51 protein-coding genes, 2 tRNA genes and 1 pseudogene (1 of these 54 running past the window's edge) are annotated in these 57,671 nt (G+C 42.5%); 34 read left to right on the top strand and 20 right to left on the bottom strand.

Annotation, left to right across the window (positions count from 1 at the left end):
- Positions 1-1,917, top strand: the 3' portion of a protein-coding gene (locus V7K15_RS25125; RefSeq protein WP_334909923.1) for a DNA gyrase/topoisomerase IV subunit A. 675 nt of this gene lie to the left of the window's left edge; the window shows 1,917 of its 2,592 coding nt (coding positions 676-2,592); its start codon lies beyond the left edge, outside the window; it ends in the stop codon at positions 1,915-1,917.
- 589 nt (positions 1,918-2,506) lie between these two features.
- The gene (locus V7K15_RS25120) at positions 2,507-2,692 is read left to right on the top strand and encodes a chlorophyll a/b-binding protein (protein WP_334909920.1); all 186 of its coding nucleotides are present in this window, start codon (positions 2,507-2,509) and stop codon (positions 2,690-2,692) included.
- 307 nt (positions 2,693-2,999) lie between these two features.
- Here V7K15_RS25120 and rpoD read toward each other — a convergent pair whose 3' ends face one another.
- Together rpoD and gyrB are read right to left on the bottom strand one after the other, a co-directional pair.
- Positions 3,000-4,169: an RNA polymerase sigma factor RpoD gene (rpoD, locus tag V7K15_RS25115; RefSeq protein WP_292802965.1), complete on the bottom strand. Its 1,170-nt coding sequence runs from the start codon at positions 4,167-4,169 to the stop codon at positions 3,000-3,002.
- 1,551 nt (positions 4,170-5,720) lie between these two features.
- Entirely contained in the window at positions 5,721-7,658 is a 1,938-nt protein-coding gene (gene gyrB / locus V7K15_RS25110) for a DNA topoisomerase (ATP-hydrolyzing) subunit B (RefSeq protein ID WP_334909918.1), read from the bottom strand.
- A gap of 195 nt (positions 7,659-7,853) precedes the next feature.
- Here gyrB and miaA point away from each other — a divergent pair, with 195 nt between their 5' ends.
- On the top strand, positions 7,854-8,756 hold the full coding sequence (gene miaA, locus V7K15_RS25105) for a tRNA (adenosine(37)-N6)-dimethylallyltransferase MiaA (protein ID WP_334909916.1): 903 nt from the start codon (positions 7,854-7,856) through the stop codon (positions 8,754-8,756).
- 57 nt (positions 8,757-8,813) lie between these two features.
- On the opposite strand, the pseudogene V7K15_RS25100 reads toward miaA, so the two are convergent.
- The 3 genes and pseudogenes from V7K15_RS25100 to vapB form a co-directional block, all read right to left on the bottom strand.
- Positions 8,814-9,542, bottom strand: a pseudogene (locus tag V7K15_RS25100) (Uma2 family endonuclease).
- 323 nt (positions 9,543-9,865) lie between these two features.
- Positions 9,866-10,255 (bottom strand): type II toxin-antitoxin system VapC family toxin, encoded by a 390-nt coding sequence (locus tag V7K15_RS25095; RefSeq protein WP_334909914.1) that lies wholly within the window; start codon positions 10,253-10,255, stop codon positions 9,866-9,868.
- Complete coding sequence (gene vapB / locus V7K15_RS25090) at positions 10,252-10,488, bottom strand: type II toxin-antitoxin system VapB family antitoxin (RefSeq protein ID WP_334909912.1); 237 nt, start codon at positions 10,486-10,488, stop codon at positions 10,252-10,254. The genes V7K15_RS25095 and vapB overlap by 4 nt, the downstream gene beginning before the upstream one ends.
- Positions 10,489-10,693: 205 nt before the next feature.
- Between vapB and V7K15_RS25085 the strand changes: the two genes are divergently transcribed.
- The 8 genes from V7K15_RS25085 (at position 10,694) to V7K15_RS25050 (ending at position 19,897) form a co-directional block, all read left to right on the top strand.
- Positions 10,694-11,056 carry a hypothetical protein gene (locus tag V7K15_RS25085; RefSeq protein WP_334909910.1) on the top strand — a complete coding sequence of 121 codons (363 nt, stop codon included), beginning with the start codon at positions 10,694-10,696 and terminating at the stop codon, positions 11,054-11,056.
- The gene (locus tag V7K15_RS25080; protein ID WP_334909908.1) at positions 11,046-11,423 is read left to right on the top strand and encodes a HEPN domain-containing protein; all 378 of its coding nucleotides are present in this window, start codon (positions 11,046-11,048) and stop codon (positions 11,421-11,423) included. The genes V7K15_RS25085 and V7K15_RS25080 overlap by 11 nt, the downstream gene beginning before the upstream one ends.
- Positions 11,424-11,449: 26 nt before the next feature.
- Positions 11,450-12,922 carry a glycolate oxidase subunit GlcD gene (gene glcD / locus V7K15_RS25075; RefSeq protein ID WP_334909906.1) on the top strand — a complete coding sequence of 491 codons (1,473 nt, stop codon included), beginning with the start codon at positions 11,450-11,452 and terminating at the stop codon, positions 12,920-12,922.
- 222 nt (positions 12,923-13,144) lie between these two features.
- Positions 13,145-14,383 carry a glycoside hydrolase family 10 protein gene (locus tag V7K15_RS25070; protein ID WP_334909904.1) on the top strand — a complete coding sequence of 413 codons (1,239 nt, stop codon included), beginning with the start codon at positions 13,145-13,147 and terminating at the stop codon, positions 14,381-14,383.
- On the top strand, positions 14,383-14,967 hold the full coding sequence (locus V7K15_RS25065; RefSeq protein WP_334909902.1) for a hypothetical protein: 585 nt from the start codon (positions 14,383-14,385) through the stop codon (positions 14,965-14,967). Before V7K15_RS25070 ends, V7K15_RS25065 begins: the two co-directional genes overlap by 1 nt.
- A 333-nt stretch (positions 14,968-15,300) precedes the next feature.
- A complete protein-coding gene (locus tag V7K15_RS25060) occupies positions 15,301-17,181 on the top strand; it encodes a sensor histidine kinase (protein WP_334909900.1) in 1,881 nt (626 codons plus the stop codon).
- A 63-nt stretch (positions 17,182-17,244) separates the two neighbouring features.
- Positions 17,245-17,316 (top strand) — tRNA-Lys (locus V7K15_RS25055).
- A 1,078-nt stretch (positions 17,317-18,394) separates the two neighbouring features.
- On the top strand, positions 18,395-19,897 hold the full coding sequence (locus tag V7K15_RS25050; protein ID WP_334909898.1) for a flavin-containing monooxygenase: 1,503 nt from the start codon (positions 18,395-18,397) through the stop codon (positions 19,895-19,897).
- 5 nt (positions 19,898-19,902) lie between these two features.
- Here V7K15_RS25050 and rppA read toward each other — a convergent pair whose 3' ends face one another.
- Positions 19,903-20,640 (bottom strand): two-component system response regulator RppA, encoded by a 738-nt coding sequence (gene rppA / locus V7K15_RS25045; protein ID WP_442949714.1) that lies wholly within the window; start codon positions 20,638-20,640, stop codon positions 19,903-19,905.
- A gap of 48 nt (positions 20,641-20,688) precedes the next feature.
- On the opposite strand from rppA, the gene hisG reads away from it, so the two are divergent.
- The 8 genes from hisG (at position 20,689) to V7K15_RS25005 (ending at position 30,630) form a co-directional block, all read left to right on the top strand.
- Positions 20,689-21,333, top strand: a complete 645-nt coding sequence (gene hisG, locus V7K15_RS25040) for an ATP phosphoribosyltransferase (protein ID WP_334909896.1) — start codon at positions 20,689-20,691, stop codon at positions 21,331-21,333.
- A 91-nt stretch (positions 21,334-21,424) separates the two neighbouring features.
- On the top strand, positions 21,425-22,399 hold the full coding sequence (locus tag V7K15_RS25035) for a DUF5996 family protein (RefSeq protein WP_334909894.1): 975 nt from the start codon (positions 21,425-21,427) through the stop codon (positions 22,397-22,399).
- A 333-nt stretch (positions 22,400-22,732) separates the two neighbouring features.
- A complete protein-coding gene (locus V7K15_RS25030) occupies positions 22,733-25,294 on the top strand; it encodes a GAF domain-containing protein (protein ID WP_334909892.1) in 2,562 nt (853 codons plus the stop codon).
- Between the two features lie 17 nt (positions 25,295-25,311).
- On the top strand, positions 25,312-25,737 hold the full coding sequence (locus V7K15_RS25025) for a response regulator (protein WP_334909890.1): 426 nt from the start codon (positions 25,312-25,314) through the stop codon (positions 25,735-25,737).
- Between the two features lie 5 nt (positions 25,738-25,742).
- On the top strand, positions 25,743-28,022 hold the full coding sequence (locus V7K15_RS25020) for a hybrid sensor histidine kinase/response regulator (RefSeq protein WP_334909888.1): 2,280 nt from the start codon (positions 25,743-25,745) through the stop codon (positions 28,020-28,022).
- Positions 28,023-28,300: 278 nt separating this feature from the next.
- The gene (locus tag V7K15_RS25015; protein ID WP_334909886.1) at positions 28,301-29,212 is read left to right on the top strand and encodes a hypothetical protein; all 912 of its coding nucleotides are present in this window, start codon (positions 28,301-28,303) and stop codon (positions 29,210-29,212) included.
- 5 nt (positions 29,213-29,217) lie between these two features.
- On the top strand, positions 29,218-29,376 hold the full coding sequence (locus V7K15_RS25010; RefSeq protein WP_334909884.1) for a hypothetical protein: 159 nt from the start codon (positions 29,218-29,220) through the stop codon (positions 29,374-29,376).
- Positions 29,377-29,757: 381 nt separating this feature from the next.
- Positions 29,758-30,630, top strand: a complete 873-nt coding sequence (locus V7K15_RS25005) for a hypothetical protein (RefSeq protein WP_334909882.1) — start codon at positions 29,758-29,760, stop codon at positions 30,628-30,630.
- A gap of 127 nt (positions 30,631-30,757) precedes the next feature.
- Here V7K15_RS25005 and ychF read toward each other — a convergent pair whose 3' ends face one another.
- The 3 genes from ychF to yidD all read right to left on the bottom strand — a co-directional run bounded on the left by ychF (position 30,758) and on the right by yidD (position 32,544).
- Positions 30,758-31,849, bottom strand: a complete 1,092-nt coding sequence (gene ychF, locus V7K15_RS25000; RefSeq protein ID WP_334909880.1) for a redox-regulated ATPase YchF — start codon at positions 31,847-31,849, stop codon at positions 30,758-30,760.
- 45 nt (positions 31,850-31,894) lie between these two features.
- Positions 31,895-32,092 (bottom strand): hypothetical protein, encoded by a 198-nt coding sequence (locus V7K15_RS24995; RefSeq protein WP_334909878.1) that lies wholly within the window; start codon positions 32,090-32,092, stop codon positions 31,895-31,897.
- 215 nt (positions 32,093-32,307) lie between these two features.
- On the bottom strand, positions 32,308-32,544 hold the full coding sequence (gene yidD / locus V7K15_RS24990) for a membrane protein insertion efficiency factor YidD (protein ID WP_334909876.1): 237 nt from the start codon (positions 32,542-32,544) through the stop codon (positions 32,308-32,310).
- Between the two features lie 61 nt (positions 32,545-32,605).
- Between yidD and V7K15_RS24985 the strand changes: the two genes are divergently transcribed.
- Positions 32,606-33,310: a diacylglycerol/polyprenol kinase family protein gene (locus V7K15_RS24985; RefSeq protein WP_334909874.1), complete on the top strand. Its 705-nt coding sequence runs from the start codon at positions 32,606-32,608 to the stop codon at positions 33,308-33,310.
- Between the two features lie 84 nt (positions 33,311-33,394).
- Here the strand turns inward: V7K15_RS24985 and V7K15_RS24980 are convergent, their stop codons facing one another.
- Positions 33,395-34,366, bottom strand: coding sequence for an NmrA/HSCARG family protein (locus V7K15_RS24980; RefSeq protein ID WP_334909872.1), 972 nt, complete (start codon positions 34,364-34,366; stop codon positions 33,395-33,397).
- A gap of 103 nt (positions 34,367-34,469) precedes the next feature.
- Between V7K15_RS24980 and V7K15_RS24975 the strand changes: the two genes are divergently transcribed.
- The gene (locus V7K15_RS24975; protein WP_334909870.1) at positions 34,470-35,384 is read left to right on the top strand and encodes a LysR family transcriptional regulator; all 915 of its coding nucleotides are present in this window, start codon (positions 34,470-34,472) and stop codon (positions 35,382-35,384) included.
- A gap of 286 nt (positions 35,385-35,670) precedes the next feature.
- Here the strand turns inward: V7K15_RS24975 and V7K15_RS24970 are convergent, their stop codons facing one another.
- Positions 35,671-36,570, bottom strand: a complete 900-nt coding sequence (locus V7K15_RS24970; protein ID WP_334909868.1) for an alpha/beta fold hydrolase — start codon at positions 36,568-36,570, stop codon at positions 35,671-35,673.
- Positions 36,571-37,153: 583 nt separating this feature from the next.
- Here V7K15_RS24970 and V7K15_RS24965 point away from each other — a divergent pair.
- From V7K15_RS24965 to V7K15_RS24950, 4 genes are all read left to right on the top strand, one after another.
- On the top strand, positions 37,154-37,708 hold the full coding sequence (locus V7K15_RS24965) for a thioredoxin family protein (protein WP_334909865.1): 555 nt from the start codon (positions 37,154-37,156) through the stop codon (positions 37,706-37,708).
- A 71-nt stretch (positions 37,709-37,779) separates the two neighbouring features.
- Positions 37,780-38,508 carry a UMP kinase gene (gene pyrH / locus V7K15_RS24960; RefSeq protein ID WP_292803035.1) on the top strand — a complete coding sequence of 243 codons (729 nt, stop codon included), beginning with the start codon at positions 37,780-37,782 and terminating at the stop codon, positions 38,506-38,508.
- Positions 38,495-39,043 carry a ribosome recycling factor gene (frr, locus tag V7K15_RS24955; RefSeq protein ID WP_334909863.1) on the top strand — a complete coding sequence of 183 codons (549 nt, stop codon included), beginning with the start codon at positions 38,495-38,497 and terminating at the stop codon, positions 39,041-39,043. Before pyrH ends, frr begins: the two co-directional genes overlap by 14 nt.
- A gap of 318 nt (positions 39,044-39,361) precedes the next feature.
- Positions 39,362-40,483: a geranylgeranyl reductase family protein gene (locus tag V7K15_RS24950; protein WP_334909861.1), complete on the top strand. Its 1,122-nt coding sequence runs from the start codon at positions 39,362-39,364 to the stop codon at positions 40,481-40,483.
- A 143-nt stretch (positions 40,484-40,626) separates the two neighbouring features.
- Here V7K15_RS24950 and V7K15_RS24945 read toward each other — a convergent pair whose 3' ends face one another.
- A complete protein-coding gene (locus V7K15_RS24945) occupies positions 40,627-41,496 on the bottom strand; it encodes a CPBP family intramembrane glutamic endopeptidase (RefSeq protein WP_334909859.1) in 870 nt (289 codons plus the stop codon).
- 184 nt (positions 41,497-41,680) lie between these two features.
- Positions 41,681-42,118, bottom strand: coding sequence for an AbrB family transcriptional regulator (locus tag V7K15_RS24940; protein ID WP_292803053.1), 438 nt, complete (start codon positions 42,116-42,118; stop codon positions 41,681-41,683).
- 1,459 nt (positions 42,119-43,577) lie between these two features.
- Here V7K15_RS24940 and V7K15_RS24935 point away from each other — a divergent pair.
- On the top strand, positions 43,578-44,582 hold the full coding sequence (locus V7K15_RS24935; RefSeq protein ID WP_334909958.1) for a succinate dehydrogenase/fumarate reductase iron-sulfur subunit: 1,005 nt from the start codon (positions 43,578-43,580) through the stop codon (positions 44,580-44,582).
- Positions 44,583-44,626: 44 nt separating this feature from the next.
- Here V7K15_RS24935 and V7K15_RS24930 read toward each other — a convergent pair whose 3' ends face one another.
- Both V7K15_RS24930 and V7K15_RS24925 read right to left on the bottom strand, forming a co-directional pair.
- Positions 44,627-45,151 carry a TolB family protein gene (locus V7K15_RS24930; protein WP_334909857.1) on the bottom strand — a complete coding sequence of 175 codons (525 nt, stop codon included), beginning with the start codon at positions 45,149-45,151 and terminating at the stop codon, positions 44,627-44,629.
- A gap of 192 nt (positions 45,152-45,343) precedes the next feature.
- Entirely contained in the window at positions 45,344-45,592 is a 249-nt protein-coding gene (locus tag V7K15_RS24925; protein WP_334909855.1) for a hypothetical protein, read from the bottom strand.
- Between the two features lie 97 nt (positions 45,593-45,689).
- On the opposite strand from V7K15_RS24925, the gene V7K15_RS30095 reads away from it, so the two are divergent.
- Positions 45,690-45,875: a DUF6888 family protein gene (locus V7K15_RS30095; protein WP_442949715.1), complete on the top strand. Its 186-nt coding sequence runs from the start codon at positions 45,690-45,692 to the stop codon at positions 45,873-45,875.
- Positions 45,872-46,060 carry a DUF6887 family protein gene (locus tag V7K15_RS24920; RefSeq protein ID WP_073641045.1) on the top strand — a complete coding sequence of 63 codons (189 nt, stop codon included), beginning with the start codon at positions 45,872-45,874 and terminating at the stop codon, positions 46,058-46,060. The genes V7K15_RS30095 and V7K15_RS24920 overlap by 4 nt, the downstream gene beginning before the upstream one ends.
- Positions 46,061-46,727: 667 nt before the next feature.
- Here the strand turns inward: V7K15_RS24920 and V7K15_RS24915 are convergent.
- The 3 genes from V7K15_RS24915 to psbX form a co-directional block, all read right to left on the bottom strand.
- Positions 46,728-47,288, bottom strand: coding sequence for a TolB family protein (locus V7K15_RS24915; RefSeq protein ID WP_334909853.1), 561 nt, complete (start codon positions 47,286-47,288; stop codon positions 46,728-46,730).
- Between the two features lie 47 nt (positions 47,289-47,335).
- A complete protein-coding gene (locus tag V7K15_RS24910) occupies positions 47,336-48,238 on the bottom strand; it encodes a Ycf66 family protein (protein WP_334909851.1) in 903 nt (300 codons plus the stop codon).
- A gap of 246 nt (positions 48,239-48,484) precedes the next feature.
- The gene (gene psbX, locus V7K15_RS24905; RefSeq protein WP_292803064.1) at positions 48,485-48,604 is read right to left on the bottom strand and encodes a photosystem II reaction center X protein; all 120 of its coding nucleotides are present in this window, start codon (positions 48,602-48,604) and stop codon (positions 48,485-48,487) included.
- A 303-nt stretch (positions 48,605-48,907) separates the two neighbouring features.
- Here psbX and V7K15_RS24900 point away from each other — a divergent pair, with 303 nt between their 5' ends.
- A complete protein-coding gene (locus V7K15_RS24900; protein ID WP_334909849.1) occupies positions 48,908-49,201 on the top strand; it encodes a YggT family protein in 294 nt (97 codons plus the stop codon).
- Between the two features lie 76 nt (positions 49,202-49,277).
- Here V7K15_RS24900 and accC read toward each other — a convergent pair whose 3' ends face one another.
- Positions 49,278-50,621: an acetyl-CoA carboxylase biotin carboxylase subunit gene (gene accC / locus V7K15_RS24895; protein ID WP_334909847.1), complete on the bottom strand. Its 1,344-nt coding sequence runs from the start codon at positions 50,619-50,621 to the stop codon at positions 49,278-49,280.
- 550 nt (positions 50,622-51,171) lie between these two features.
- Here accC and V7K15_RS24890 point away from each other — a divergent pair.
- From V7K15_RS24890 to V7K15_RS24870, 5 genes are all read left to right on the top strand, one after another.
- A tRNA-Leu gene (locus tag V7K15_RS24890) sits at positions 51,172-51,252 on the top strand.
- Between the two features lie 303 nt (positions 51,253-51,555).
- Positions 51,556-52,185, top strand: a complete 630-nt coding sequence (locus V7K15_RS24885) for a chorismate lyase (protein WP_334909845.1) — start codon at positions 51,556-51,558, stop codon at positions 52,183-52,185.
- Positions 52,186-52,961: 776 nt separating this feature from the next.
- Entirely contained in the window at positions 52,962-54,731 is a 1,770-nt protein-coding gene (locus V7K15_RS24880; protein WP_334909843.1) for a DUF3352 domain-containing protein, read from the top strand.
- Positions 54,732-54,915: 184 nt separating this feature from the next.
- Positions 54,916-55,974 carry a c-type cytochrome biogenesis protein CcsB gene (ccsB, locus tag V7K15_RS24875; RefSeq protein WP_334909841.1) on the top strand — a complete coding sequence of 353 codons (1,059 nt, stop codon included), beginning with the start codon at positions 54,916-54,918 and terminating at the stop codon, positions 55,972-55,974.
- A 413-nt stretch (positions 55,975-56,387) separates the two neighbouring features.
- Positions 56,388-56,696 carry a KGK domain-containing protein gene (locus V7K15_RS24870; RefSeq protein WP_300417633.1) on the top strand — a complete coding sequence of 103 codons (309 nt, stop codon included), beginning with the start codon at positions 56,388-56,390 and terminating at the stop codon, positions 56,694-56,696.
- A gap of 358 nt (positions 56,697-57,054) precedes the next feature.
- Here the strand turns inward: V7K15_RS24870 and V7K15_RS24865 are convergent.
- Positions 57,055-57,671: tetratricopeptide repeat protein (locus tag V7K15_RS24865; protein WP_334909839.1), on the bottom strand; the 617-nt coding region annotated here is incomplete at its 5' end.

The following is a 57,671-nucleotide window of genomic DNA, read 5'->3' as shown; positions in this document are numbered from 1 at the left end:
GGTGGGGAAATAGTTGGTGAAGCGGGAATTCGGGAAGCATACACCACAGGTAAGGGTGGAATTCTGCTGCGGGGAGTCGCAGTTCTGGAGGAAATTCCCGCCAGTCGGGGAAGCAAGCGACGGACGGCAATTATTATTACAGAATTGCCTTATCAAGTGAATAAGGCAGGCTGGATTGAGAAGGTAGCGGACTTAGTAAATCAAGGACGCCTGCAAGGAATTTCTGATCTTCGGGATGAGAGCGATCGCGAAGGGATGCGCGTGGTAATTGAACTCAAACGCGATACCAATCCCCAAGAAATTCTCCAACATTTATATCACCAAACTGCCTTACAAATGACTTTTGGGGCGATTCTGTTAGCAATAGTAGATGGACAACCCCGCCAGTTAAGTTTGCGTCAAGTGTTGCAGGAGTTTTTGAGTTTCCGAGAACAGACGCTGAACCGTCGCTACAATTACGAGTTGGGGAAAGCCCAAAGTCGTGTGCATTTGGTAGAAGGTTTGCTGAAAGCGCTGTCTAATTTGGATCAGGTAATTCAAATTTTGCGGCAAGCTCCCGATGGAAGTACTGCAAAAATAAACCTTTGTAGCCAACTGGATTTTAGTGAGGTACAAGGTGATGCAATTTTGGCTATGCCGTTACGCCGCCTCACCAGTTTAGAACAGCAAAATTTGCAGCAGGAATTTGAGCAAATCAGTCAACAAATTAGCTTGTTAGAGCAATTACTCAACGATCGCCGGGAATTGCTCAAGGTGCTGAAAAAAGATTTGCGATCGCTCAAGCGCAAGTACAACGATCCCCGGCGTACCAAGTTAGCGCCGATTAGCAGTGACACCAGGGTACAAGAGGACAAGGGGACAAGGAGACAAGGAGCAGAAGTTGATCAGGAAAATCCCAAATCCCAAATCGTTCGACTGAGCGTAGCCGAAGTCCAAAATTCAAAATTAGAACAGCCAGCAGAGTCAGCAGTTTTAGAATTTACCCAACGGGGTTATGTCCGCCGCACCCAGCCATCTGGGAGAAAGTCAAAAGCTGAAAATGGTCTGCACGATAATGACTTCATTATCCAAACTGTGTTGACGGACACAGAGAAAGATTTGCTAATACTAACTGAGGGCGGCAAAGTCTATCCTGTGAACGTGGGAGAAATCCCCCCAACCACTGGACGTTCTCCACGGGGAAAACCTTTGATTACTATGCTCAGTAGTACTGCTCAAGGCGCTCAAGAAGCTGTGGTCAGCCGCTTTTTGCTCCCGGAAAATCTCGAAACTAGGCAGATGATTCTCCTGACAAGACAGGGAAGAATTAAGCGTCTATCTCTGGCAGAATTTACTAACTTGACTCGGCGCGGAATCACGATTTTGAAGCTCAAAGACGATGATGAATTATCATTTACCCAGTTCGCCACTCCAGGGGAGCATCTGATTTTAGCTAGTTCTGGTGGGCGACTGTTGCGCTTTGCAGTTAATGATGAACAATTACCGATTATGGGTCGCACAGCGATGGGTTTACAAGCATTTCGGTTATTGAAAAATCAGCAAATGGTTGGCTGTGTCACTGTCGGTAAAGATGATCAACTGCTGCTAGTTACTCAAGAAGGATATGCCAAGCGGATGGCTGCAAGTCAGTTAAGAGCGGCTAATCGCGGCGACTTAGGCACGCAAGCGCTGAAATTCGCCAGCAAAACTGACAACTTAGCTGGTATGGTGATCGCGATGCCTTCTCTACGAGACGCTACGCGAACGGCGGGCTACGCCAACGCATCTGGTGAAGTAGCTTTAGTGACGAATAAAGAGCGGGTAGTGCGGATATCTGTGGAAACAGTGCCGCTCTTAGGTAAAGATGTCAAAGGTGAAAGCATTCTTCAACTTAACCGCGATGAAAAAATCATCACTGTCGCCGAAGTGCGATCGTAAATTATGTAGGGCTGATCTCGTTCCCAGTCTCCGACTGGGAATGCCTTTTTAGAGGGCTGCCGCCTCACGAATTGGCGGCAGAAAATAGATATAGATGCCCGACTTCTTCAGGAAGTCGGGCATCTGGGCAGCTTCCTAAGTGTTTTTAACTCCAAATATCTCTATAACTTACGCAAAACTACATTCTGTAAGGGCAATTCATGTAGCTTTAGCTGACCGCAGAATATTGCCCCTACCTAAAAATCATTCTTTTCAGCTATTGTTTGCCTAAGTCCTGTCTCTATTTATTATCAATAATTTCTAATTAAAAAATAATAAACTCTATAGTACATCAACCACTGCAAATGATTTACTTGACAATTAATTTCAACAATATATTATTGTCTATGACGGTAAAAGTCTAAATAAGATTTCTTCTGCCTCAGTAAATCTAACTGAAGTCCGATGTTTTAATATGTATATACAGCTATTAATGTTTATGTCAAGCTGGGGAAACAAAAGTATAAAAAATGTTGACTTTATGAAAAGATTTGTTATATTAGTTTACATAAGGCAATAAACCTTAACAATTAAATTTGGAGTACCAACCATGACAAATGTAAGCACAACAAAAGTTACTACTCCCGTAATTGAAGATCGCAACGCTTGGCGTTGGGGCTTTACCCCACAAGCAGAAATTTGGAATGGTCGCTTGGCAATGATTGGCTTTTCAGCAGCCATTTTAGTTGAGCTTTTTTCTGGTCAAGGCGTCCTACATTTTTGGGGCATCCTGTAAGTTTTAATATTCTAGATGACCAAATAATTATTAATTCATAATTTATAATTCATAATTAAGGAATGGGTACAGAGCCAACACTGAATTTTTAAATCAGTGGTCTTAATTCAGTGCCAGCTTGAACTGTCCCCTGAATTAAATTATGAATTATGAATTCTCAATTATGAATTATCTTGACCTATAAATAAAAAAACCTGGAGTGCTAATTCACTACCAGGTTTTTTATTTGTTTGTCATTTGTCAGTTGTCATTTATTCACTAATGACTATTGACCAATGACCAATGACCAATGACTATTGACTAATAACTACCGAATATATTCCTTGAGAACGCTGTTGCGATTTGGATGGCGCAACTTGCGGAGTGCCTTCGCTTCAATTTGACGAATCCGTTCGCGGGTAACATTGAAAATCTGGCCGATTTCCTCAAGGGTCTTCATCCTACCATCATCCAAGCCGTAACGCAGTCTGAGAACATCCCGTTCACGAGGACTGAGACTATCGAGGACTTTTTCGAGGTCTTCGCGCAGAAGATTTTTGGAAACTTGGTCTTCTGGTGTCTCGCCATCGGATTCAATAAAATCGCCTAATCGAGAATCTTCTTCTTTCCCAATGGGCGTTTCTAGTGAAATAGGTAACTGGGCGGATTTAGCAATAAACCGCAACTTCTCAATGGTCATCTCCATGCGAGTGGCGATTTCTTCTTCAGTGGGTTTGCGACCCATTTCTTGAGATAGCAGCTTGGTAGTTTTCTTAATCCGAGAGATGGTTTCGTAGAGGTGAACTGGAAGGCGAATCGTGCGGGATTGATCGGCGATCGCGCGGGTAATTGCTTGACGAATCCACCATGTAGCGTATGTAGAGAACTTATAACCTTTTTCGTGGTCAAACTTTTCAGCGGCACGAATCAAACCGAGACTGCCTTCCTGAATTAAGTCTTGGAACGACAAACCACGATTCATGTACTTCTTAGCAATTGAAACCACAAGACGGAGGTTAGATTGCACCATCTTGTCTTTCGCCCTGCGACCAACATGGAGGCGATAACGAAAGGCTGGTAGTGGCAGTTGCACTGCTTCTGCCCATTCACTATCACGAGGATCGCGATCTAACTGTTCACAGAGTCTTTCGCGCACCCTCTCTAATTCCAGCAAATCGGCTATTTTCCGCGCCAATTCAATTTCTTCGTCTGCCCGCAACAGTCGAATTCTACCAATCTCTTGCAAGTAAAGCCGAATTGAATCTTCGGTATAGTGCTTTTTCTTGCTTTGTGTCCGACGACGCGATTTAGCGGCTTTTCCAGACTTTGCGTCGTCCTCATCAGACTGAGGCTCTAAAAATTCATCTTCACCTTCATCGATGATCAGCAAGTCCTCTTCTTCGTCTATTAAGAGTTCTTCTAACTCGAGCTCAGGCTGATTCGTTATTTCTAGGTCAGGCTGATATATGCTTTCGAGTACGTTGTTAGCCTGGTTCATGCCGCGTTCCTCATGCTCCTTGCAGAATCAATTACTCAAGATGTGTTTACTGCTCTTTTAAACGAGCTAGTTATCAACCGAAAATAAGCTTTTTGGCAGATTTGCCAGAGATATTTTCGGACGTTTTGCACCTCCGGTTGGAGGTCTTTTACTTTAGTTTAAGCAATTACTAAAGATGACTTGCTCACTTTAGTAAATGTTATATGTGTTGCTATCACATATTGCTTTCAACTAACTGGTCAAAAAAAAGACTGCCTTGATCAAAAAATTTGCCACTCTATACAAATGAGTTGAGACTGTTGGCAGATTTTCCTCTAAAGACTCTTCCGATTGTAGCCTGTTTCACAGAAATTGTACTCTTTTTGTGTATCAATCATGAACTCCCACAGCAATTGTTAGCTACTATTTCCAAAAAGACATTAAAAACGAGAGTTATACCCTGAAATTTTTTCTCCACTTTTCGGAATAGCAGTGACGCTCTTATTACATTACGAAGTAAGTACGCTAGCTTTTGCCGAATTTCATGTATTTTACACAACATTAATCACTGAGAAAGAGTGCATTTTATGTTAACTCAGACGATTCGTCTTAATCTAGCCATTTTTACATTTCCTTCATAAATTAGGCATTCCTCAGACTAAAGCGGGTGTTGACCTTGGGTAAATACAACAAGGGTGATGGTGCTTGTCTGAAAGCAGTTAACCTTCTGCCTACTAATTACCTTAACTGAGGAGTTGAGGCGGTGGCAGAATCGACCTGATTCAGAGATCAATTTAGGCTGAACTAATTTGGTCTTATTCACACGTTAGCGCACTGTGGCGATTTCAGCCCTATGAAACTTGACAAACTCTTCTTATTGTATACAAGGATATTTTAATCAATTCAAAAACAATTTGTCCTGCGAACTAGCCAATATAGTCCTATCTTAGGCAAAAGTACATTAGATACATACGATACAATAGCGATCGCCACGGCATTACATGAAGATATTAACAAGTTTCTTGCCAGATGGTGTCTGTTTCCAGTAAACATTACCTCGAACAGAGAGAAAGAATGAAGATTGCCTGATGATTTGGTTACAAAGTTTTTTCCGTAGCTAAATTGTCAACTTAAATACTCTTGTTTCAGTAAGTTTTTGCTCAGAAATCTTCAAGATACTTATTAACTGCTGTTTGATAGATAATATTCAGTTATTTTCTTAAAGCATAACAAATGTGTTTCTAGCTGGTGGGCAAAATTAATCAGCTAGTCAGTGCAAAGAGTATTATCTTAACTAAATTTACAATAAAGTTGGTAGTTTTGCTAACACTAAAACATTGAATTTTTGTAAAATATTGACAATAAGTAAATTATATGGTTTTTTTCTAAATCAAAAATTTAGAATTTTTATATTTATGTAGCACTGACCTACCACTTGTGTGATAAAGCAATTTACTTTTAATTTGCATAACCAGGGCGGGCTTTCCAGCCCAGCCCACAAAAGTTTTACTTCCAGGTAATATGCAAATTAAATCTCCAACAGTTGCTCAGAGTAGTGTCAGGGAATTGATATTAGATATCAAGATCGGTGAAGTTGAGTTTAGAACCATAGGTTTCGATGAATTCTCGTCTGGGTGCGACCCGATCGCCCATTAAAATTGTGAAGATGCGATCGGCTTCGGCGGCGTCTTCAATTTCGACTTGCTTCATTTTGCGACTTTCTGGGTTCATTGTGGTGTCCCAGAGTTGTTGTGGCATCATTTCACCCAAACCTTTGAAGCGTTGAATGGTATAGTTGGCGTTAGCAGGAAATTTGGCGATCGCTTGATTTTTTTCGCGATCGCTATAGCAGTACTCATGATTGCGTCCCCGTTCTACTTTAAACAGTGGGGGACAAGCAATATAAATAAAGCCCTGTTCGATCAGCGCTCGCTGATATCGATAAAAGAAAGTTAACAACAAAGTTCGGATATGCGCTCCATCTACGTCAGCGTCAGTCATGATGACTATGCGGTGATAGCGCAGTTGAGTGGAATCGAATTCATCACCTTTGACACCTAAACCGAGTGCTGTAATTAACGATTGAACTTCGTTATTTTTATAGATTTTAGCGTCGTCGGTTTTTTCAATGTTGAGAATTTTACCACGTAAAGGTAAGATCGCTTGAGTGCGGCGATCGCGTCCTTGTTTGGCACTCCCACCGGCTGAGTCCCCTTCCACGATGAAGATTTCCGATTCGCTGGGATCACGAGAACTACAATCTGCCAATTTCCCAGGTAATGGCGAAGATTCCAGCACCGATTTGCGCCGAACTAATTCCCGCGCATGACGGGCGGCTTCTGCGGCTTTGAAAGCTTGGATAGCTTTATCTAAAATTGAGTCTGCGATCGCCGGATGAAATTCTAGGTATTCGGTGAGGACTTCTCCCACCAAAGAATCGACAATTCCCCGAACTTCGGTATTACCAAGTTTGGTCTTAGTTTGTCCTTCAAATTCTGGATCTGGGACTTTAACGGAAATAACCGCAGTCAAACCTTCGCGGACGTGTTCGCCACTCAGGTTAGGTTCATTCTCTTTAATTTTATTGCGTTTGCGAGCGATCGCATTTAATGTCCGAGTCAGAACCGCCTTCAACCCTTCTAAGTGCGTACCACCATCCACTGTACGAATATTGTTAGCAAAACCCAGCACATTATCCGTATAAGCATCAGTACACCATTGCAAGGAAACTTCCACTAGTACGTTGTTGCGTTCTCCCTGCACATAGATAATTTCTTCATGCAGGGGCTGCTTCTCACGGTTCATGTAAGCGATATATTCTTTAATGCCACCACTGTACTGGTAGGATTCTACCTTGGGTGTATCGCTTTTCAGTAGTTCCAGACGGTGGTCAGTAAAGGTAATTTTGACACCAGCATTCAGATACGCCAACTCTCGTAGGCGACCTGATAAAGTGATGTAATCAAACTCAATGCTAGTAGTGAAGATTTCGGTATCTGGTTTAAAAGTAACAGAAGTTCCGGTTCTATCTTCTTTGTAAGGCTTGACTTGCAGTTCAGTAACTGGGATACCCCGTTCATAACGCTGAATATGAACTTTTTTATCTCGCCAAACTGTAACTTCTACAACCTCAGATAGGGCATTTACAACAGAAATACCAACCCCGTGTAATCCTCCAGAAACTTTGTAACCACCGCCGCCAAACTTCCCACCGGCGTGTAATACCGTCATCACGGTTTCCAAAGCCGATTTGCCGGTGCGCGAGTGAGTATCGATGGGAATACCGCGACCATCATCTGTTACAGTCACCGAACCATCAGCGTTGATATCCACCTCTATATGAGTGCAATAACCCGCTAAAGCCTCATCAACTGAATTGTCTACTACCTCGTAAACTAAATGGTGGAGTCCTCGCGGCCCAGTAGTACCGATGTACATTCCTGGTCTTTTGCGGACGGCTTCCAGACCTTCCAGAACTTGAATCTGATCGGCACTGTAACTGCTCGTCATGTAAACTCTCCTGATGTGTGGGGTTTAAGTCGCCAAAAGGCAAATAAAAGTAAAAACACTCCAAAATTGTAACACAAAAGCCTTGCTAGCGTCTGTAGGGCATTTTCAAGAGAAGTTTATACTGGGGTTGCAGTCCTGTGTAATAGGGGCAGGGGCAGAATAGCTTAATGACTAACGACTAATGACTAATGACTAATGACTAAATTAATTGTGATTTGTGGGGCGACGGCAACGGGTAAGTCGGGTTTGGCTTTGGCTTTGGCGATGCGGTTGGGTTCTGTAATTCTCAGTGCTGATTCTCGTCAAGTTTACCGCGAGTTTGATATTGGGACAGCAAAACCAACTGTGGCTGAACAAAAATTGGTGCGGCACTATTTAATAGATATCTGCGATCCAACAGACACAATGACGGTAGCAGACTATCAACAACAAACACAAGCCTTAATTAATTCTCCCTCATCTCCCCCCCTTCTGGTGGGTGGCACTGGTTTATACATCCGTTCCATTGTCCAAGGGATGAAAATTCCGAGAGTTGCACCACAGATTGAATTGCGATCGCAGATGGAATCTCTTGGTCAATCACAACTATACGCAATGTTACAACAAGTTGATCCTGTTGCTGTACAAAAGATTCATCCTAATGACTCAGTACGGACTCTAAGAGCATTAGAGGTATATTATGTCACTGGTCATCCCATTTCGGAACAGCAAGGCGAGAATCCACCAAATTATCCGATTTTGCAAATTGGTTTAGATTGTGATGTTGACAAGTTGGGCGCTCGTATTCAACAGCGTACTGAGGAAATGATAGCAGCTGGGTTGGTCGCGGAAGTGAAGTATCTTTGTCAAAAATATGGCGCTGATTTGTCTTTGTTGAATACTTTGGGCTATCAAGAAATCAAGCAATATTTGGCTGGGGATATTTCCTTAGATGAAGCGAAAGAATTAACAATTTTGCATACACGGCAATTTGCCAAACGACAACGCACTTGGTTTCGAGCATATCCAAAAATTGAATGGTTTGATGCGGATGAACCTGATTTATTAGAGAAAGTTTGGCATCGGATAAATGAGTTTATAAGTTGCACAAGTTTATGAGAATTTTTTTGCTGATGCAAAGACGCAAAGTTTTTTTGCGTCTTTACAGCGAGTGTCTTATAGAATGTCGGGATCTATGCCCATAGCCCGGAGCCTATCTGCTAGTAATTGGGTGCGTTCTTCTGCTTGTTCAGCGCGTTGTTCTGCTTGTTCAGCACGTTGTCGTTCTTGTTCAGCGCGTTCATCCCCAGTCAGCAAAACACTACCATCTTGGTAGCACCAGCGTAACCAAGTATCCTGTCTATCTTCAAATTTACCTTCCCCTAGAGTTACACCTAAACCAACTTGTTCTAACCAATTTTCTGAAGTTTCAAAGTACCGCCTTCCTCTGAGTTCATAAACGCGTAGTAGTTTTTCTCCTAATTGCTAGTTTGGGTCATATACGATGTAGTAACTAGCCCGCATTTGTTCATAAATTTTCAGTTTTTTGCCAAGTTCATCACCTTCTTTATTAGAGACAATTTCTAGGACAACTTCCGGTGGTTTGCCAAAACGCCAAACCATATAACAACGATTTTGTTTCTCCCACCAATTTTCAGGCACTTGCACATCGAAGCTGAGAAAAACATCGGGTACAATTGCCGGTTGTCCATCTGTATGGTAAATACCAACATTTGCTGCTGCTAAAAAAGTCTGCTGCGGTATAGAACTGTAAAGAGAGCCAACCAAGAGACGTTGTTGTTTTTCAGAAGCAAAATTGTCCACAGGTGTATCATCTTCAGTGACTAGCTGGTTGGCATCTGGCACATAGTAATCATCATTATTGATTAGAACTTCCTGAACCATGATTTTATCCAGTATTTGAGAGCTTTATTTCTAGGTTAGTTGATTAGGAATGAAAGGGTGCGATTAGAGATCATCTACTTATATTCACAACCTCGTTTCGATTGAATATGTGTCAAAATCTACTTTATATCTTATATGAGACCAGGGGAATTATCAGGTAAGGAAGCTTAATGACTAACAAGTTAGAACCATTCCAGATAGACAACAAGTGGGGCTACAAAGACCAGAAAAGACTAAATATAATCAATGCGATCGCCTCCTTTCTATCCAAATTATTGCTGAAAATAAGTGCGATCGCTATCTCAGCCTATAGAATCTGTGTTTTACTCCCACACCCTTTGAACTGGATATACATCAAAGACAGCATCTATACTTAACAAAGTCATCTTTTCAACTATTGCCTGAGCGATTAAAATTCGGTCAAAAGGATCGCGGTGATGGCTTGGTAAAGCTTCTAAAGCATAGATATGACTCAATTCAATAGGTAATAGTTGTAGATTATTCATTTGCTGTTGAGTTTCGATGAAATTAGGAAGCGACGAGCTTAAATTTAGTTTACCAAGCTGAGATTTTATTTGTAATTCCCAAATACTAGCCATGCTAACTACCCAAAAATTGTTAGGATCAATTAATAAGTTTCTAACTCTCTGGGATAGTTTTTCTGGGTTTCCTGCTGACCAAATAATTACGTGAGTGTCTAATAATAGTTTCATCCCTGACTTTCACCTAACCAAAACTCATCAGGTAAAGGGTCATTAAAATCATCACTTATCCAAATCTTACCTTGGTTTAAACCTAGTACCCTTTTCTGGGGTGTTTGTTGGGGTTGAACATATTTTTGTGCTAAAAATTCCACAAAATCTAGCACCTGTTGTTGCTGTTCTGGTGCTAGGGTTTGCAGCTTTGCAATTAATTGTGAGGTGGAATCTAAAACTTGGTAAGTCATTTCACCCTCTCCTGTTGAATGTCTGACTCTATGTTACTTTAAGCCTACAATTAATAGAATATTAGATTGTAGGATGATTCAATGCACTTGTTAAGAGACATCGCACCTTCCGTACTTAAATCAGGCGATCGCACTTACTCCCCCCTAAGCTGCTATTCTTGCAACAATAGTAAATACAGCCATCAACAGCAGCCTGTAAAATGCCATGACAGACGCCGCAGTTAGCATTTCTCCCGCCGATATCGAAACCCTTGAGCAGTTATACACCTTCCGAGAGCACACCGAAGTTTTCAAATTTCTGGATAAACATTCGTTTCTCATTCCCGTGCTGCTAGAAGCACCTGAGAAAATTCGCCACTACTTCCCTGACTCCCAACTATTTCTGGAAGTTGTTCCAGATCGAGAAAGTATTGATTGGGTGCAGTTGATACTATCTATTTTAATGAAGCTTGACCCCCATGAAGCAGTTGCAAAGCTCCATCAGTTTGACGATAATTGGTCAAGAGGTCTTTCACACCAGGTGCATCAGCAATTTTTTACCACTCTCGAATACCCAGATGAGTTTTGATTGGTCACAATATCTTAATCTAGCCAAAGAACTCACCGATCAACCAACTACTCCTGCAAATCAGGAAGCTAAACTGCGTGATGCTATCAGTCGAGCATACTATGCAGCTTTTATCTTGGCGCGAAACTATTTGCGTGATCAAGAAGGAATATCAATTCCGAAAATAAGTGATGCTCACAGGTATGTTTGGGAGCAATTCAAGCTTAATCCTCACCCACAACGTCAATTAATTGCCAATAACTTGAAACGATTGCGATATGCTCGCAATCAAGCAGATTATGTTGATATATTTCCTGGATTGGCAGGCACTACAATAATAGCTTTAGATTTGTCTGAGGAAGTAATTTCAATTTTAAGCAACCTGTAAACATCTACCTTGAACTTTAAAAAACTATGCTTACCCAAGATAAAAAACAACTCAACTGGAAACCCATTATTAAAGCATTCGAGGCTGTCCTTGGTAAAAATGGTGTGGTGCAACGCCGCGAAGAACTTATTACTTATGAATGCGATGGTTTAACTGGGTATCGCCAACGTCCGGCTGTGGTGGTGTTACCCAGAACTACAGAACAAGTTGCCCAAGTGGTGAAGATATGCAATCAATATTCTATACCCTTCATCGCACGCGGCTCTGGTACAGGTTTATCTGGCGGTGCTTTGCCAGTGATAGACTCTGTTTTAATTGTCACTTCCTTAATGCGGCAAATCCTCAGCATTGATTTGGAAAATCAACGGGCAATTGTTCAACCAGGGGTGATTAATAGTTGGGTAACACAAGCCGTCAGTGGTGCTGGTTTTTACTACGCCCCTGACCCTTCTAGTCAAATTATCTGCTCTATTGGCGGTAATATTGCCGAAAATTCTGGTGGCGTACATTGTCTCAAATATGGCGTTACTACTAACCACGTTTTAGGATTAAAAATTGTCACGCCTGAAGGTGAAATTATCGATTTAGGCGGAGAAATTCCAGAAATGCCTGGTTATGATTTAACAGGTGTGTTTGTTGGTTCTGAAGGTACATTAGGAATTGCCACAGAAATTACTTTGCGAATTCTCAAAAGTCCAGAATCAATTTGTGTGCTGTTGGCAGATTTTACTAGTATTGAAGCTGCTGGAGCAACTGTTTCTGATATCATCAGCGCCGGAATTATTCCTAGTGGTATGGAAATGATGGATAACTTTAGCATCAATGCAGTTGAAGATGTTGTAGCAACTAATTGTTATCCCCGCGATGCTACTGCTATTTTACTAATAGAAATTGACGGTTTAGAAGTAGAAGTTGCAGGGAATAAACAGCGAATTACTGAAATTTGTAAAAAGAATGGTGCGCGTAATGTCACTTCTGCTACTGACCCAGAAACCCGATTGAAATTATGGAAAGGACGTAAAGCGGCTTTTGCGGCGGCTGGACATTTAAGCCCAAATTATTATGTACAAGACGGTGTAATTCCTCGGACTCAATTGCCTTATGTTCTGCACGAGATTGAGGCATTAAGTCAACAATACGGTTATCGTGTTGCTAATGTATTTCATGCTGGTGATGGCAATCTTCATCCGCTAATTCTTTATGATAATTCTGTGTCTGGAGCATTAGAGCAAGTAGAAGAAATGGGTGGAAAAATTCTCAAGCTTTGTGTTCAAGTCGGTGGTAGTATTTCTGGTGAGCATGGCATTGGTGCAGAGAAGAAGTGCTATATGCCACAGATGTTTAGCGAAGTTGATTTAGAAACTATGCAATGGGTACGGCAAGTTTTTAATCCTAAAGGATTAGCAAATCCTGAAAAGATATTCCCCACACCACGAACTTGTGGAGAAGCAGCAAATGCCTCGGCACTCAAGCAATTTGAAGGTGTGGAAAGATTTTAATTTTCCGCAAAGGTGCATTTGTAGCTCCTCTCGTTCCCTGGCTCTGCCAGGGAATGCACTTAAGAGTGCTTCACAGAATTAAAAATAGCGATAATTGTCCCCTAAGGCACATTTATTAATTTATATCTGGGCATAAAATCATTATTTATTTACATTATCCGGAGGATTACAACTTTATTTTGTAGTTATATATATTCCGATCGCACTAGGTCACGCTTACAAATGAATCGGGTTGCTCGCCGTAGTGTTTCTTACTTGCTGTGTTTGGGATTAGTAGTCACTTTAACAGTTTTTTCATTCTCTTCATCGCCAGCTTATTCCCAAAAAAAAAGTCCTTTAACTACAGAAATTCGCGGTGTTTGGCTGACTAATGTTGCTAGTGGTGTACTATTTATCCCTTGGGGTATTAACCGGGCTGTCAATCAATTATCGGCTCTTAAGTTTAATACAATTTATCCTGTAGTTTGGAACCGAGGACATACTTTCTATAAAAGTGCTTTAGCTCAAATGACTACAGGCTCGGATACTCAACCTTTCCTCAACTTTATGCACGGTGGACAGGATGTTTTAACAAAGATAGTGACACTTGCTAAAGATAAAGATTTGAAAGTCATTCCCTGGTTTGAATACGGGTTCATGACGCCCCATTATTCACAATTAGCAAGGCGTTATCCTGACTGGTTAACAATTGGGCAAGAAGGTATAAACTCTATTCAAGATACCCCACCGGAAGAAATCAACAATCTTTTGGTGAGTAAACAGGCTTGGTTGAATCCTTTACATCCAGAAGTGCAAAAGTTTATTCAAGGGCTAATTTTGGAAGTAGTCAGGGATTACGATGTGGATGGTATTCAACTTGATGACCATTTTGGAATGCCTGTACAGTTTGGCTACGATCGCTTCACTATAGAACTGTACCAGCAAGAACACCAAGGCAAAAGCCCCCCTACTGATCCTTTTAACTCAAAATGGATGCGTTGGCGAGCAGACAAAATTACTGATTTCATGGCAGAAATTTATCAAGCTGTCAAGGCGGTTAAACCCAATGTCAGAATATCTTTATCTCCTAACTATCAAGCTTTTGCCTATAAATACTATTTGCAAGATTGGGAGAGTTGGGTAAAAAAAGGTTTAGTTAATGAGTTAATTTTGCAAGTATATCGAAATGACAAAAACTCTTTTATCGCTCAACTGAAACACCCATCTGTGAAATTGGCTCAAAGTCTAATTCCTGTAGGTATTGGTATATCAACGGGAACGGTAGGTAATCCTGTGAAAATCGCCCAAGTTCGAGAACAGGTTCAGGTAGTGCGCGATCGCAATTTTAATGGTATCTCTTTTTTCTACTGGGAGAGTCTATGGGGTTACATCGTACCTGAATCACCTCAACAGCGACGCAAAGCTTTTTTTGAGATGTTTAATCATAAAACTGTCAAACGATTACAACCAAAGAAACTTTGATGCGATTCGCGCCTAGAAATACTAGATTTGCCTTGACATTGCTGTGGACTTTAGCTACTTTTGGCGGTTTTTTATTAAGTTTACTCTTAATTGAAGTCGGCGAAAAACCCGATATCGGAGTAGTAGAAGCAGCTATCGGCGGATTTGCAATCGCACTTCTTCAAGGCTGTCTTCTCAAACAACCTATATTTTGTATTAGGTGGATTTTGTCAAGTCTTTTGGGTTGGAGTATGATCACCGCGATCGGTATTGGTGCCATCGGTTGGATTGTACCTAGCACTCAGATTCTTCCCCTGAGAATCCTGTCTGGGGCGGTTTATGGTGCGCTTGGCGGCTTCGGGATTGGATTGGCACAATGGTTAGCAATTCCCCAGCCTGTGGCATGGCGATGGATATTTGTCTCTGCGGCAAGTTGGGCTATTGCTGTCCCCGTGGGTTCTGTTGTCGGGATGATCTTGCACCGCTTGACGCAGTTATTCTTAGGCGAAGTCATGGGATTAGCTATGACTTGGCTGCTGGTTGGCATCCTCACAGGAATGAATGCTCACAAATTGCGATGCCTGCGGCGGGCTACGCCTACGTAACTTGCCACTCCCCATTATTAAGAATAATAAACTTAATTGATGTCTAGTGAAGATTCCACTTAGATATATGCAAGAATCTTAAAAAATTGTTAAAAAGAAATTTTAGTAAGTTTGACCTAATCTGCAAATGTATTTTCGCCTTGAAAAAGCAGGATTTGTGAAGCTGACTCCTACTTAGCTTTCCTAGATTTCTGATTAGAAGTAGAGAAAGATCGAAATTTCGATGAGCAATAGCTCAGAAAACTTTGCTATAGGCGCTAAAGTGCATCTACTACAAACGTAACTACAAGAGAGCGCCTAGAAGAGTCAGTAATACTAGACAGGGACTCTCCCATGAATATAAATCCAGTGGAATCAACTATAGAGTTGACAAAATTATCACCTCCTCAGATTCTCTTTGGCACAGAAGTAGATGAGAAAAGCACAGAACAAGCAGTTGGACTCCAGGTTGAACGAGATCATCTGCTAGAAGCGATCGCCAGACGGATTCACCAATCTGTAGAATTAGAGACAATTCTGCATCAAACAACAAAAGAACTTCGGCAGTTTTTGAATTGCGATCGCGTGCTAATTTATCGCTTCCAGGCTGATGGTAGTGGAGTAATCATTACTGAATCAAGTGTGGCTGCCAGTAATCCACTGTTGGGAAAAAACATCACCGATCCCTGCTTGGGTGGCAAACATCGAGAACACTACGGACGAGGTTGCATTCAAGTTGTCGAAGATATTTATGCAGCCGGCTTGCATTCTTGCTATATAGATTTCCTGGCATCTTTGCAGGTGAGAGCCAATCTAGTTGTGTCAATTTTTAAAGAGCAAGATATTTGGGGGCTATTAATTGCCCAGCATTGCCACCAACCGCGTCAATGGCAGCAAACGGAAACTGATTTGCTCAAGCAGTTGGCAACTCAAATCGGTATTGGTGTGCAACAGGCAGAACTTCGTCAGCAGATTCAGGATCTCAAAGCAAAATTGGAGTTGCAAAAACACAAGCAGATTAATCAGTTGCAGCAGGTGCGAAACTTTGAAGCCTTGATGCGACGCATGACAGAACAAACCCGCGACAGTCTGGATCAAACTCAGGTGTTGCAGACAGTAACTCAGGAATTAGCAGAGTTACTGAACCTTGATCGTTGTCAAATCGAACTCTATAGCAATTGCCAAACTCTGGTTACGATTACCTACGGATACAGCACGAAGCTACCCCATTGTCAAGGATTGACCAGAGAGATTGCAGACCATCTGGAAATTTATCAACCCCTATTACAAAAACAACCATTGCAATTTTTGGAAATTGTGCCGGGATGGGAACCAAAGTTGTTAGTTATGTCCCAGATGGCTTGTCCAATTTTCGATACTCAAGGGATTTTGGGAAATATTTGGTTGACAAGAGCGACACAAGAAGAATTTGATCAATTTGAAATTGAGCTAGTGCAGCAGGTAGCAAATGAATGTGCGATCGCCATTCGTCAAGCGGAGTTTTCCGAACAAACCCAGGCACAGGTAAAAGAATTAGAAAAAGGCGATCGGCTCAAAAACCAATTTCTCAGAACCCTCTCCCAAGAACTGCGGACACCAATAACTAGCATCAGCCTTGCAGTCCAAACACTCGAAAGTGTCCTCACACCAGAGGAGATATCAAATATAGAAATAGTTCCGCAACTTTTGCAGATTCTGCATAACGAGTGTGGGCGAGAAAACAAATTAATTAACGATCTACTCACACTTACATATCTCGAAGCCGAACCCGAACCCCCAACTTTGATTGCCATTGACTTACAAAGCTGGCTTCATCCCATTGTCGAGTCTTTTCGAGACCTGACCAACTGCCAGCGACAAAAGTTAAATCTGAGGGTTGATCAGGCGTTGCCGGCTTTGGAGACAGATATCACCGATTTTGAGCGGATTGTCACCGAACTGATCAACCATGCCTGCAAATACACCCCAGCAGGCGAATCGATCAGAGTCTCTGCTCATCTAATAGGAAATACAGTAGAGCTTAATATTACCAATTCGGGAATAGAGCTTACCAGCAATGAACTATCACGGATATTTGAGCCTTTCTATCACCTTTCCAAACATGATCCTTGGAAACATAGCGGCACTGGACTGGAATTGGCATTAGTGCAGAAAATGGTCAGACATTTGGGCGGCTCAATTTATGTCAAGAGTGCAATGGGTCAAACCACCTTCACCGTTAAATTCCCCCTTTAATTCGTTTTTTGGGCACGGCACTAACAAATCTGTCAGAAGTTGTGGTATGCTGGTTATTCGTGCGGGTGACTAGCTCAACGGTAGAGCAGTAGACTCTTAATCTATTGGTTCTGAGTTCGAATCTCAGGTCACCCACTTTTTAAGTATTTTAAAAGCTTGTTGAGCAATTAGTGCATATTTACATAATTTGCATTATATATGCACAGCTATTTTCAGGTAAATAGACCAAGGGACTGACAAATAAAAAAACATCCCAAATTTTCTTGTGGGATGGGTGTCCGCACTACGTGCCGCTACGCGAACACCCGTCCCATATTCAGGGCGGGCTTTCCTGCCCAGCCCACAAGATGGATAATTTTTTTCTTGTCAGTCCCTAAGTAGTTATTGGCAATTAGATGATAAATACTACAATTTAGCCTGGAAATGCCCCTAGAATATACCTTACCCAAATTTCTATCAAGCTTGGCATCAGCATAATTTTGCTACTCGTGCGATGCGAAGCTTAAAAAAATCCTCTTCACAGAATTTAAATAGTGTTGCTGCAACCTTGTAAATAAAATTCCCGTTCTTACCACAGCTTGGGCATTCGTTACGAACAAAGCAGCAGATGTTAGGAATAAAGTTATTGTAGTTACCACAGCTTGTCTATTTGTAGCAAACGCTGATGTTGCCTTTACCACAGCTTGTCTCTTTGTGGCAAACGCTTATATTATTGTTACTACAGCTTAAGTAAAACTTATCAATAAACTTCTTGTAGTTACCACAGCTTGTCTCTTTGTGGCAAACGCTTATATTATTGTTACCACAGCTTAAATAAAACTTATCAATGAAGAGTACAAAATACTTGCTTGTCCTAAAACGGCAGTGGCAACAATGAGCATATTCTAAAAAGATAAGCAAATAGCGATGTATACGATGGTCACTGAGCTTTTGTAGAAACATTATTGAATGAAAGTTTTTGGTGTTGTTAAAAACCTGTAGTCATCAGTTTTCGGTTAGAACTTGTAAGGTTTGTGGCTATTTGTTGCTTTTGGATTGCATTTGGCTCGCTGGGGTTGAAGATGAAACGATAAAGCCAAATATTGGAATCAACAAAGCATGGTGTCGAATCACCAGCGTTCATTTGCTTCTTCTCTGGCGAGTGGTTTGAAACCTTAGCTGGGTGATCATACCCGTTTACAGAAATTATTTTACAATTTACTTAAAAAAGAATATGGAAATCAAACAAATTTGCGTGATTGGGGCTGGAATCAGTGGTCTAGTAACAACTAAAACTTTTATCGAGGAAGGGTACGACGTTACTGTATTTGAGAAACAAAAAGGACTTGGTGGTGTTTGGGAAAAATCTCGAAGTTATCCAGGATTAACAACCCAGAATACGGGTGACACATTTAGTTTTTCAGACTATCCCATGCCTGCATCCTACCCAGAATGGCCGACAGCAGAGGATATGCAGAATTACCTAAATTCATACGCCCATAATTTTGGGGTTCTTGAGAGGATTCGCTTTCAAACAGAAGTGACCAATGTTTCTCGAAAAACTGGAGAACAACCAGGATGGATAGTTACCATCAGAGTGAATGAAAAAGAGGAAAAGCACGAATTTGACTTTGTGCTAGTGTGCAATGGGATATTTAGCACCCCTAAGCTACCTTCCTTACCAGGTAAGGACGAGTTCGTAGCATCTGGAGGACGGGTACTGCATTCTACTGAGTTTAACAATGCCTCAATTATTGAGGGTAAGCGGGTAGTGGTAGTAGGTTTTGGTAAGTCTGCCTGCGACATTGCGACTGTGGCGGCGAACACAGCCAAAGAATCCACCCTCGTCTTCCGTCAGCCTCTGTGGAAGATTCCGAGATTTTTCCTGGGTTTAGTAAACCTGAAGTATATTATATTAACCCGCTTTTCAGAAGCTTGGTTCCCTTACCGTCAAATGGGACGGCTTGAAAGATTGCTGCACACTCTGGGTAAGCCCCTAGTATGGGCTTTCTGGCGCAGTAACGAGACGGTGCTACGCCTGCAATTCGGTCTTGATAGCTGCGGGATGTTGCCCGAACAACCGATGAATCAGGTTAACTGTAAAATTACTATAGCTCCTCCAGATTTCTTCAAGTATGTACACTCTGGTAAAATCCAGGCAATTAAAACGAGCATTGCCAAGTTTATCCGTGGTGGCGTAGAATTAGCCAATGGTCAACAGTTGCAGGCAGATATAGTAATTTTTGGTACAGGATTTCGCCAAGAACTTCCCTTTCTCGAAGAAGAATATCGCCGACAGGTAGTCGATGAAGATGGTAATTTTAGCCTTTACCGTTATCTGATTCACCCTAATATTCCCCAGATGGGTTTTGTTGGCTATAACAGCAGTTCATATAGTCAGTTAACATCAGAAGTTAGTGCTTGGTGGCTGCTAGAGTATGTCAAAGGCAACTTGTTATTGCCTTCGCCGTCAGCAATGTATCAAGAAATGGCAGCAGATATGGATTGGATGAAAACTCACTATCATCGTGTTGTGGCGAAGGCGACATGCATTGCCGAGTTTTCCTTGCGTTACACTGAGCAACTCATGGAAGATATGGGTGCAAATAATCAACTTGGTGTCTGGAAGGGAATTTCACAGATAATTATGCCTGTGGATTCATCCCTTTACAACAAACTTCGACAGGAATTAAAGTCGCAAAGACCGAGAAATGTCAATGATTCACCTACCAATTAATCTAATCATTGTGAGTTGGAAGTAGGTGGGTGAACTAACTCCATTGATAAAGCACCAAAACGATAGCCTTTGCCGTAGACTGTGTGAATCAACGCAGTTTCTCTACCTACTTCAATCTTACGACGCAGCAAACGAATTAATGCCGCGATCGCATTACTATTGGGTTGTTCTTCTTGCCACAAATTTTGCATAATCTGGGCATGAGTCATTAGTTGTCCAGTGTGTTCCATAAAGTATTGTAATAACTGGCTTTCTTTCTGCGAAAGCTCAATTATTCGTCCTTGGCGATAGGCTACTTGATTTTCACAATCGAGTTCTAAATCAGCGACAGTTAGCCGTCCGGTAGTGGTTTCATAAGTTTGAGAACCAGAACGACGCAATAAAGCCCGGACTCTGGCTAATAACTCCCGCAGTTCAAAAGGTTTAACTAAATAGTCGTCTGCACCAGCATCTAAACCTTGTACGCGGTCATCTAGAGTATCCTTAGCTGTGAGAAACAAAACAGGAGTGGTTTTGCCTTGATGTCGCAATTCCTGACAAATTTCTAACCCCGTCTTTCCTGGCAACATCCAATCTAAAATTAATAAGTCATAATTGCCTGTTTGTGCATATTCGCTGCCACTTGTTCCATCGTAAGCGGCATCGACAGTATAACCCTCACGAGTTAATAAGCGACTCAAGGGTTCAGTTAGCTCAACTTCATCATCAACTAATAAAATTATGATGCTGCTTGTGGTAAGCATATAGAGATATTATTCAACTGCCGGAACGCCAAGGATACTAAAAAAAGAATGCTAACTGTTGCATTGCCAAAAGGGGAACTCCTTAAAAATAGCATCCGCCTGCTACAATCTGTGGGCTTAGACTTTAGTGCTTTTTTAGATTCAGGAAATCGCCAACTTCAAATTCCTGATACTAAAGGAGTTGCAAAAGGTTTGCTGGTGCGGGCGCAAGATGTACCCGTTTATGTAGAATATGGTCAAGCACAACTGGGTATTGTTGGTTACGATGTGCTGCGGGAGAAGCAGCCACAAGTTGCCCATTTGGTGGATTTACAGTTTGGGCATTGTCGAATGTCAGTGGCGGTAAAAGCATCCAGTTCTTACCGATCGCCTTTAGATTTACCACCGCATGGTAGAGTTGCTTCCAAGTATGTCAATTGCGCTCGTGAATATTTCCACAGTCTAGATTTACCTGTGGAAATAGTGCCGTTGTATGGTTCAGTGGAACTAGGTCCGATTACTGGGATGTCAGAAGCGATCGTAGATTTGGTTTCCACAGGGCGGACTTTGCGCGAAAATGGTTTGATTGAAATTGCCATTCTTTATGAAAGTACAGCGCGGTTGATTGCCCATCCTCTGAGTTATCGCCTAAACACGGGTAATCTAAGTGATGTGATTGCCAAGCTGCGGTCAGAGGTTTTGGTAGGGGTTTAACAGTTCCAGTCAGAGGGGAATTTTGCACATTTGAGATGCTCAAAAATTTTTCTCGTATCTAACGCTAATTTCTTGCATAGAGGTACGCATTATGACTACTCCATTACACCCTTCACCGACTGATATCTGGCTTCCATTACCTGTTGCGCCGTGGCAGGATACTTATAAAACACTGCATCTCTGGACTCAGATTGTTGGCAAAATTCGGTTAGCATTAGCTCCCAAAATCAATCATTGGTGGCACGCAACGTTGTATGTCACTCCTCGTGGACTGACAACTTCGACAATTCCCTATGGAACCGGTAATTTTCAAATCACCTTTGATTTTCTTCTTAATCAACTCCTGATTGAGACAAGCGATCGCACGACGAGAATGATTGAACTCAAGCCTCGCTCTGTAGCTGACTTCTATCAAGCGGTGATCAATACCTTAAAGGAAATCGGAATCGAAGTGCAAATCTGGACAATGCCGCAGGAAGTCGCTGATCCAATTCCCTTTGAACAAGACGAGCAACACGCTGTCTACGACTGTGAGTATGCTCGACGGTTTTGGCAAATTCTGGTTCAAGGCGATCGCATCATGACCCAATTCCGCTCTCGCTATGCCGGGAAATGTAGCCCCGTGCATTTTTTCTGGGGCAGCTTTGACTTGGCGGTGACTCGTTTCTCTGGGCGACGCGCTCCCGAACATCCGGGTGGTGTGCCTAATATGGCAGATTGGGTGACGCGAGAAGCCTATTCGCATGAGGTCAGCAGTTGTGGTTTTTGGTTTGGAGGTGGATCGCTCGAAGCCCTATTCTATGCGTATGCTTACCCGGAGCCAGAGGGATTCAAAGATTACCCAATTCAGCCGCAGTCAGCCTTCTATAGCGCGGACATGAAAGAATTCATCCTGCCCTATGAAGTGGTGCGGCAGGCTAACGACCCAGATGCAATGGTGCTTGGATTTCTCCAAAGTACATACGAAGCAGTCGCTAATTTAGCACAATGGGATCGTGCCGCATTGGAATACAATCCAGTGGTTAACCCTCTTTCAAGACACAAGGTAGGAGGCAGAAAGATTTGACTGCCAGTGAGTGAATAACTTGCTACTAAGCATCGCTTTTAATGTGGATGTAGCATTTTGACAAAATTTAAACAAACTTTCCTGAACAGCTAGAGGCGCGAAAAGGACTAAGGAACGTAGATTAAATAAAATGGAAAACTTCATCCTGTATCTAGCTTCCCTCTCCTTTATCAGGAGAGGGATTGAGGGTGAGGTAAGCCAGGGACATAAATTATATATTATTTGTATATTATTTAATTCTTATTTCTAAGAATTATTAAAAAAGCTTAAGTTATTCTGGAGATAGACACGCTGCTGACTGAATATCACATTTAAATTTATTAAGAAAAGTCAATGAAAGCTGGACACATTGATACAGAAGAGGCAAGGCTAGAAACCCTCCGCCAGTATCAAATTCTTGACACTGAACCGGAAGAAGCCTACGATAATCTTGCCCAGTTAGCGGCGTCTATTTGTGGCACTCCCATCTCCTTGGTAAATTTTATTGATGAAAATCGTCAATGGTTTAAAGCAAAAGTCGGTTTAGATATATCAGAAATGCCCCGGAGTGTTGGATTATCTTACCTTTGCCAAGAGCAGCGTAATGTTGTAGTGGTTTGCGATACTCTAGCTGATGAAAAATTGGCAAAGAATTTGGCAGTAACTAGCTATCCATATATGCGGTTTTATGCAGGTGTACCCCTAATTACCCCCAAGGGAGATATGCTAGGAACTCTGTGCGTGATTGACCAAGTTCCCCGGCAATTGAGCCAAAAACAAGTGGAGGCGCTTGTAGCTCTGAGTCGCTTGGTAATGGACCAACTAGAACTCAGGCGTTATGTAGCTGAGGTATCTGAAGCTACCGAGAAACTCTTGGCGCACAAGCAAACAGTCCACGCTCAGTCTGAAGCCGCCAGAACCAGCATTGCGAATCTTCTCGAAAGCATCACTGATGGATTTTTTGCCCTGGATAATAAGTGGCGATTCACCTACATTAATGGTGAAGCCGAACGGCTCTTGCAAAAAAACCAGTATGAGCTTTTGGGTAAAAACATCTGGGAGGTGTTTCCAGAAATTATTGACACAACATTCCATCGTGAGTATCACAGGGCAATCTTAGAACAGGTGAGTGTGGAATTTGAGGAATTTTATCCGCCACTAAACTGCTGGCTGAAAGTCCACGCTTATCCTGCAAAAGACGGCTTATCTGTTTATTTTCAAGACATTACTGAACGACGCAAAACAGCAGAAGCCCTACGCGAAAGTGAAGAACGCTGGCAATTAGCATTACATGGTAATAAGGATGGGATTTGGGATTGGAACCTCAAGACTAATGAAGTGTTCTTCTCAACTCGCTGGAAGGAGATGCTCGGCTATAAAGACCAGGAAGTTTCCATCGGTTGGGATGAATGGACAAAACGAATCCATCCCGATGATCAAAATTGCGTAGTTCAAGCTTTTCAAGACCACTTTGCCAAAAAAACACCGTTTTACGTCTGTGAATATCGAGTCCAATGCCAAGACGGCAGCTATAAATGGATTCTAGATCGAGGACAGGCACTTTGGGACGCATTGGGTGATATAGTACGGATGGTGGGTTCTTATACTGATATCACAGATCGCAAGCTGGTAGAAGAAGAATTAAAACGGCAAAATCTGCGATCGCAATTATTTGCCGAAATCACCCTGAAAATTCGAGAATCTTTACAAATAGACAAAATTCTGCAAACTGCGGTTACTGAAGTACAAAAATTACTTCAAGCTGACCGAGTTTTGATTTTTCAACTGTGGCCTGATGGTTCGGGAACAGTGGTGCAAGAGGCGGTGCTACCGGGTTGGCCGGTAATTCTCGGAAGAAATCTGCTCGACACCTGCTTTAAAGAAGACTATCTAGAAAGATATCGCCAGGGAAGAGTCAGTACCATTCAAGACATTGAAGCTGCTAATATTCACCCCTGCCATCGAGAATTTCTGGCGGAATTTGCGATCAGGGCTAGTCTGATAGTGCCAATTCTTGTCAGGGATGACATTTGGGGTTTGTTGCTGGCTCATCAGTGCGCTGCACCTCGACAGTGGAATAACTTTGAGACGGAGTTGTTACAGCAATTAGCTAATCAAATTGGGATTGCTTTATCTCAAGCGCAACTATTAGAAAAAGAAACCCAGCAAAGTCAGGAACTCGCTCTTTCTAATGCGGAATTAGAACAGTTTGCTTATGTGGCTTCCCATGACTTGCAAGAGCCGTTGCGGATGGTAACAAGTTATTTACAACTACTAGACCAAAGATATAAAAATCAACTGGATGCCAATGCCGATCAGTTTATCACCTATGCAGTAGATGGTGCCCGGCGGATGCAGACCCTGATCAACGATTTGTTGAACTACTCCCGCCTCAGCAGCCGGCGACAGCCCTTTATACCAGTTGATTGTAGTGTTGTTTTAGAACAGGCGATCGCTAATCTTCAACTGGCGATCGCAGATAGTAAAGCAGTTGTCACTCATGATCCTCTACCTGAAGTCATGGCTGATGCTACCCAACTGACACAAGTATTTCAAAACCTGATCGCCAACGCGATCAAATTTTGCCGTCATCAGCAGCCACGAATTCACATCGGAGTAGCAAAGCCAGGTGTAAATCTAGATGGGGAAAGTTTAAATGTTATCCCGTCGGCAGATGAATGGTTATTCTGGGTGCGTGATAATGCTATTGGTTTAGAATCCCAGTATGCTGAACGAATTTTTATAATTTTTCAGCGCTTGCATGGTAGAGGCAAGTATCCCGGTACTGGAATTGGTCTGGCAATTTGTAAAAAAATTATAGAACGCCACGGCGGCCGGATTTGGGTTGAGTCGAAACCGGATCAAGGCTCGACTTTCTACTTCACAATTCCAGATAGAGATATTAAGCAATCATAAGCGCCATAAGAGGGATTATGCCTATTCAGGTTTTGTTAGTAGAAGACAATCCTGGCGATGCCCAACTCACACGTATCGCCCTGGAAGAGAGCAAAATCTCGATTCACCTGAATGTGGTCGAAGATGGTGTAGAGGCAATGGCATTCTTACGAAAACAGGAAAAATATGTCAAAGCAGCCCATCCAGATATTATACTGCTCGATTTAAACCTCCCTAGAAAAGATGGGCGGGAGGTATTAGCAGAAATTAAAGGAGATGAAAACCTTAAACGAATACCTGTAGTGATTTTGACGACTTCCCAAGCTGAAGAAGACATCCTGAAAGCTTATAATCTTTTTGCTAACTGTTATATAAGTAAGCCAGTAGATTTCGATCAATTCGTTAAAATTGTAGAATCAATAGAAAATTTTTGGTTTGCGATCGTAAAACTGCCACCGGAGTAGTGTAAATGGCAGGTAAACATATTAAAGTCTTATTAGTAGAAGATAACCCTGGTGATGTCTTTTTATTACAGGAGTTATTAAGGGAAGTTACCACAGTTGTAGTTGATTTGATCCCCGTTGAGCGGCTTAATGAAGCACTCAACTACCTAGCAAAGGAAATTTTTGATGTAATTCTGTTAGACCTCTCGCTGCCAGATAGCCAAGGACTAGAAACCTTTGTCATCGCTCATCATCAGGCAAAAGCTACTCCGATAATTGTGCTGACAGGTATAGACGATGAAACCCTGGCAATTAGCGCAATGCAGCAAGGAGCGCAGGATTATTTGGTGAAAGGGCAACTAACTGGCGACTTGCTGGTACGCTCAATACGTTATGCGATCGAGCGTCAACGGGCAGACGACGCACTGCGCCATAGTGAGGAGCGATTTCGGGTTGCCCTGAAAAACTCTCCAATCTTTGTCTACAACCAAGATCGGGAGTTACGCTACACCTGGGTTTACAATCCCCCCGATGGATTGACAGTTGAGGAAATATTGGGCAAACAAGACTTGGATATTATCCCAGTTGAAGATGCTCAACGTCTGATCGCAATTAAACGTGGGGTGCTAAACACGGGGAGAGGAACGCGAGAAGAAGTATCAATTACAATCAGAGATACAACTCGATATTATGATTTAACTGTCGAGCCATTGCGAAATGAGTCTCAAGAAGTTGTCGGGGTGACTTGTGCCAGTATCGATATTAGCGAACAGCAAGCGGCGCTACGCGAACGCAAATTGGCAGAAGAAAAAATCCGCGAACAAGCAGCATTACTAGATGTCACCACAGATGCCATTTGCGTGCGAGATTTAAACAATCAAATTATCTTCTGGAACCAAGGCGCAGAAACACTTTTCGGCTGGCAAGCTACAGAGGCTTGGGGCAAAAATGCTAGTGAGCTTTTGTTTGACGAACATTCACCAGAAATCGAAGCGGCTCTGTTGCAAGTTATTAGTAAAGGTAAGTGGCAGGGCGAGTTAACTAAACTTACCAAAACTGACAAAGAAATCCTCGTTGCTAGTCGCTGGAGTCTAGTGTGCGATGAACAAGGCAAACCCAAATCAATTCTCACGGTTGACACAGATATTACCGAGAAAAAACATTTAGAAGCCCAATTGTTTCGCGCTCAACGCCTGGAAAGTATTGGCACTCTAGCTAGTGGCATTGCTCACGATCTTAACAATATCCTGACACCGATTTTGGTAGGAGCGCAACTGTTACCACTGAAATTTCCTGATGCGGATGAGCGAACTCGCCATCTATTAGAGATTTTGGAAATTAACGCTAGACGCGGTGCTGATTTAGTCAAACAAGTGCTGTCCTTTGCGCGGGGTGTAGAAGGGAAGCGCATCACTTTGCAAATCAAGCATTTGATTCTGGAAGTTGCGAAGATTCTCAAACAGACATTTCCCAAATCGATAGAAATTAGCACTGATGTACCGCAGGATTTGTGGATGGTTTCAGGAGATAGCACCCAACTGCATCAAGTGCTGATGAACCTCTGCGTTAACGCCCGCGATGCTATGGCCAATAGCGGTAGTTTGAGTATCTCTGCCGAAAATGTGTTGATTGACGAAAATTATGCCCGCATCAACCTGGAAGCTAAAGAAGGGTCTTACACACTAATTACTGTCTGTGATACTGGAGTTGGGATTCCTAAAGAAATCTTAGATAGAATTTTCGAGCCATTCTTTACCACAAAAGATGTCGGACAAGGCACAGGTTTAGGACTTTCCACCGTACTTGGGATCATTAAAAGTCACGGAGGTTTTGTGAAGGTGGATAGCGAACCCGGAAGTGGCACTACCTTTAAGGTTTACTTGCCAGCAGTCGGGGGAATGGAAATATTCACCCCAGAAGAGTTGCCACCACAGACAGGACATGGAGAATTGATTTTGGTTGTGGACGATGAAATTGCCATTCAAGAGATTACCAGAACATCACTAGAAGATCACAACTACAAAATCTTAGTTGCTAGTGATGGCATTGAGGCGATCGCGCAATACGCTCAAAATATGGGCAAAATTAGTGTTGTATTAATGGATATTATGCTGCCATCGCTAGATGGTTTAACTGCCATCCGTACCCTGCGAAAAATCAACCCCCAAGTCAGAATTATTGCTAGCAGTGGACTTATGCCTGACAATAAGCTCAGTGCAGTAGCTGCTATTGGTGTGAATATGTTTTTGCCCAAGCCCTATACTGTCAACGAATTATTGCTTTCTTTACAAAAAGTACTATCGTGAAATCTGGTAATTACGTAAGGAATGTAGATTAAATAAAATGGAAAACTTCATCCTGTCTCTAGCTTCCCTCTCCAATATATCGGAGAGGGATTGAGGGTGAGGTAAGCTAGGGACATAAATTGTATGTTATTTAATTCTTATTCCTAAGTAAACTGATAACTGTAAGTACAAAAGGCGGCTTCCTTGATGTAAATGCTAATCGCCTGGATTGGTTATGATTGAGCATCGGTTAATACACTTATGTTAGCGATACTCATTCACTCATTCATTTAGTTATTATGCCTCGGTTTCTGAAGTTAATCATCAATATAGTAATCTTGAGTACATTGTTACTCATATCTGTGCAAGTTTGGGCGCAAGATTGGCGTCCGGTTCGCGGTGGTATCCCTTTCGGTATTGGTGGTATAGCTTTGATAAAGCAGCAAAGCGATACCCTAGATTTTCTGATTGTCCATGACAACAAACAAAAAAACCAAGGTCGTTTAGCAATCATCAGTATTAAGGGTAAGAACCAACCTGAATATTTCCCTTTAAACTGGCCAAGTAACATAGAATTGCCCATCGACTTAGAAGCTTTAACATCTGTTCCAGAGAAAACAAAATCCTCATTTATCGCTTTAAGCAGTTCGGGAAAAGCTTATTACATCAGGTTAGAGTCTGCCAACAAAACCATCTCAGTTCTGAGGGGATTCAATCTACCAGGAATCACTCCCGGAAATAATTTTGAAGCATTTGGATTACAAAATATAGATGGAAAATTAGTTGCTATTTGGGCAGATCGAGGTGAAAGAGAACAACCAGCAACTATTTTTTGGGGAGTGCTTGACTTGGCTAAATATCAAATCACTCTCGCCGGTTCTGCGAAGCTGAAAGTACCGTTTCCATCTGGCAATGTTCGTCATATTTCAGATATTAAAGTAGACCCCGTAGGAATTGTCTACATCACCTCAGCAAGTGATGCTGGAGATGATGGTCCATTTCAGTCAGCTGTGTATGTCGCTGGTTACTTGGGTTTACGTGGTAACAAAATTGCTTGGCAGCAAAATCCTCAACTTGTTCCCTTTTACCGCTCTAACTACCACAAAATCGAAGGTATAGAACTTGTTACCGGTGCAGAAGGTGGTGTAGTGGTTGGTACAGATGATGAAAATTTGGGTTCTTATGTATACATTGTGGGTGGAAGTAGCTGAACGGTATGTCCTTTGTTTTCAGAATTGGTAGTTTATTTGCGATCGCCTTACATATCTATATGCACACACCAAAAGTTTGTCAAGTTATTTATAGCGATCGCAGCATGGAAATAAGTTCTCTGGCGATTGATGATAACGCTCTTTTATTACTCTCGTCAGATTAAATTTGAAACCCTATTTTGACCTTAGTCCGCGCAGGCGGACGAGAGTTTGTGTAGCCGCGATTTCTAATCGCCTGGATTATTCTCTCTCCAGAGTCATAGAAGAGCGATAATCAGCGTGATAGTGGAGTGGCTTAAACACTTGGGCGTGGATATATCGCAAGCTGTTTAACCCAGTTGAATTTTTGTCTCAATTCCGTTAGTGTAACACTGAAGGTTCTATACTAAACTAGTAAAAAATATCTGCTGTTTAAGATTTTTTATATTATGAAAAAGTGGCTCATTTTTATTACAATTGCATTTTTATGTTTCTGTTCAACTTATTTTGTTAATGCGTCTAATTACCCCTTAATAAATTCAGATAATAGTTGTAATTTACGATTCATGAAAAAGGGAGAAGGGTGTTTTATTTACAAAGTGAAATCTGGTAATTTTTCTATTCCTATTTACTACTATTTACCTGATACATTGCAGGAAAAGACTAAAGTTTTATTTGCTATGCATGGTGAAAAACGTAATGCTGAAGATTATCGAAATGATTGGAGAAAGATTTATAAATACAACAGTGATGAGCATACGAATTTTATTTTACTTGCTCCCCAGTTTGAACAAAAGTGGTTTCCAAAAGCTGTGGGTTATAATCTTGGCAATATGTTTACAGAAGATTTAAAGATTTTAAATCCTCGAAACCAATGGGCATTTACTGAAATTGAAAATATCTTTACTTTTGTCAAAAGAACCACGAAAGTAAAGGCTAATAATTACTATCTCTATGGTCACTCTGCGGGCGCACAGTTCGTACATCGAATGGTTATCTTTATGCCATTCGCACATATTCAAAAGGCTGTGGCTGCTGAGGCAGGTTCCTATACAATACCGGATGAAAATAGGGAATATCCTTGCGGTCTGAAGAAACTAACTGGAGAGCCACTATCATCTGTAGATTTGAAAAAAACATTTACCATACCAATGACAATAATTTTAGGTACAAAAGATAATAAAGTTCTACCTCCTGAACATGATTCTTATGCTTGTGATACACAGCAAGGTTCTAATCGTTTAGCTCGTGGCGAATATTTCTACACTCAGGTTAAAAGTATTGCTGATAATAGAAAAGAAGATTTTAATTGGACTCTCAAAGAAGTTACTGCTACTCACATTGTTGCAAATACGAATCCTCCGATTGAAGATCCGATGTTAGTGTCATGTGCCGCTTTGGAGTTTTTTCCTAAATTGACCTTCGTTAATTGCAAATAGTTATTTCTGCACCCTGTAAAATTTTGAATTTAGAATTGCTGGTGCGATGCCTACGGTGGGCAAAGCCTACGCAACTTGGTGTAGGTTGACCATTATCTGATTGATAACGGCCACTGATTAATTACCCCTACACATTAAATCGGAACAACATTACATCCCCTTCCTGCACAACATACTCTTTCCCTTCACTGCGAACCAACCCTTTCTCCTTCGCAGCATTCATCGAACCAGTTGTTACCAAATCTTTATAAGCGACAGTTTCGGCGCGAATAAATCCCCGCTCAAAATCACTGTGGATTACACCAGCAGCTTGAGGTGCAGACATTCCCGCATTAATCGTCCAAGCGCGGGTTTCTTTTGGCCCGCAGGTAAAATATGTCCGCAAGCCTAGAAGCATGTAAGTTGCACGAATCAATGATTTCAAACCCCCTTCTTCCACACCTAAAGAACCAAGAAAATCAGATTTATCTTCTTCTGGTAATTCCACTAATTCCGCTTCAACTTGAGCCGAAACTATCACAACTTGGGCATTTTCTGTAGCTGCAATTTGCCGCACTGTTTCCACAAAATCATTACCCGTTGCCAACTCTTCCTCAGATACATTCGCGGCGTAGATAATCGGTTTATAAGTGAGCAGTTCCAGTCCTTTAATAATTTCTGTTTCTTCTTCATTCAAGCTTACCTGACGCACCGATTTACCTTCATTTAAAGCCGCAGCTAATTTTTCTAAGACTGAGACTTCAAACTGTGCATCTTTACTAGTACGAGCTTGTTTGCGAGTGCGGTCAATTCGCCGCTCGATTTGTGATAAATCTGATAAACCCAACTCTATATTAATGATTTCAATATCTCGCGCTGGGTCAACAGAACCAGCAACGTGGATAATATCGTCATTCTCAAAACAGCGTACCACATGGACGAGCGCATCAACTTCCCGGATGTGGGACAGGAATTGATTTCCTAGTCCCTCACCCTGACTTGCACCTTTAACTAAACCGGCAATATCGACAAATTCCACCCGCGCCGGGATAGTTTGTGCCGAACTGGCAATCTTAGCAAGAACATTTAACCGTTCATCCGGTACTGCGACAACGCCGACATTCGGTTCAATCGTGCAAAAAGGGAAGTTAGCTGCTTCTGCCTTGGCATTAGCAACTACAGCATTAAATAAAGTAGATTTTCCGACGTTGGGAAGTCCGACAATTCCGGCTCTTAGCATTTTGGATTTTAGATTTGAGATTTTGGATTACATTACCAAGGTAATCTAAACAGGTTCCGGTATGGTTTGGGGAATTGGCCCTGGAACTGTCTGAGGAATGGGAGCAGGTACTGGTTCTGGTACAGGCCCAGGTAACGGTTGAGGAATCCCTGGCCCCGGTACAGGTTCGGGACTCGGTAATGGATTCGGGCCAGGATTGGGAATTTGTGGTTCGGGTATAGAAATCGCAGTAGGATTAATCATGGTAAGTCCAAATTAAATTATTTAACCTTTCCACGGTAGATGACAACCTTATCTGTTGACATCTCCCCAAATAGCTATACCCACGAACACATCCTTTAATAATTTACCGCTCTTGCCATTAAAATTCTCTGCGTTCCTCTGCGGTTCCCTCTGCGCCCCTCTGCGTTTAAATTCCACCCTCAATTCCCCACAATTTTACGCAAAACTTTACCAAACTACTGCTCTTTTACCTTTTCTACCACCTCTGGCACTGGATCATAACCACCTGGATGAAACGGATGACAGCGCAAAATCCGCCGAGTTGCCATCCACCCACCACGCAACACCCCAAATCGTTCAATAGCTTCAATAGCATACATCGAACAAGTTGGTTGAAAGCGACAAGTCGGGAGAAACAACGGCGAGATAAACATTCGGTAGCCCTGAATCAGCCAAATCAATAATAATTTCATAGCAGTTACCCAAATCTTATAAATTAGTAACAGAGGTAAAAATTTTCATTTTGTTGCATCTTTGTTAATTACATTTTCTGACTTCACCTCAATTCCGCTTTTATGGCTGCAAATTGCAATCGCTGCAATTTGGGTGTTACTCATCCTCTTGATTGCATCGGTGGTAAACCGCTTCGCCGACAAGCCAGAAATCGTGCGGAAGATTGTTCATATTGGCACTGGTAATGTGATTTTAATTGCTTGGTGGCTAGATATTCCTGCCATTGTAGGGATTACAGCTTCAATTTTAGCGAGTGCAATCACCTTATTATCTTACCGATTGCCCATTCTTCCTGGTATTAATAGTGTTGGACGCCAAAGTTTAGGGACATTTTTTTACTCTGTCAGTTTCGGTATTTTAGTCGCCTGGTTCTGGTACTTGCAACAACCCCAGTACGCAGCAGTAGGAATTTTGATCATGACTTGGGGAGATGGATTAGCAGCCTTGATTGGGCAACGCTTTGGTACACACAAGTATAAAGTTTTTGGGACGCAAAAAAGTTGGGAAGGCTCCCTAACGATGATGCTCGTTAGCTTTCTCGTCTGTAGTTTGATTTTAGTTGGAACTCAAGGAAACAGTTGGCAAACTTGGGCAGTATCAATGTTAGTAGCAGTTATAGCTACTGCTTTAGAAGCTGTTTCATTTTTGGGTATTGACAATTTGACAGTTCCTTTGGGCAGTGCAGCCCTTGCTTTCTTTTTAAGTCAGTTAGTTTTGAGTTACTAATTGTCTTGAGTGCTATTCCTAAAGGCTTGTTAGTAACGAGCCTCCTTACATGATCAGCCTTACGCCCAGGCGGCTAGCGTTAACTTAAGCTTTCTGTACGGCTTTTGATTCGACATCGGACGCGCTTGCGCCTGGTTTTACCCAACCGTGATTCTCTTTCAGAGAGGCTGCGCCAACGCGCAAATAGGATTCAAAGTCGCTCGGTGCAGGAAAATCGCGTTTTAACTGTGCCAAATCTGCTGCGTAGCCGACGTTCTCAAACCAGCGATACATCAGGGTCACTTCTTCTCCGGCTTGCTGCTCAAATGCTTCAAACGGAATTTGTTGGTAGTTAACGGTTTTTCCTAAAACACGGCTGAACGCGGCAGCGATTTCTGTCATGGTCATGTCCACACTGGCGACTTCCTGCTCGCGTTTCAAAAAATCTGCGGGACGATCGAACACCTCGGCGACCATTTCCCCGTAATCATCTTCAGAAAGCTGCTGCAATTTCGTCTCAGGATTGAGCGGCTGTGGAAGCGTTCCGTTTTCAACCATCGGGCGCATCGCGTTGTAATTGTAAAAGAAAAAAACCGGACGCATGATCGTGTAGGGCAACCCGATCGCTCGAATATATTCTTCGACTTGAAATTTGCTGTCAAAATGCGGAATGCCAGTTTTGCGTTCTGCGCTCCCCACCGAACTGTAGACGAAATGCTGGATACCCGCAGATAAAGCAGCGTCTGCAACAGCCTTGCCCTCACGGATTTCAGTTTCCGATCCGTGTTGGAAGTTTTGCATCGAAAAAATGCCGTCAGCACCTTGCAAAGCGCGATCAAGTGAAGCGCGATCGCTAAAGTCTCCTTCTACGAGCTCTGCGCCCGCTTGCTTAAGCGCTTGGGCGGCAGGTTTGTTTAGGTCACGCACGAAGGCACGAACAGTGAACTTTCCGCCCTGCAAAAGATGACGCGCCACCGCGCCGCCTTGATTGCCCGTGGCTCCGGTGACTAAGATAAGTCGTTTTTCGTTTGTTTTCTGCGTCATACCTTCTCCACCCAGTTTGTGTGTTTGTTTCATCTTGTCCAACTTTCATTCAGTATGGTAGCTTCTACAGAAAGAAAGAAAAAGTAGTTAAACTTCAAAACAGTTATGCAAAAAATTCAAAGATGCGGTTGCGTGAATGGACAAGCTCAAAAGCCTGATGATTTTTATGCGCTCCGCTCAACATGGCAGCTTTTCGGAGGCAGCACGACAGTTAGGCATGGCTCCTTCAGCAGTGAGTCGAGCCGTATTGCGTTTAGAAGATAACTTGGGGGTGCGCTTGCTCCATCGGACGACTCGCAGTTTGGCACTGACTGAAGATGGCAACCGATTTTATCAACGCTGTCAGCAAATTCTCAACGACTTGGAAGAAGCCGAACTCGAAGTCAAACAATCACAATCCATGCCGATCCGAACATTGCGGCTTGATCTGATTTTTGTGTTTGGCAAACTGCATATCGCTCCGGCTCTGCTGCGATTTGCCGCAGAGCCGGAGCTAAACCTGAATGTTTCTTTTAACGATCGCTTGATCGATCTGATTGAAGAAGGCATTGATGCGACTGTGCGGATTGGAATGATCAGCGATAGCGGTTTACTTATGCAACACCTGGCAACTGCACGCTACATCACTTGTGCCTCGCCACAGTATCTAGCCCAGTATGGTACGCCCACAACGCCTACAGAACTATTGCAGCATCGCTGTGTCAACTTTATCTTTCCACAGACCCGACGAGAACCTAACTGGAAGTTTGAACAAGATGGAAAATTGATTGACCTTTCCGTTAACAGTTATCTGCAATTCGATAATTCAGAAGTTATTTTAGAGGCAGTCATTCAAGGAGCCGGTGTGGTTCAGTTTCCCAAATTTATTGCCGCGAAAGCGATCGCACGTGGAGACCTCCAACCGATTCTCCAACCCTACACGCCCCAAGTTGGATTACCGATCGCAGTGTTGTATCCACAAAAACGCTATCTCTCGGCTAAAGTTCGCGTTTTTGTTGAGTTTATGAGAGAATTGACGGCTGCTTTAAAGCGAGTTGATGTTGTAGATTGAACGCTTACGAACCGCTTAAGCGAAGTCTGCCCAATTATCTGCCATAGACAGTGGCGACACCCATCAGCTAAACATGGCATCACTGTGCCAAAAGTCAGACGAGATATTTAAATGTATAGAGATATTAAGGTATTAGACCTTTATGATATATACTGATTAAGGCTTTAGTTTTTTAAACAAAAAAAGTGGCAAAAGGTCGATTTTTCGTATCGGCTCAATCAAAAAAAAATAAATCTTTTTGACTATATTCAACACCACCCATTACGTGAAAATTGAGCGGAGTTTATTACCGCGATCGCTCCAAAATCCAATCGAGTAAAATCGGATTGACTAATTCTGGTGCTTCATCCTGGGGACAATGCCCCACTCCCTCTAAAGGAATAAACTTTTCTACTTGCGGAAAGTTAGCTAATTCTCTACCTAACTTAATTGGTTCCCACGGATCAGCCGTTCCCCACAAAATAATTGCCGGACAGGGTAACAGTGGTAAAAGTTCTTCTGGTAGAGGCCCTGTAGAATAAGAAGTAAAGGCTAGAAACACAGCCCCAGCCCCCGGATCACTTGCTGGTGAAGTGAGAATATCTACCAACTCATCTGTCACCATCTCAGCATTCGAGTATGCTTGCAGCAGAATCTTCCGCACTGTTTTCGGTTTGGCGAGTTGATTGAAAAAGAAATCACCAATTGGTTTAATAGATAACAGGCGTTGGAGTACAGGCGCTCCAAAACGACGAGTCCAAGGTAAAGTTACCCGTTTGCGATCGTGCAACAGCCGTAAAGAACAGTTTAGCAAAGCAACTCCCAAGGCAATATCTGGGTTGCTTACTGCTGCTTGCATGGCTACAATACAGCCAATAGAATTTCCGACTAAAAAAGCTGGCTCACCGACAACTTCGCGGCAAAAATCTGCCACTTGCTGTCCCCAAGTTTCTAGTGTATAGGTAATTTTTTCACCAGGTTGAGGTTTTGCGGAAGCGCCAAAACCAATCAAATCGATCGCATAAACACGGCAATTTTCCGCTAATACGGGAATATTTTTTTGCCAATGCCACCAAGAAGCGCCAAATCCATGCACGAGGACAACAGCAGGGCCAGTGGTTCCTTGGGTTTGATAGCAGATCGGGAAATCTTGCCAAATCCAGGTTTTTGTAGAGTTAAGTGCTGTTTTTGAACTTGAGGTTGTCATGGTAAATTTGATGAAAACAAGGGTAAAAGCCTTTCAGCAGCAAGCCGCAAGTAAAATTGTTTTGAATTTGAATAAAATTTATCAGATTTTTAAAGTAAATCCTTTGCTCTAGTGATAACTTAGACATACACTACGAAAAGTTCTAGGCTGATAAGGCTAGCATTAAGCTAATAGTTTTATCTAGTATAGAGAGTTTTCATCTTTATAGAGGTAATTGACTCACAACCAGGACTTAGACAAACAATAGCTGAAACCCTAATTTTTAAGTAGGGGCAATTCACGTAGCTTTAGCTTCCCGCAGGGTATTGCCCCTACAGCGTCTAGTTTTGCGTAAGTCCTAACAACTTAGATTATGTCAGTATTAGGAATCATGACTTCTGTAATGTGAGTAATATTTTTGCTATTTTTAGATGTGAGGGAATTAGCATCAGTGTTAGATTCAGTAGTTTCACAATTTACGACAGCCAATCAAGTCTATAAAATTGTCAAATATGAGGCATCGGCTAAGGGGTGGTTTGCAACTGGAAACTGACGCTAAATTTAACAATATTTTTCTTGTTCTTAGTTCTGCGAGCCAGAAAAGATGAATATAGTAGAAACAATTGATACTCCTGTTGGGAGTTACGCACCAGATTTTGAAATACCAGGAATTGATGATCAAGTACACCATCTCAGGCGTTATCTTGAGAAGTTCCGAGCAGTCGGTGTCATTTCTATGTGTAACGACTGTCCTTATGTAGAGTGCTATATAGACAGGTTAAAAAACATTCAAGCCGAATTTGCCCCAGAAGGCTTTACACTAATTGGCGTGAATGGTAGCAATCGCGATCGCAACTCTAGTCCCAGCTTAGAAAATATGAAAGCTTTTGCCCGGCGTCACGACTTGAATTTTCCCTATTTATGGGACTCGACGCAAGATGTAAGCCGCAGTTTTGGTGCTATAAAAACCCCAATGGCCTTTTTAATAGACACTAACGGTATAGTACGGTACAAAGGTCAAATTGACGATCATCCTCAAAACCGATCATCGGTGGGAGAGGATTATTTGAGAACAGCGATCGCTTCTCTGCTTCTTGGTCAAAAAATAGATTTACCACAAACAGAACCAATCGGTACGACATTGATTTGGCGTAACTAGACATAGATAGTCGCTGTAACTGCTATCTTAAATTGGAGGCAATTGCAACTTTTTTGATAAAGCGGAACTTCATGGGAACGAATTACCGACGGGTTTTACTCAAACTGAGCGGTGAAGCCTTAATGGGCAACATGGGCTATGGCATTGATCCAGAAGTGGTCAAAGGAATAGCACAAGAGGTAGCAGAGGTGATCGCCACTGGCGTTCAAATGGCCATCGTTGTTGGCGGTGGCAATATTTTTCGTGGCGTGAAAGCGGCGTCGGCGGGAATGGACAGGGCAACAGCTGACTACATAGGGATGATTGCCACGGTAATGAATGCCATGACCTTGCAAGATTCGCTAGAACATATAGGAGTACAGACGCGGGTGCAAACTGCGATCGCTATGCAAGAATTAGCAGAACCGTATATCCGTCGTCGTGCCATCCGCCATCTTGAAAAAGGACGGGTGGTAATTTTTGGTGCTGGTTCTGGAAATCCCTTTTTTACTACAGACACCACTGCGGCATTAAGAGCGGCAGAAATTGATGCGGAGGTGATTTTTAAAGCCACTAAAGTAGATGGAGTATATGATGCTGATCCTCATATTTATCCTGACGCCAAGCGTTACAATAGCCTTACCTACGCACACGTTTTAGCCAAAGATTTGCGAGTGATGGATAGTACTGCGATCGCCTTGTGTAAAGAAAATAATATCCCAATTCTAGTATTTGACCTCACGGTGCGAGGTAACATCCACCGAGCAGTCATGGGAGAATCGATCGGCACCCTTGTGGGAGGTTCTTGTGAAATTAGCTGAAGCTGAGAGTACGATGCAAAAGACCGTTGAGGCGACTCAACGAGCTTTTAACACAATTCGCACTGGTCGCGCCAATGCGAGTCTATTAGATAAGGTATCGGTGGATTATTACGGTTCGCCCACATCCCTAAAATCACTGGCAAACATTAGTACACCAGATGCCACGACAATCTTAATTCAACCCTACGATCGCAGCAGTTTAAATATAGTCGAAAAAGCGATTTCTTTATCTGATGTCGGTTTAACCCCCAGCAATGACGGTTCCGTGATTCGGCTGAACATTCCGCCCTTAACAAGCGATCGCCGTAAAGAATTCGTCAAAATGGCATCTAAGTATGCTGAAGAGGGTCGTGTTGCTATTCGTAACATCCGCCGCGATGCCATAGATGCCATTCGCAAACAGGAAAAAAACGCCGAAATTCCTGAAGATGAAGCACGAGATCAGCAAGACAAACTGCAAAAACTGACAAACAAATACAGTGGCAGAATAGACGAATTGCTGGCAGAAAAAGAAAAAGACATCACGACTGTTTAAAGTCTAAAGTCTGAAATATAAAGGCTGAAGGATGATAGATAAATTCTTCAGCCTTTATCATTTCTTAAGTATCTAAATCACGTCTATCTTGAAACCTGTAGTTCTTCTGTGATCAAAAGGATTTGCCCTCATCCCCCAACCCCTTCTCCCAGATTTGAGAGAAGGGGAGCCAGAATTTCAAAGTCCCTCTCCCATATCTGGGAGAGGGATTTAGGGTGAGGGCGAAAACTACGGTTCTCAACTTAGATGAGGTTTAACAAAAATTGATCGAGTATCTCAATAGAAAATAAACTAATTCAGGAGCAAAAATTCAGCTATATGTACGACTGCATCATCGTCGGTGCTGGCCCATCTGGTGGAACAGCCGCATATCATTTAGCCAAACAAGGCCGCTCAGTATTAGTATTAGAAAAAGAATCCCTACCAAGATATAAACCTTGTGGCGGTGGTGTATCTCCAGCGATCGCTCAATGGTTTGACTTTGATTTTAGCCCAGCCATTTCTATGAAAGCCGACTCCCTGCGCTTTACCTGGAAATTGGGCGACCCCGTAGAAGCAAAAATCGCCACAAAAGAACCGATTTGGATGGTGCGACGAGATATTTTTGACCATTTCCTAGTGCAGCAAGCACAGAAGCAAGGGGCTGAACTACGAGATAATACTGAAGTTACTGGTATTGAGTTTCAAAGTGACTATTGGCAAGTTAATACAGCTAATGGTTCAGTTACAGGTCGCTATTTAATCGCGGCTGATGGTGCCAAAGGTCCAATGGCAAAATGGCTAGGCTTTAAAGAACGTAAACGCATCCTCACGGGAGCTTTGGAGGCAGAAATTCCTGGCATTATACAAAATAAACCCACAATTCATTTTGAGTTTGGCTTGGTCAAAAACGGCTATATGTGGAACTTCCCCAAAGCTGATGGTTATTCAATAGGTGTAGGAACCTTCATTGGTCGTCAACCCCAGGACTTCAAAAAGATTTTAGATGAGTATGCCAAATCTTTTAATCTAGACCTGAAAACCAGCAAGCAATACGGTCATCCTCTATGTATTTGGGATGGTAATCAAAAGCTGCACACTCAAAATGCGGTTTTGGCTGGGGAAGCTGCTTGTGTGGTTGATCCCATGACAGCAGAAGGTATTCGCCCCTCAATTTTTAGCGGTTTGCTTGCAGCAGCAACCATTAATGAAGCACTTTCTGGTGACACTAACGGTTTAGAAAAATATAGCGAAACCATTAATGAAGAGTGGGGTAATGAGATGGCTTGGGCGCAAAAATTAGCTGGAGCATTCTATCGGTTTTCCAACATTGGCTACAAAGTTGGTGTTAAGCACCCCTCTGCTCCCCAAATCATGGGTAAGATTATGTGTGGAGAACTACGTTATGGCGACATTGCCGATCGCGCTCTCAAGCGTTTAATCCCTGGTTTTGGCGGTTAAGTATTAGGGATTAGGATTTACGCAAAACTACACGCGGTAGGGGCAATACCCTGCGGGAAGCTAAAGCTACATGAATTGCCCCTACTTAATTGTGCATAGCTTCCCCGACCTTGTAAAACATTGATCGCTCTATTAACGCGAAATTAAAAATACTTAGAGAAAAACCAGATAATCACTCCAGTTCCTAATACACAAATAATTCCCGCCAAACCAGCTAGAGGTTTTTTGTTCTTACCTGTGAACCAGTCAGAGACTTTACCTGTATAAGTAATTAGTTCTGCTGTGTCTAGGGTTGCGATCGCCCATATCCATCCCGCGTGTAGTCCCCAAGCTAAACCCAAATTGCCGCTCGTGGCAAAGCGTGCCAACACCAGCACCATTCCCATTAGCCATAATCCAGGGAGTTGCGGTGCTGTTTCGCGTTGCTCCCAAACTAGGTGTAGCAAGGCAAAAATCAAGCTAGAAATTGCTGCTGCTACCCAAACGGGGTAATCCTGCGCTAATTCAGTAAACAGGAAACCGCGAAAAACTAACTCTTCTATCCCACCGACTAATAGAGCTATCAAGAAAATTGGTAGCAAGATCGGTAGTAGTAACTTGAAATTCGTCTTTTCAAAAGAACACCAACCTAACCCAAATTGTCCACTAAATACAATAGCTAGGCTGACCACTCCCAAACCGAAACCTAGTGCTAAAGAACCAAGAGTTGAAAGATTTCCAACAAAGCCGTAATCGGAAAAAGATTTATTGGTCAGCCAACTAACTCCCCACAGAATCAGGGGAGCTAATAGGTAGAGTGACAACAATAACGGCATCTTTTGCTCTGGCTGCAAAGGTTTGGGAGGTTGCCAATTGAGCAATATTGCTGATACTGTTGCGATCGGCAACCAGCAAACTATCCAGATAACAAAAAATGCCATCACTACAACTAGTGCTGGTGCATTTTCCATAAACGCTAGTAAGGCATTGACCGAAGGCTCAAAGAAAGTTATCAAAATTAACAAAAAAAACACGATAGACTTCTTGCACTATAGATTTCTTGCTGATTAATCAAGAGTCTACTAAATTTGGTGACTCCTGCAAGGGGTCTAATCGTATTTTTCACTTGGACAAAATTCTCTAAATAGCGCTACTAGTTTGCTGTCGGGGTAAGGACAAGTTATCATCACCTGAAACTTATCCCTACCATCAGCAAATTTACTCTTCCTCTTCCAAATCTTCGTCCGAGTCGTCGGAGTCTACATCTTGTGAGGTTAGTTTTTTATCGGTTTCACCGAGTTGAATCAGGTGAATATGCTTATATCCCAGCCTAATTTCAAACTCATCTCCAGCTTTTAAGCCCATTGCTTTGGTATATGTAGCACCAATTACAATCTGACCATTTTGATGGACACTAACCCGATATGTCGGTTCACGACCACGACCATCTTTAGGTGCTTCTGGACTTAGAGGAATTCCTCTAGCCGATAGCAAAGCGTCATAAAAATCCGTGAGATTGACACGAACCTGGTTATTCTTAGTAACAGTGTAATAGCCACACTGTTTAGCTCTTTCTCGGCGTGGTAAAGTGGAAAGTTCTTTTACTTTACCAAGTAGTGCTTTTCCGGTTAATGGCGCGGTTGCAGTTTCAGTCATTATGCTCAAATTTTCCTTACTTTCTCCAAACTGATAAACGATGTAGTCTTATGCTGGCATTTGACTTTTTAGCATTTGCATAGAGCTACTTAGGACTCTAGTGTAACGGGTGAATTCCTGCTGATCGGAGCCAAAAGCACTTCTATATATGGTTGTCCACAACAAATTAGAGGTCATAGTTGCCACAGACATTAATTTGGCTGATTTCACGGCACTTTTAACCATTATTCGCCATCAGAAACGAAATTATTTTCTCTTTTGGCGCTACTGTAGCGGTGTAACTTTCAGCTACCCTAACAAATTGGGTTAGTTCTACTACAAATAAGTCGTAGTCCCAAAAAATTGCAGGTTTTCCACTTTTAGTGCTTGCCCTTCCGGCCAATGAGCAAGTAGAGTTTTCTCTACTCCTACTCTCAAGCTTAGGACTGCATAGTATTTCAATAGAGTCCTATGGGCATCTGGCCTTTTGTCCTGCCAGTAGAGACGCGAATTTTCTTGTCTCTACATTCCGAATCAACAAAGCAGTAGTAGCCGCGCTTATACGGCTCTTGATTCTGGTTTTGTCACTTCGTAATTTTATATTAAATACTAGCATGGACTAATAATAGCAAAATAGTTGTTTAATTTTGAATTAAAGTTGCTAGTAAATTTTTATTTAAATTTCTGGACTTAAAGCTTGGGGATTTTTGTAACCCTTTATTGCAAGCGTGAGTATTGCCCTACGGCTTTTATCAGAATTTATCTAATATAGATGAGCCGTTTTGACCAATGAGTTAAATCCAAGATTTTCTTGATTTAGAGGAGACCAAAATCTCAAAGTCTCGCGGATTAGGGATTCCCGGTGCAAGAACTTTTCTTTGAAAGTGGTGAGAATTTTTCCTCGGTTTATTACCGTAAGCTCAAAAGCGGTCAGAGAATTTTGTACGTCTGTCTATGGTAAGAATAAATCTCTTAACATCTGCCTACCGCTTGATTGCCACTACTATATATTGAATATGTGGTTTTACATTTCTATATAATCAAAAAATTCGGACAAGCGGTAGCGAAGGCGGAATTTTCCAGCGACGACTGCATGACTCAAGCTGACATCAAGAGGTGTTGCTAACCTGATATGCATTTAATTTGGATATGATCGCTAGGTCAAAAATAAATCTAAGTCCCTTTCTAAGCAAACATCCTTTGCTTTAGATTCCCAAACAGGTAAATTCAATCTAAGGCTGCAATTACATTTTTGGCGTTTTCACTCAGAAGTTGACATAAATCTTGCCTACAGCGATGCTACAAGTAAAGTTTTAATGGTTATCCTTAAACTAGAATCAGTTGCTCTTTCATCGTCAGCCTATTAACACCAGGATTTGAATTAAGGGCAAAAAAAGCATAGCTCACTTTTCGCAACGACCTGCCTTGACTGATGATTGTTAAGGCTGGTGAAGCAATTTTAAAATTTTGGTTAGTGGTCATGGAAGTTATTTTTAAGGTGATTCGACAGCAACAAAATTCCTCCCCCGTTGTGCAAACCTACCTTGTAGAGGCTCAAGCAGGTAATACAATCCTGGATTGCCTCAATCAGATTAAGTGGGAGCAAGATGGAACCTTAGCGTTTCGCAAAAATTGCCGCAATACCATTTGTGGTAGCTGTGCTATGCGAATTAATGGGCGTTCGGCTTTAGCTTGTAAGGAAAATGTTGGTAGTGAACTTGCCAGATTACAACAAATAGCATCATCTCAAAGTAAAGTAAATGCCATTGCCGAAATCACGATCGCTCCTCTGGGCAATATGCCTGTGATTAAGGATTTAGTTGTGGATATGAGCAGTTTCTGGAACAATCTAGAGGCAGTTGCTCCTTATGTGAGTACAGCAGCACGACAAGTACCAGAAAGAGAGTTTTTGCAAACACCACAAGAGCGATCGCGCCTCGATCAAACTGGCAACTGTATTATGTGCGGTGCTTGTTACTCTGAATGCAATGCCCTTGAAGTTAATCCAGACTTTGTAGGCCCCCATGCCCTTGCCAAAGCTTACCGGATGGTAGCAGATTCCCGCGATACCGACACCCAAAATCGTTTAGACAGCTACAACGAAGGTACTAAAGGTGTATGGGGTTGCACCCGTTGTTTATACTGCGATTCAGTTTGTCCAATGGAAGTTGCACCATTAGAACAAATCACCAAAATTAAACAAGAAATTCTCACCCACAAACAAGCTAGCGATAGTCGCTCACTTCGTCACCGAAAAGTATTGGTAGATTTAGTTAAAGAAGGTGGTTGGATTGATGAACGTCAATTTGGTTTACAAGTAGTTGGTAACTACTTTCGGGATTTAAAAGGATTACTCAGTCTTGCACCCCTCGGTTTGCGAATGATCCTCCGGGGTAAATTTCCCCTGTCATTTGAACCTTCAGAAGGGACAGAACAAGTGCGATCGCTCATTGAATCTGTGCAACAAGTAGAAAATAAAAGTTAAGAGTTATGAGTTAGAAGTGAGGAATTTTAACTCCTAACTCTATTTCAACGCGGTTCCTGAGGTATATTCAACGGCTGTCCATTCCGGTCATATACTAAAATATCCCACTGCCCGTTGTTACTGGACTCAAAAGCAATCCTACTCCCATCAGCGCTAATTGTCGGGTTGCGGACTTCTGCTTGCAGGTTATTAGTCAAATTTCGTGATTGACGTGTTTCCCGATCGTAGACAAAAATAGCCGATCGACCCTGACGGCTAGCACCAAACACAATATAACGACCATCTTGTGAAACGCTAGGATGATTTGCGATCGCATCAAAGGAGTTTAAACCCGGCAAATCAACCAAATCACGAGTCACCGTATCAAACATATAAACATCTTGGCTACCCCGTCGGTCAGTAATAAAAACAATGTATCTCCCAGAGATTTGGGGATTTAATTCCGACGCTAAACTGTTGAGACTGCGACCCCCCGAATCAAAGGGATAACTCAAAATACGAGGGTAGCCAAAACACCCAGTCAATAAACTTAAGCAGAAAAATACAGGTATAAAAAAAACACGTTTCATATAATTAGTCATTAGTCAATAATCATTAGTCAATAGTCATTAGTCAATAGTCTCACAACTCCTAACTCCTAAGGTACAGACGCGATTAATCAATCACTGGGATTGACCTAGTTGCAAGTTTCCCCTTGGTGTTTGATTTTCTGATAATTAACCGGGGTCTGACAATACCTTTTTGGGTGTAAATGTCTTGAGTTAGCAGGGTACTGCATTCGCGGATTCTACAGGCGCTAAATAGGCATACGGCAAACAAGGTGCGATGCCCTTCTCTACGAGACGCTGCGCGAACGGCGCAGGCTCAGGGTAAGACCTGCGGCGGGCGTAGCCATCGCGGTCATTGTCTAAGCCATCACTGAAGATTAGCTGTATCTCTTGCTGAGTAAGAACCTTGGCGCGTCCATGCCGATTTATTTTCATTGGCAGACTGTAGACCCTGTGATCCACAGCCTATAATGTTTTGACACATGATATGCATAACTGTTTGACCTTTAGGTGAAACTAGAAGCGGTAGTACAAAAATAAAAATTATCAGGAGATTTGAATCAAAGCACTGCATCCTACAATAGAACAGCTAGAAACCTTCTACCGCGTATGTGTACGAGCAAGCAATCTATTAAGAACAATTGAATTAACTCGCTACGATACACGCTCTCAAAGAATCGTAGTGTTAATAGGCGAAACAATTCAAGTAGAAATTTTAAGTAACGGCGAGGAATTAATTCAATGAGTAACTATCAACAATTAAGCGAAGCCGAACTGAGAACTTATGTAAAAACACATCCAGATGATGAAGAGGCTTTTCAACATTATTTAACAATTATGAGGGCAAAACCTAACCGCGTTGTAGTTAGTACAGAGGAACAAGCCCTAATTGAATTTAGGAAAAGAATACAAGCAGAATCAACACCCTAACCCGCCCTAACCCCGTCACACCCGATTAACAGCCCATTCCTCCAATATCCCAATTTTTACCCCGTAGCGCATCATATAGCACGGGGTTTTGCTTTGGTGGTTGAGTGCGATCACTGTTTGTTTGGATTCCAAGAAAAAATTATCTGCAATTCAATTCTTGTATTTAAGAACACGACAACCTAAAGTGAAAACTTTATGACATCAGTATTTTGTGAGCTCATATTATCTTCAATAACTAGGTGTCGCACCTCTCCATACGTGGTTACTAAGTAAAGTATTTCATAAATTCGTGAGGAATTGAGCGACCGACTAGTAAACTTTGCAAGATTTAATAACGCTACGAACTTGTGAAATACTGTATTAACAGTAAACCAAAAAGTTTTCCCAAAAGCTCTAACCACTAGGGATACAGGAGATATCACCAATAAATTAGTACAGAGAAGCAAGTATTAGCTAATACTCATTATACAAGAAATAGTGATCATATTTTACAGCACTTCAAAATATTAAATGATCAAAGTAGTGTGTCTGCTGGTTAGAGAATTGCATATCAAGAAGTATCAAAAAATATAAATATTTTAGCGATCGCTTTTTGGAGAAAAACTTTTTGGTTTACTGTTAATCGCGTCTCTCCAAACTCTTAACTCCTAACTCCTAACTTTTTCCCCTACGGAGGTGAACCCACAGTTGCACCATTAGGAATATCTAACTCAATATTTGGCCCCCGGTCTAAGACTTCAATATCCCACTGACCACGGCTGGCGGTTTCAAAGACAAGATAACGTCCATCTGGGCTGATATTTGGTTTTCTCACCCAGCCGCGATAGGTTGGTGTGACAATTTGCGACTGTTGTGTAGCGCGATCGTAAAGCGCCACCACTGGTCTACCTTGGTCGCTAGTAAGATAAGAAATGTAACGCCCTGTGTAGCTCAAACTAGGACTTTCGGCAATTGTTTCCTGTCGGTTTATCCCCGGTGTGCTAATAAACAGTTGCCTTTCTAAATCGTAGACTAGTAGCTGCTGATTACCATTCCGATTAGATACAAACGCTAAAAAGCGCCCATTTCCACTCAAAGCTGGTTGCTCCTCGGTGTAGCGACTGTTGAGGGAATTAGGCCCTATGGGAATATCGCTAGAACCACAAGATACAAGCAAACTTGTTAAACCAAAAACCAGGCTCCAATGAATTGGTCTTTGGAGCCAAAATGTCGGCGTAAATTTTTCCACCTCAACTGTTTTCCGTCGCCTCTAAAGCTACTTCCACGCCAACTGTTTTAAACATCGTCATCAAAATCGGTCGAATTATCTGGCTTTTCAATCGGGTTGTATGGTACATAATCAGTTGGGATCGCCTCATCATCTTCGCGCGATCTTCTCGGAGTTGAGTCAGTAGGCGGACGACGCTTTCTCGGTCTGGGAGCAACATCATCTTCACGACTTTCGGGACGCTGGGACTCGTTATTACTGCGACGAGAAGGTTTTCTGACTTCCCCACTCGAACTTTCCCAATCATCAACTTGTCTAGATGAAGAACCCCAATTCTCTTCTTCAGAGCTTTCAGAAGGACGATTCACCGGACGCCCAGAAGTCCGCCGACGTGTTTTATCAGATGGAGCCTGTTTTTCACTACTGCTGCTGTTGCGGCGTTCTGAACGACGGGGGGATTGCTCCTTGTAGTAGCCATCACGAGTTGAAATCTCATCCCTGCTACCCTGAATCCGGGGACGCACAGGGCGCTCCTCTTCTTCATAAGGCAGTGGATCTAAGTCCGCATCCATTTCAGCTTCATACTTTCTGCGATTATTGTACTCATAGCGATCGCTAACTGGTCGGTCTTCGTCCACAATCGGAGTGTTGCGCTTTGCTTGCTGGGTAGCTATACTCCGTAGGCGAATGCTTTCAACTGCAAAAAATACAGTTGTGCCGACTAAAAGCAGTTGACCAAATTGTAAAATCGGGTCTAGCCGCCATCCTTGAAAGACAAGAATGAAGCCGCAGAGCAAGCCGACTGCCGCAAAAAAGATATCTTGATCCCGTGACAATTCTGGACGCACAGTGCGGAGAAAATACAGTGCTGCCCCAGCCACAGCCAGGAAAATTCCTAGAATACTGGCTGAGTTTGCCCCAAAATTAACCTGAGCCAGAAAACTGGCTGAGTTCAGCCCAAAATTTATCATTGCTGTTTTCCCAATATCAAATCTATGTTAGCGAGTCACAATTAAAATCACTACTCTATTTAGTCACGATATATTGAAGCTTCAGAGCCTCTGGCAAAGAAGCTCTGAAGCTGTTCACCGAAAAGTAAAATAAACCTATGTCTGTTAGCTACAACTGCTCCTAGCGGCAAATACTGCTGCTTTTGGTGTAATTATAAATAGCTGACACACAATCGGTTATAAGAGTCGAATTGACTCTCATAAGCATTATGAACGCTGAATTTTATCTTTCTGACTAATGAAAATTAGACCAACTGTAACAGGTACTACAACAATTGCACTACCCCAAAGCAGACTCCAAAGAAAATTTGCTAAAGAAGGCGTCATACTTCTAAACCTTTTTTACACACTTCATCCTAATTTTAATAGTGTATTACTTTCTTGAGAAGCCTCTAACTCTGAACTGCCAAACTTGGTAACTGCTTTCACCGATTGTTGAGTTAACCGCGTGAGCGAGTTTGCTTTTGGATTTCGGAAGGAAGTGACAGCATTTGGTTAAAATGATCATGAGAGGGCTTTACAAAGCTTAAAATTTTCTGGCGATGTCTACGACGGGCAACGCCGGAGCAAAGTGCGGCTTGCCGTTGCCTAAGTTTTTCTTTCTTCACAGATAGATAGTAGCTTAAACCGATGACTGGTGTTGACCTGACTGCTTGGATTCTCGGCCCTATGTTAGGGCTGATGACATTATTATTTATATTCCGGATCATTCTCACTTGGTATCCACAAGTGGATCTGAATCGTTTGCCCTTTAATTTAATAGCTTGGCCTACTGAGCCATTTTTAATACCCTTGCGAAAGGTGGTGCAACCTATAGGCGGGGTAGACATTACACCGATTATTTGGGTTGGCATCTTCAGCCTACTGCGAGAAATCCTGCTAGGTCAGCAAGGATTGCTGACCATGCTATCTCGTGTGAATTAGGGATTGGGCAAAATAGTTCCGAGTTCTGAGTTCCGAGTAAAGAAGTGAGATTCCCCACTCAGCACTCAGCACTCTCCTAACCGTTCATTTCCTGCACAAAATTTGTATAGACATTACCCTGCAAAAACTGTGGATTCTCCATAATTTTTTGATGAAATCCAATGGTGGTGGGTAGTCCAGTGATGGCACATTCCCGGAGTGCGCGTTTCATGCGGTTAATAGCAGTGGGTCTGTCTGGTGCCCAAACAATTAACTTGCCGATCAAGGAATCGTAGTAAGGTGGGATTTGGTAATCTGTGTAAACGTGAGAATCAATCCGAACACCAGGACCTCCAGGGGGAAGATAGCCACTTATCCGTCCAGGAGAAGGGCGAAAGTCATGATCGGGGTCTTCGGCGTTGATCCGACATTCGATCGCATGACCCCGCAAGACTACTTCATCTTGGGTAAGCTTAAGTCTTTCCCCTTGGGCAATCCGAATTTGTTCGGCAACCAAGTCTATCCCAGTAATCATCTCTGTTACAGGATGTTCTACTTGAATCCGGGTGTTCATTTCCATAAAATAGAATTTACCCGATCGATCCAAAAGAAACTCGATAGTACCCGCCCCAGTGTAATTAATGAATTGGGCAGCTTTGACAGCAGCTTGTCCCATTTTCTCCCGCAAGTCTTGGTCGAGAGCCGGACTTGGTGCTTCTTCCAGTAGCTTTTGATTCCGGCGCTGGATTGAGCAATCCCGTTCGCCCAAATGGATAACATTACCATAGTTATCCGCCAAAATTTGAAATTCGATGTGGCGGGGACGTTCAATAAATTTTTCTATGTAAACGCCAGAATTACCAAAAGCTGCTCCTGCTTCCCCTTGGGCTGCGAGGAAAAGTTTCACAAATTCATCTTCAGAACGAACTAGGCGCATACCCCGTCCACCACCACCGGCTGTAGCTTTGATCATCACAGGATAGCCGATATCCTTAGCGAATCTTAATCCTTCTTCCTCAGATTCTACTAACCCTTCACTACCTGGTACCGTCGGGACTCCAGCTTTTTGCATGGTTTCTTTGGCAGTGGATTTATCCCCCATCCGCCTGATAGCTTCTGGAGTTGGGCCGATAAAAGCAATATGATGGTCGGCACAGATTTCTGCAAACCGGGCATTTTCTGCCAAAAAGCCATAACCTGGATGAATAGCAGTAGCATTGCGTGTCAGTGCAGCAGCAATAATATTGGGAATATTCAAATAACTTTTGCTGCTAGCAGGTTCGCCAATGCAAACCGCTTCATCAGCAAGTTGGACGTGGAGAGCATTACGGTCAACGGTGGAGTGAACCGCAACTGTCGCAATCCCCATTTCTTCACAGGCGCGGAGAATGCGAAGAGCGATTTCTCCCCGATTGGCAATTAATATTTTGTCAAACTTCATTTTTTAGCTTCGATATCATTACCAGTAGATTGACATTTTCTCTGATCCAACTTGAAACGAGGCTTTCGCACTATTTAAAATTATCACAGGAGATTCACCACCCTGATTCTAAGAAAACGCAAGATTGCAGGTTGCTGCCTCTACAGTCTTACTACACTAACAACATTGCTGCTGTAAGTCTTAGCTAGCTTACCAAACTGGGCTTTGGCTCCGGCGTAGCCCGTACTTCTCTACCAGACGCTGCGCGTAGCTTGCTTCCACGTACTCCTGCGGAGGACAAGCTACGCGGAGCGTCTCGTAGAGAAGTGGTACGGCAAGCTACCTCGGCTGCGCTCGGCACAAGTCAGTAACCATCGTAGACATCGCCTACGGTGGGCGGGTACGCCATCGCACCACTAGCTCTACCCTTTTTAATATCACTTGTGCAGGTGCTAGATTTCTGTCAGTCTGATACCGCCTTGAGAAAATTTATATTTTTGAGCAACTGAATTTAGATATCACCTTACTATAATTATTTTCTTATGCTATAGTCTATATTTAGACAAACCATGCGGATGTGGCGGAATTGGTATACGCGCACGCTTGAGGTGCGTGTGGCTTTGCCTTGCGAGTTCGAGTCTCGCCATCCGCATTTTTGCTTGTTTAATTATAGGGTCAATAGTCAAGGGTCAAAAAACCTCAGACTATTGACCCTTAAATCTGAACCTACTTTTAGTACCCCCTCAAGGCAACAATGCTTGGTAAATAAGTTTGTAGTAAGGACTTTAGTCCTGATCTGAAGCATTGAAGTGCTAATTACCTACCTAAAAAATTTGACAAAAGGAAAAAACCTTTCGCTACTCCCCACTCCTCACTAGCCACCAAGCATTGTTGCCTTACTAAAGTTCTACTTTTTTATGCTTTTATAGAAATAGGTGAAGTTTTGTAAAAAGCATTGACTATTACTTTTACGCCGACAAACAACTTAACACTGCCAGGAGCTTGGCATCGCCTCACTCCGATTTGGCAAGGAGGGGAGGAAATAATTCAACAAAGTTTACCTCACACTCAGCTAGCACCTGCTTGGCAGATAATGCTTTTGGGTGACGGCTCGCCAACACGTCATTTAGAATTGCTCACAGGTGAGCCTGTAGAAGTAGATGTGATCGATATGTCATTGATTGGCATGGACTTAGATGATGCTCCTGAGTTAATCCAAGCCGTCCCCAGTCCGCGACTACGGCGACAAGTGTGGCTGCGTACTGCTTCTGGCCAGCGATTAGCCTATGCTACTTCCTGGTGGGAAGCCAGTCATGTAGATGAGTATTTGCAAAATCGTTCATTACCAATTTGGGCGAGTTTAGCTCGTCTTCGCACAGAGTTGTATCGGGATGTTCGAGGAATTTACTACGGTGACTCATCGGCGCTAGAGTCTGGTTTTGATGTAATTGGGCCTTTTTGGGGTCGCCACTACTTGTTTTGGCATCATGGACAGCCACTAACTTTAATTTATGAAGTTTTTTCGCCTTATTTAACCAAATATTTGGGATCTATGCAGCTGAGTGCTGTTAATGCTGAGGCATAATACCATTGAAAAATTCAAACGTGTTCTTATCTAGCACCAGCCTAGTACCGCTTATCTACCAGACGCTGCACATAGTGTGCTTCGGGAGCATCTCACTTTCGTAAAAAGCTTTGTAAAACCTCACCCTAACCCTCTCCTTAGCAAGGAGAGGGAGCAAGAATATTGTTTCTCATCTGGTATATTTGCTTTCACTGAGATGCTGCCGCGTGCTTTTTTGAAAAAGTGCGCTCTAATTCAAAATTCAATTAATTTTTAATTAAAAAAATTAGCACTTCATCCTCAGCAAAAATAACAACTGTTTGGCATCAAAATGATACAAATTCCGAAAAATTATAATTCAGCAATATATCTGATTTGTAAGATTGGTAATCCATGCGAAATCCCGGATACTGAATTTTTCTAGGTTAGATAAAGTCAATACAACAGATGCAAGTTCTGTAAATACAAGGTAGTGTGGGTTGCTGATGACTTGCAGCAATGCCCAGTTAGTTATATCCTCAAAGTGCTTGAAATGACGGATTTAACTCTCGAAAAATTTCCGCAGAGGCAACCATCCAAAGGAAGCGTCCAGCGAAATTCAACAAAGCGTGTTAAAAAAGATAACTAACTACTAAAGCACCGGTTTTGAAACAGTAGGGAAGTTGATTACGGAAATATCATCACTGTCTAGGATGGAGAAATTTATGCAGTTAACTGCCCTAGATAACAAGAAACTTTTTGGTTAACTTAACCAATCAAACAAGTAATGAGTTTGCAAGTATGAGGTATAGGTTTCAATGGCACCGCCTCTTGTGTCTGTTCCGATGAAGAAAAATAAGAAACCGTCTTTGGTGTTGACGCTCTCGGCGGCTGGGTTATTGATTGGTGGGGGGAGTATAGCATACTGGTTGTTAAGCCAAAGACAACCATATTGGAGCGATTTGCTAGTAGGTGCAAATATGATTCCTGGTGATGCCCTGTTTGCGGTTTCTCTGACAACAGATCCCCAGCAATGGCAGCAATTGCGGCAGTTTGGGACAAGAGAAACCCAAACAGAACTGGACAAAAATTTAGTAGAATTGCGCGATCGCTTTCTAACTAATAATGGTTACGACTTCCAGAAAGATATCGCTCCTTGGGTAGGTAATGACGTAACGATCGCATTTCTTGCCCCAGATACAGCGACTAAACCTGCACCCAAACCAGTTACCACCAATGGAGATGCTGGCGGTGATCAGCAGTCGATGGTAATGGTATTGCCAGTAAAAAACCCAGAAATCGCCAAAAGCATTTTGGCACAACCCAAAACCCTTAAACAAGGCAAATGGATTGACCGGACTTATCAAGGGATCGCCATCAAACAAAATCAGGGACAAGCAGGAGAAAACTTCTCCGCAGCATTACTAGATGGGCGTTTTTTAGTCATAACTGATAGTCTCAAAGCCACAGAACGAGCGATCGACGCCTACAAAAATAAAACATCCCTAGCCACAACAGGGGGCTTTGCTGAGAATTTTCAGAAAATTGGCAATTACCAACCCTTTGCCCAGTTTTACGTAAATGTGCCAACAGCAGCCAAAATCGCCGCAGCTTCTCCAAACCGCCCCTTACCTGCTCAAGTTTTGGCTCAACTGCAAAATAACCAAGGTTTAGCGGGGACAATGACTTTAGAACCAGAAGGAATCCGCTTCAAGGGCGTTTCTTGGTTAAACCCTAATAGTCAACGTGTGCTGGCGGTGGAAAACAAAGCTGGGGAAATGCAAAACCGCCTACCAGCAGAAACCTTAATGATGTTATCTGGCGGTAACTTACAGAGGTTGTGGGGAGATTACGTTTTAACATCTCAGGGAAATCCCCTCTCGCCGATCGCACCAGAACAGATCAGAGGTAGTATAAAATCTTTTACCAATCTCGATTTAGATAAGGATTTGCTCAGTTGGATGAAAGGCGAATTTTCTCTATCAGTGATTCCGACTACTCCAAAACAAGGTTCACCAGATGATTTTCGTGCGGGTTTAGTGTTCATGGTACAGGCAAGCGATACCAAGGGTGGGCAAAGCCTACGCCAATCAGCTGAAACATCCTTAAAACAGCTTGATGACGTGATGAGAAATCAATACCAGTTCCAAGTACAACCGGCAAAAGTCGCAGGTCAACCCGTTGTTAACTGGGTTTCACCTTATGGTACATTAACGGCCACCCACGGCTGGTTAGATGGAGATGTCGCTTTTCTTGTAGTGGGCGCTCCCATCAGTGATAAAATTGTTCCCAAACCCAACAACACACTAGCTAGCACTCTTCCGTTCCAACAAACAGTTCCTACAGAACCAAATCCTACAAATGGTCAATTTTTCCTGGATGTGGAACGAACTGTGAAAAATCTTCCCCAAACAATTCTCACCCCCAATCAACAAACTTTGTTAGATGCAACGCGCTTAATTGGGATGACATCTGCTGTCAGCGACAATCGCAGTAACATCTACGACATTTTTATCGGACTAAAAAAAGTTACGAACTCGACTGTTTTGCCTAGTCCAAAAATCAATAAGAGCAATTCTGCTAGATAGGGCAGTGGGGGAGATGAGGGAGAAATAACCAATACTTCTCTACGAGAGGCTACGCCAACGACTTCTCTACGAGACGCTCTTGCGTTCGCTCAGTACAAGTGCCCAATGCCCAATTTTCCTGTAAGCATATAGGATCAGAATAGTCAGAATCGATATTTTAAATCATCCACGGAGAGAACATTTTATGAATCTGGTTGTACTCCAAAACTGGCTGGACAATGCCTCTTTTGCCATATTATTCCTGACAATGCTGGTGTATTGGGGAGGAGCGGCTTTTCCGAATCTGCCTTATCTAGCCGCTTTGGGGACAGCTGGGATGGCGATCGCTAATTTGTGCATGGCGACTCTACTAGGGGCACGATGGATAGAAGCTGGTTACTTTCCTCTAAGTAATCTTTATGAATCTCTATTTTTCTTAACTTGGGGAATTACCACAGTCCATCTAATTGCTGAAAATAGTAGCCGTAGCCGCTTAGTAGGAGTTGTTACAGCTCCGGTGGCAATGTTGATCGCTGCTTTTGCTACCTTGACATTACCATCCCAGATGCAAATCTCAGAACCCCTAGTACCTGCCTTAAAGTCAAATTGGCTGATGATGCATGTCAGTGTGATGATGTTGAGTTATTCGGCTTTAATGGTGGGTTCGTTATTAGCGATCGCTTTTTTAGTTGTCACTCGCGGTCAAAACATCCAACTACAAGGTAGTTCTGTAGGTACTGGTGGCTATCGCAGCAACGGCTACCGCTTGCACAAAGCATCTGAGTTAATTTCTCAACCACCAGCCCCTTTTGTGGAAAATAACGGCTTTGCTCGTTTTGAAAGTAGTAGCAACGGCAACGGGAACGCTAACATCGCTGTTTTGAATTTAGTATCTACTTCTGAGCCTCAAATAGCATCAGCCGAACCTCTTTCACCCCAGCGCCTTAGCCTTGCCGAAACCCTCGACAATATAAGCTATCGCATCATCGGACTAGGATTTCCCCTATTGACAATTGGGATCATTGCTGGTGGTGTTTGGGCTAACGAAGCTTGGGGTTCCTACTGGAGTTGGGACCCTAAAGAAACTTGGGCATTAATCACTTGGTTAGTGTTCGCCGCCTACCTTCACGCCCGGATCACTCGCGGTTGGCAAGGGCGCAGTCCCGCAATTTTAGCCTCCACCGGCTTTGTTGTCGTTTGGGTTTGTTATCTAGGTGTGAATCTTTTGGGTAAAGGTTTGCATTCTTACGGTTGGTTTTTCTAAGAACCTTAATATAGGGTTTCCTAATAAGAATCAGGTACAGCTTAACCTCACCCCGATAAAGCTGCGCTTCGTCTCCCCTCTGCTTACTAAGGCTACCGTGTATACACAAGTATGAAATAGTTTACTCACCTGGTTTTTGCGTCAGTTTTACCCCACCCTAACCCTCCCCTTGGAAAGGGGAGGGAACTAGATTTCTGTTTCCCCCCTTTCTAAGGGGGGATTAAGGGGGGTAATTTGACTTGTCTATACACCGTAGCCTTACTAAGGAGAGGTTTTGATATGTAGCTCATACACTTGGGAACCGCTATAACTAATTTTTATATTGAGTAGCACTAAATCTACAAAATCATCATTTTATTTCGGATGAACTACTAAATCTATGGAAAGTATAGATTTAGTGAGAGGGGATTTTTATGGAAGATGGATTTGACAGACTAAATCATGATGAAGTTGTGTCTATAGAACCAGACACTTTTAATAAGTTAAATATTGCTAAAACTTTTAAAGTCCGTGATTTAATTACAGCAATTAAGGAATATATCGGAGCAGAAGAGACAGATGAAGTAAATTTGTATACCCAAGGATTAAATTGTGAAGTTTTGCAGTTTAGTACTCAGGGATGGAAAAAAGGAAAAGTTAGACTTGCTTTAGAATTTTGTCCTGATGAATCTGAGTCACCACTTGATGAAATTTTTCAAAAACTCAAACAAGTGGAAAACTAATACCCAATGAGCATTCGTAAAAACCCAGTTTGATCAGGCTTTCCTCGTTCCCATGTTCTGCATGAGAACGAGAGAACAATAAATATCATCAACGAAGCTCTGAGATTCATCAACGAAGCTCAAAGGTTCATTAACAAAGCTCCGAGGTTCATTAACGAAGCTCCGAGGTTCATTAACGAAGCTCCGAGGTTCACGAACGAAGCTCAAAGGTTCATTAACGAAGCTCCGAGGTTCAAGAATGAAGCTCAAAGACTCCTCGGCGAGTATCAAAGACTCATTACAGCAGTTTTCATTTACTTCAATCCCACTCTTGTATTCTTCTCTGCGCCTCTGCGCCTCTGTGTGAGACAAAAACCTTTCAGTAATTACGAACTTGTACTGAGCGCAGCCGTTGGCGCAGCCTCTCGTAGAGAAGTATTACCCTATCAAGACATGCACTCACACTTTCAGCATCCGGTGACTTCAATTGCTGCAAAATCTCTAAAGCTGGTTGGAAATAGGATATCGCTTTAGTGTATTCACCCTGCTGTTCTGCCAAATCTCCTAAGCGCCATAGAGTCATTGCTTTACCCTGGACATTACCAATGCGTTCATTTATTGACAAAGACTGATTGTAGAGTGCGATCGCTTCATCCACTTCCCCTTTCTTGGCATAGATCATTGCCAGACAGTGCAACGTCGCCGCTTTGCCTTGGACATTAACAATGCGTTCATCTATTTCCAAAGACTGATTGTAGAGTGCGATCGCTTCATCCACTTTCCCTTTGTTGGCGTAGATCATTGCCAGACAGTGCAACGTCGCCGCTTTGCCTTGGACATTACCAATGCGTTCCTTTATTGACAAAGACTGATTGTAGAGTGCGATCGCTTCATCCACTTCCCCTTTGTTGGCGTAGATCATTGCCAGACAGTGCAACGTCGCCGCTTTGCCTTGGACATTACCAATGCGTTCCTTTATTGACAAAGACTGATTGT

Source organism: Nostoc sp., assembly GCF_036919815.1.
Lineage (GTDB): Bacteria > Cyanobacteriota > Cyanobacteriia > Cyanobacteriales > Nostocaceae > Nostoc.
Note: the sequence above shows the minus strand (reverse complement) of the source record. Positions and strands in the feature narration are given on the sequence as shown.

Bases quoted from the DNA above. Each gene is read 5' to 3' on its own strand.
- V7K15_RS25120 (WP_334909920.1), top strand. From the start codon at position 2,507: ATGACAAATGTAAGCACAACAAAAGTTACTACTCCCGTAATTGAAGAT.
- rpoD (WP_292802965.1), bottom strand. From the start codon at position 4,169: ATGAACCAGGCTAACAACGTACTCGAAAGCATATATCAGCCTGACCTA.
- gyrB (WP_334909918.1), bottom strand. From the start codon at position 7,658: ATGACGAGCAGTTACAGTGCCGATCAGATTCAAGTTCTGGAAGGTCTG.
- miaA (WP_334909916.1), top strand. From the start codon at position 7,854: ATGACTAAATTAATTGTGATTTGTGGGGCGACGGCAACGGGTAAGTCG.
- V7K15_RS25095 (WP_334909914.1), bottom strand. From the start codon at position 10,255: ATGAAACTATTATTAGACACTCACGTAATTATTTGGTCAGCAGGAAAC.
- vapB (WP_334909912.1), bottom strand. From the start codon at position 10,488: ATGACTTACCAAGTTTTAGATTCCACCTCACAATTAATTGCAAAGCTG.
- V7K15_RS25085 (WP_334909910.1), top strand. From the start codon at position 10,694: ATGACAGACGCCGCAGTTAGCATTTCTCCCGCCGATATCGAAACCCTT.
- V7K15_RS25080 (WP_334909908.1), top strand. From the start codon at position 11,046: ATGAGTTTTGATTGGTCACAATATCTTAATCTAGCCAAAGAACTCACC.
- glcD (WP_334909906.1), top strand. From the start codon at position 11,450: ATGCTTACCCAAGATAAAAAACAACTCAACTGGAAACCCATTATTAAA.
- V7K15_RS25070 (WP_334909904.1), top strand. From the start codon at position 13,145: ATGAATCGGGTTGCTCGCCGTAGTGTTTCTTACTTGCTGTGTTTGGGA.
- V7K15_RS25065 (WP_334909902.1), top strand. From the start codon at position 14,383: ATGCGATTCGCGCCTAGAAATACTAGATTTGCCTTGACATTGCTGTGG.
- V7K15_RS25060 (WP_334909900.1), top strand. From the start codon at position 15,301: ATGAATATAAATCCAGTGGAATCAACTATAGAGTTGACAAAATTATCA.
- V7K15_RS25050 (WP_334909898.1), top strand. From the start codon at position 18,395: ATGGAAATCAAACAAATTTGCGTGATTGGGGCTGGAATCAGTGGTCTA.
- rppA (WP_442949714.1), bottom strand. From the start codon at position 20,640: ATGCTTACCACAAGCAGCATCATAATTTTATTAGTTGATGATGAAGTT.
- hisG (WP_334909896.1), top strand. From the start codon at position 20,689: ATGCTAACTGTTGCATTGCCAAAAGGGGAACTCCTTAAAAATAGCATC.
- V7K15_RS25035 (WP_334909894.1), top strand. From the start codon at position 21,425: ATGACTACTCCATTACACCCTTCACCGACTGATATCTGGCTTCCATTA.
- V7K15_RS25030 (WP_334909892.1), top strand. From the start codon at position 22,733: ATGAAAGCTGGACACATTGATACAGAAGAGGCAAGGCTAGAAACCCTC.
- V7K15_RS25025 (WP_334909890.1), top strand. From the start codon at position 25,312: ATGCCTATTCAGGTTTTGTTAGTAGAAGACAATCCTGGCGATGCCCAA.
- V7K15_RS25020 (WP_334909888.1), top strand. From the start codon at position 25,743: ATGGCAGGTAAACATATTAAAGTCTTATTAGTAGAAGATAACCCTGGT.
- V7K15_RS25015 (WP_334909886.1), top strand. From the start codon at position 28,301: ATGCCTCGGTTTCTGAAGTTAATCATCAATATAGTAATCTTGAGTACA.
- V7K15_RS25010 (WP_334909884.1), top strand. From the start codon at position 29,218: ATGTCCTTTGTTTTCAGAATTGGTAGTTTATTTGCGATCGCCTTACAT.
- V7K15_RS25005 (WP_334909882.1), top strand. From the start codon at position 29,758: ATGAAAAAGGGAGAAGGGTGTTTTATTTACAAAGTGAAATCTGGTAAT.
- ychF (WP_334909880.1), bottom strand. From the start codon at position 31,849: ATGCTAAGAGCCGGAATTGTCGGACTTCCCAACGTCGGAAAATCTACT.
- V7K15_RS24995 (WP_334909878.1), bottom strand. From the start codon at position 32,092: ATGATTAATCCTACTGCGATTTCTATACCCGAACCACAAATTCCCAAT.
- yidD (WP_334909876.1), bottom strand. From the start codon at position 32,544: ATGAAATTATTATTGATTTGGCTGATTCAGGGCTACCGAATGTTTATC.
- V7K15_RS24980 (WP_334909872.1), bottom strand. From the start codon at position 34,366: ATGAAACAAACACACAAACTGGGTGGAGAAGGTATGACGCAGAAAACA.
- V7K15_RS24975 (WP_334909870.1), top strand. From the start codon at position 34,470: ATGGACAAGCTCAAAAGCCTGATGATTTTTATGCGCTCCGCTCAACAT.
- V7K15_RS24970 (WP_334909868.1), bottom strand. From the start codon at position 36,570: ATGACAACCTCAAGTTCAAAAACAGCACTTAACTCTACAAAAACCTGG.
- V7K15_RS24965 (WP_334909865.1), top strand. From the start codon at position 37,154: ATGAATATAGTAGAAACAATTGATACTCCTGTTGGGAGTTACGCACCA.
- pyrH (WP_292803035.1), top strand. From the start codon at position 37,780: ATGGGAACGAATTACCGACGGGTTTTACTCAAACTGAGCGGTGAAGCC.
- V7K15_RS24950 (WP_334909861.1), top strand. From the start codon at position 39,362: ATGTACGACTGCATCATCGTCGGTGCTGGCCCATCTGGTGGAACAGCC.
- V7K15_RS24940 (WP_292803053.1), bottom strand. From the start codon at position 42,118: ATGACTGAAACTGCAACCGCGCCATTAACCGGAAAAGCACTACTTGGT.
- V7K15_RS24935 (WP_334909958.1), top strand. From the start codon at position 43,578: ATGGAAGTTATTTTTAAGGTGATTCGACAGCAACAAAATTCCTCCCCC.
- V7K15_RS24930 (WP_334909857.1), bottom strand. From the start codon at position 45,151: ATGAAACGTGTTTTTTTTATACCTGTATTTTTCTGCTTAAGTTTATTG.
- V7K15_RS24920 (WP_073641045.1), top strand. From the start codon at position 45,872: ATGAGTAACTATCAACAATTAAGCGAAGCCGAACTGAGAACTTATGTA.
- V7K15_RS24910 (WP_334909851.1), bottom strand. From the start codon at position 48,238: ATGATAAATTTTGGGCTGAACTCAGCCAGTTTTCTGGCTCAGGTTAAT.
- psbX (WP_292803064.1), bottom strand. From the start codon at position 48,604: ATGACGCCTTCTTTAGCAAATTTTCTTTGGAGTCTGCTTTGGGGTAGT.
- V7K15_RS24900 (WP_334909849.1), top strand. From the start codon at position 48,908: ATGACTGGTGTTGACCTGACTGCTTGGATTCTCGGCCCTATGTTAGGG.
- accC (WP_334909847.1), bottom strand. From the start codon at position 50,621: ATGAAGTTTGACAAAATATTAATTGCCAATCGGGGAGAAATCGCTCTT.
- V7K15_RS24880 (WP_334909843.1), top strand. From the start codon at position 52,962: ATGGCACCGCCTCTTGTGTCTGTTCCGATGAAGAAAAATAAGAAACCG.
- ccsB (WP_334909841.1), top strand. From the start codon at position 54,916: ATGAATCTGGTTGTACTCCAAAACTGGCTGGACAATGCCTCTTTTGCC.
- V7K15_RS24870 (WP_300417633.1), top strand. From the start codon at position 56,388: ATGGAAGATGGATTTGACAGACTAAATCATGATGAAGTTGTGTCTATA.